General features: G+C 60.3%; 47 protein-coding genes and 2 pseudogenes (1 of these 49 only partly in view). 22 read left to right on the top strand and 27 right to left on the bottom strand.

Annotated features, from left to right (window positions below):
* The 3 genes in view from NTD85_RS02845 to NTD85_RS02835 are tightly spaced (at most 9 nt apart) and all read right to left on the bottom strand, a layout consistent with a single transcriptional unit that may run on beyond the window.
* A protein-coding gene (locus tag NTD85_RS02845; RefSeq protein ID WP_262141374.1) for an aldehyde dehydrogenase family protein crosses the window boundary here: on the bottom strand, positions 1-1,252 show its 5' portion. Its footprint begins 1,151 nt before the window's first position; only the first 1,252 of its 2,403 coding nucleotides appear in the window; its start codon is at positions 1,250-1,252; its stop codon lies beyond the left edge, outside the window.
* A gap of 1 nt (position 1,253) precedes the next feature.
* Positions 1,254-2,384 carry an acyl-protein synthase gene (locus tag NTD85_RS02840; RefSeq protein WP_262141373.1) on the bottom strand — a complete coding sequence of 377 codons (1,131 nt, stop codon included), beginning with the start codon at positions 2,382-2,384 and terminating at the stop codon, positions 1,254-1,256.
* A 9-nt stretch (positions 2,385-2,393) separates the two neighbouring features.
* A complete protein-coding gene (locus NTD85_RS02835) occupies positions 2,394-3,650 on the bottom strand; it encodes an MFS transporter (RefSeq protein ID WP_262141394.1) in 1,257 nt (418 codons plus the stop codon).
* A 555-nt stretch (positions 3,651-4,205) separates the two neighbouring features.
* Between NTD85_RS02835 and NTD85_RS02830 the strand changes: the two genes are divergently transcribed.
* Entirely contained in the window at positions 4,206-4,394 is a 189-nt protein-coding gene (locus NTD85_RS02830) for a hypothetical protein (RefSeq protein WP_003224577.1), read from the top strand.
* 18 nt (positions 4,395-4,412) lie between these two features.
* Here NTD85_RS02830 and NTD85_RS02825 read toward each other — a convergent pair whose 3' ends face one another.
* Positions 4,413-4,790, bottom strand: a complete 378-nt coding sequence (locus tag NTD85_RS02825) for a fe2+ zn2+ uptake regulation protein (protein WP_045122427.1) — start codon at positions 4,788-4,790, stop codon at positions 4,413-4,415.
* Between the two features lie 288 nt (positions 4,791-5,078).
* Between NTD85_RS02825 and NTD85_RS02820 the strand changes: the two genes are divergently transcribed.
* Positions 5,079-7,424, top strand: a complete 2,346-nt coding sequence (locus NTD85_RS02820) for an acylase (RefSeq protein WP_262141372.1) — start codon at positions 5,079-5,081, stop codon at positions 7,422-7,424.
* An 80-nt stretch (positions 7,425-7,504) separates the two neighbouring features.
* On the opposite strand, the gene NTD85_RS02815 is transcribed toward NTD85_RS02820, so the two are convergent.
* Positions 7,505-8,506, bottom strand: a complete 1,002-nt coding sequence (locus tag NTD85_RS02815; protein ID WP_262141371.1) for a FecR family protein — start codon at positions 8,504-8,506, stop codon at positions 7,505-7,507.
* Between the two features lie 152 nt (positions 8,507-8,658).
* Here NTD85_RS02815 and NTD85_RS02810 point away from each other — a divergent pair, with 152 nt between their 5' ends.
* Positions 8,659-8,928, top strand: a complete 270-nt coding sequence (locus tag NTD85_RS02810) for a PepSY domain-containing protein (protein WP_103483325.1) — start codon at positions 8,659-8,661, stop codon at positions 8,926-8,928.
* Positions 8,929-8,983: 55 nt separating this feature from the next.
* Here the strand turns inward: NTD85_RS02810 and NTD85_RS02805 are convergent, their stop codons facing one another.
* Positions 8,984-13,789, bottom strand: a complete 4,806-nt coding sequence (locus tag NTD85_RS02805; protein WP_262141370.1) for a dermonecrotic toxin domain-containing protein — start codon at positions 13,787-13,789, stop codon at positions 8,984-8,986.
* A gap of 229 nt (positions 13,790-14,018) precedes the next feature.
* On the opposite strand from NTD85_RS02805, the gene NTD85_RS02800 reads away from it, so the two are divergent.
* Complete coding sequence (locus tag NTD85_RS02800; RefSeq protein WP_262141369.1) at positions 14,019-15,056, top strand: Ldh family oxidoreductase; 1,038 nt, start codon at positions 14,019-14,021, stop codon at positions 15,054-15,056.
* A gap of 142 nt (positions 15,057-15,198) precedes the next feature.
* On the opposite strand, the gene NTD85_RS02795 is transcribed toward NTD85_RS02800, so the two are convergent.
* Positions 15,199-15,516, bottom strand: a complete 318-nt coding sequence (locus NTD85_RS02795) for a YqjD family protein (protein WP_003224594.1) — start codon at positions 15,514-15,516, stop codon at positions 15,199-15,201.
* A gap of 153 nt (positions 15,517-15,669) precedes the next feature.
* On the opposite strand from NTD85_RS02795, the gene NTD85_RS02790 reads away from it, so the two are divergent.
* Positions 15,670-15,924, top strand: coding sequence for a hypothetical protein (locus NTD85_RS02790; RefSeq protein WP_003224595.1), 255 nt, complete (start codon positions 15,670-15,672; stop codon positions 15,922-15,924).
* 7 nt (positions 15,925-15,931) lie between these two features.
* On the opposite strand, the gene NTD85_RS02785 is transcribed toward NTD85_RS02790, so the two are convergent.
* The gene (locus NTD85_RS02785) at positions 15,932-16,846 is read right to left on the bottom strand and encodes a LysR family transcriptional regulator (protein WP_262141368.1); all 915 of its coding nucleotides are present in this window, start codon (positions 16,844-16,846) and stop codon (positions 15,932-15,934) included.
* Positions 16,847-16,930: 84 nt separating this feature from the next.
* Here NTD85_RS02785 and NTD85_RS02780 point away from each other — a divergent pair, with 84 nt between their 5' ends.
* The gene (locus NTD85_RS02780) at positions 16,931-17,854 is read left to right on the top strand and encodes a carbon-nitrogen hydrolase family protein (RefSeq protein ID WP_262141367.1); all 924 of its coding nucleotides are present in this window, start codon (positions 16,931-16,933) and stop codon (positions 17,852-17,854) included.
* Between the two features lie 133 nt (positions 17,855-17,987).
* On the opposite strand, the gene NTD85_RS02775 is transcribed toward NTD85_RS02780, so the two are convergent.
* From NTD85_RS02775 to NTD85_RS02765, 3 genes are all read right to left on the bottom strand, one after another.
* The gene (locus NTD85_RS02775; protein WP_262141366.1) at positions 17,988-18,461 is read right to left on the bottom strand and encodes an LEA type 2 family protein; all 474 of its coding nucleotides are present in this window, start codon (positions 18,459-18,461) and stop codon (positions 17,988-17,990) included.
* Between the two features lie 65 nt (positions 18,462-18,526).
* Positions 18,527-19,993 (bottom strand): nucleobase:cation symporter-2 family protein, encoded by a 1,467-nt coding sequence (locus NTD85_RS02770; RefSeq protein ID WP_226499423.1) that lies wholly within the window; start codon positions 19,991-19,993, stop codon positions 18,527-18,529.
* Positions 19,994-20,266: 273 nt separating this feature from the next.
* Positions 20,267-21,160 (bottom strand): LysR family transcriptional regulator, encoded by an 894-nt coding sequence (locus NTD85_RS02765; protein WP_045122430.1) that lies wholly within the window; start codon positions 21,158-21,160, stop codon positions 20,267-20,269.
* Positions 21,161-21,259: 99 nt separating this feature from the next.
* On the opposite strand from NTD85_RS02765, the gene NTD85_RS02760 reads away from it, so the two are divergent.
* From NTD85_RS02760 to NTD85_RS02745, 4 genes are all read left to right on the top strand, one after another.
* The gene (locus NTD85_RS02760) at positions 21,260-22,351 is read left to right on the top strand and encodes a polyamine ABC transporter substrate-binding protein (protein WP_262141365.1); all 1,092 of its coding nucleotides are present in this window, start codon (positions 21,260-21,262) and stop codon (positions 22,349-22,351) included.
* 16 nt (positions 22,352-22,367) lie between these two features.
* Positions 22,368-23,327 carry an agmatinase gene (gene speB / locus NTD85_RS02755; RefSeq protein WP_003224606.1) on the top strand — a complete coding sequence of 320 codons (960 nt, stop codon included), beginning with the start codon at positions 22,368-22,370 and terminating at the stop codon, positions 23,325-23,327.
* A gap of 668 nt (positions 23,328-23,995) precedes the next feature.
* Positions 23,996-25,114: a cell division protein ZapE gene (zapE, locus tag NTD85_RS02750; RefSeq protein WP_262141364.1), complete on the top strand. Its 1,119-nt coding sequence runs from the start codon at positions 23,996-23,998 to the stop codon at positions 25,112-25,114.
* Between the two features lie 174 nt (positions 25,115-25,288).
* Positions 25,289-25,786, top strand: a complete 498-nt coding sequence (locus tag NTD85_RS02745; RefSeq protein ID WP_262141363.1) for a GNAT family N-acetyltransferase — start codon at positions 25,289-25,291, stop codon at positions 25,784-25,786.
* A gap of 83 nt (positions 25,787-25,869) precedes the next feature.
* Here the strand turns inward: NTD85_RS02745 and NTD85_RS02740 are convergent, their stop codons facing one another.
* Positions 25,870-26,079, bottom strand: coding sequence for a hypothetical protein (locus tag NTD85_RS02740; RefSeq protein ID WP_103521640.1), 210 nt, complete (start codon positions 26,077-26,079; stop codon positions 25,870-25,872).
* A gap of 231 nt (positions 26,080-26,310) precedes the next feature.
* Between NTD85_RS02740 and gorA the strand changes: the two genes are divergently transcribed.
* Positions 26,311-27,669, top strand: coding sequence for a glutathione-disulfide reductase (gene gorA, locus NTD85_RS02735; RefSeq protein WP_262141362.1), 1,359 nt, complete (start codon positions 26,311-26,313; stop codon positions 27,667-27,669).
* Here the strand turns inward: gorA and NTD85_RS02730 are convergent.
* Complete coding sequence (locus NTD85_RS02730; protein WP_262141361.1) at positions 27,666-28,682, bottom strand: DNA-binding protein; 1,017 nt, start codon at positions 28,680-28,682, stop codon at positions 27,666-27,668. The two genes, gorA and NTD85_RS02730, sit on opposite strands and share 4 nt — an antisense overlap.
* Positions 28,683-28,859: 177 nt before the next feature.
* Here NTD85_RS02730 and NTD85_RS02725 point away from each other — a divergent pair, with 177 nt between their 5' ends.
* From NTD85_RS02725 to ahpF, 3 genes are all read left to right on the top strand, one after another.
* Complete coding sequence (locus tag NTD85_RS02725; RefSeq protein ID WP_262141360.1) at positions 28,860-29,798, top strand: site-specific integrase; 939 nt, start codon at positions 28,860-28,862, stop codon at positions 29,796-29,798.
* 136 nt (positions 29,799-29,934) lie between these two features.
* On the top strand, positions 29,935-30,498 hold the full coding sequence (ahpC, locus tag NTD85_RS02720; RefSeq protein WP_003224621.1) for an alkyl hydroperoxide reductase subunit C: 564 nt from the start codon (positions 29,935-29,937) through the stop codon (positions 30,496-30,498).
* 132 nt (positions 30,499-30,630) lie between these two features.
* Positions 30,631-32,193, top strand: coding sequence for an alkyl hydroperoxide reductase subunit F (gene ahpF, locus NTD85_RS02715; RefSeq protein ID WP_262141359.1), 1,563 nt, complete (start codon positions 30,631-30,633; stop codon positions 32,191-32,193).
* Positions 32,194-32,372: 179 nt separating this feature from the next.
* Here the strand turns inward: ahpF and gloA are convergent, their stop codons facing one another.
* Complete coding sequence (gene gloA / locus NTD85_RS02710; protein ID WP_003224626.1) at positions 32,373-32,894, bottom strand: lactoylglutathione lyase; 522 nt, start codon at positions 32,892-32,894, stop codon at positions 32,373-32,375.
* A 139-nt stretch (positions 32,895-33,033) separates the two neighbouring features.
* Between gloA and NTD85_RS02705 the strand changes: the two genes are divergently transcribed.
* A complete protein-coding gene (locus tag NTD85_RS02705) occupies positions 33,034-33,552 on the top strand; it encodes a DUF4946 domain-containing protein (RefSeq protein ID WP_045122752.1) in 519 nt (172 codons plus the stop codon).
* Positions 33,553-33,770: 218 nt separating this feature from the next.
* Here NTD85_RS02705 and NTD85_RS02700 read toward each other — a convergent pair whose 3' ends face one another.
* The 3 genes from NTD85_RS02700 to NTD85_RS02690 form a co-directional block, all read right to left on the bottom strand.
* Positions 33,771-34,136, bottom strand: a complete 366-nt coding sequence (locus tag NTD85_RS02700) for a histone-like nucleoid-structuring protein, MvaT/MvaU family (protein ID WP_003224630.1) — start codon at positions 34,134-34,136, stop codon at positions 33,771-33,773.
* Positions 34,137-34,370: 234 nt separating this feature from the next.
* Positions 34,371-35,906 (bottom strand): EAL domain-containing protein, encoded by a 1,536-nt coding sequence (locus tag NTD85_RS02695; protein WP_262141358.1) that lies wholly within the window; start codon positions 35,904-35,906, stop codon positions 34,371-34,373.
* A gap of 117 nt (positions 35,907-36,023) precedes the next feature.
* Positions 36,024-36,896 carry a LysR family transcriptional regulator gene (locus NTD85_RS02690; RefSeq protein WP_262141357.1) on the bottom strand — a complete coding sequence of 291 codons (873 nt, stop codon included), beginning with the start codon at positions 36,894-36,896 and terminating at the stop codon, positions 36,024-36,026.
* Between the two features lie 78 nt (positions 36,897-36,974).
* Between NTD85_RS02690 and NTD85_RS02685 the strand changes: the two genes are divergently transcribed.
* The gene (locus tag NTD85_RS02685) at positions 36,975-37,922 is read left to right on the top strand and encodes a DMT family transporter (protein WP_262141356.1); all 948 of its coding nucleotides are present in this window, start codon (positions 36,975-36,977) and stop codon (positions 37,920-37,922) included.
* A 245-nt stretch (positions 37,923-38,167) separates the two neighbouring features.
* Positions 38,168-39,244 (top strand): 4-hydroxyphenylpyruvate dioxygenase, encoded by a 1,077-nt coding sequence (hppD, locus tag NTD85_RS02680; protein WP_003224634.1) that lies wholly within the window; start codon positions 38,168-38,170, stop codon positions 39,242-39,244.
* A 177-nt stretch (positions 39,245-39,421) separates the two neighbouring features.
* Here hppD and rarD read toward each other — a convergent pair whose 3' ends face one another.
* The 4 genes from rarD to NTD85_RS02655 form a co-directional block, all read right to left on the bottom strand.
* Positions 39,422-40,303, bottom strand: a complete 882-nt coding sequence (gene rarD / locus NTD85_RS02670) for an EamA family transporter RarD (protein ID WP_262141355.1) — start codon at positions 40,301-40,303, stop codon at positions 39,422-39,424.
* Positions 40,304-40,471: 168 nt separating this feature from the next.
* The gene (locus tag NTD85_RS02665) at positions 40,472-42,547 is read right to left on the bottom strand and encodes an acyltransferase family protein (RefSeq protein WP_262141354.1); all 2,076 of its coding nucleotides are present in this window, start codon (positions 42,545-42,547) and stop codon (positions 40,472-40,474) included.
* A gap of 158 nt (positions 42,548-42,705) precedes the next feature.
* Positions 42,706-43,719 carry an aldo/keto reductase gene (locus tag NTD85_RS02660; RefSeq protein ID WP_103483344.1) on the bottom strand — a complete coding sequence of 338 codons (1,014 nt, stop codon included), beginning with the start codon at positions 43,717-43,719 and terminating at the stop codon, positions 42,706-42,708.
* 125 nt (positions 43,720-43,844) lie between these two features.
* Positions 43,845-45,155 carry an MFS transporter gene (locus NTD85_RS02655; protein ID WP_262141353.1) on the bottom strand — a complete coding sequence of 437 codons (1,311 nt, stop codon included), beginning with the start codon at positions 45,153-45,155 and terminating at the stop codon, positions 43,845-43,847.
* A 171-nt stretch (positions 45,156-45,326) separates the two neighbouring features.
* On the opposite strand from NTD85_RS02655, the gene NTD85_RS02650 reads away from it, so the two are divergent.
* From NTD85_RS02650 to NTD85_RS02635, 5 genes and pseudogenes are all read left to right on the top strand, one after another.
* Positions 45,327-46,445: a sugar diacid recognition domain-containing protein gene (locus NTD85_RS02650; RefSeq protein ID WP_262141352.1), complete on the top strand. Its 1,119-nt coding sequence runs from the start codon at positions 45,327-45,329 to the stop codon at positions 46,443-46,445.
* A gap of 225 nt (positions 46,446-46,670) precedes the next feature.
* Positions 46,671-47,810, top strand: a complete 1,140-nt coding sequence (locus tag NTD85_RS02645; RefSeq protein ID WP_262141351.1) for a glycerate kinase — start codon at positions 46,671-46,673, stop codon at positions 47,808-47,810.
* A gap of 295 nt (positions 47,811-48,105) precedes the next feature.
* Positions 48,106-48,873: pseudogene (locus NTD85_RS27695) on the top strand (MCP four helix bundle domain-containing protein); the annotation flags it as partial.
* Positions 48,874-49,242: 369 nt separating this feature from the next.
* Positions 49,243-49,731 (top strand): annotated as a pseudogene (locus tag NTD85_RS27690) (methyl-accepting chemotaxis protein); the annotation flags it as partial.
* 41 nt (positions 49,732-49,772) lie between these two features.
* On the top strand, positions 49,773-50,960 hold the full coding sequence (locus tag NTD85_RS02635) for a pyridoxal phosphate-dependent aminotransferase (protein WP_262141349.1): 1,188 nt from the start codon (positions 49,773-49,775) through the stop codon (positions 50,958-50,960).
* A 143-nt stretch (positions 50,961-51,103) separates the two neighbouring features.
* Here NTD85_RS02635 and NTD85_RS02630 read toward each other — a convergent pair whose 3' ends face one another.
* The 6 genes from NTD85_RS02630 to NTD85_RS02605 form a co-directional block, all read right to left on the bottom strand.
* Positions 51,104-52,081 carry a 2-hydroxyacid dehydrogenase gene (locus NTD85_RS02630; RefSeq protein ID WP_262141348.1) on the bottom strand — a complete coding sequence of 326 codons (978 nt, stop codon included), beginning with the start codon at positions 52,079-52,081 and terminating at the stop codon, positions 51,104-51,106.
* A 14-nt stretch (positions 52,082-52,095) separates the two neighbouring features.
* Positions 52,096-53,394: an MFS transporter gene (locus tag NTD85_RS02625; protein ID WP_103521730.1), complete on the bottom strand. Its 1,299-nt coding sequence runs from the start codon at positions 53,392-53,394 to the stop codon at positions 52,096-52,098.
* A gap of 56 nt (positions 53,395-53,450) precedes the next feature.
* Positions 53,451-54,470 (bottom strand): sugar kinase, encoded by a 1,020-nt coding sequence (locus NTD85_RS02620; protein ID WP_262141347.1) that lies wholly within the window; start codon positions 54,468-54,470, stop codon positions 53,451-53,453.
* Positions 54,463-55,245 (bottom strand): sugar phosphate isomerase/epimerase family protein, encoded by a 783-nt coding sequence (locus NTD85_RS02615; protein WP_262141346.1) that lies wholly within the window; start codon positions 55,243-55,245, stop codon positions 54,463-54,465. Before NTD85_RS02615 ends, NTD85_RS02620 begins: the two co-directional genes overlap by 8 nt.
* A gap of 179 nt (positions 55,246-55,424) precedes the next feature.
* A complete protein-coding gene (locus NTD85_RS02610) occupies positions 55,425-56,453 on the bottom strand; it encodes a LacI family DNA-binding transcriptional regulator (protein ID WP_315975096.1) in 1,029 nt (342 codons plus the stop codon).
* A gap of 166 nt (positions 56,454-56,619) precedes the next feature.
* Entirely contained in the window at positions 56,620-57,261 is a 642-nt protein-coding gene (locus NTD85_RS02605) for a DUF1345 domain-containing protein (protein ID WP_003224657.1), read from the bottom strand.
* Between the last annotated feature and the right edge of the window lie 123 nt (positions 57,262-57,384).

The raw sequence follows: 57,384 nt of genomic DNA, 5'->3' as shown, positions 1-57,384 counted from the left end.
GGCTGACCGACACTCGGCGGCTCAGACGCTGCAAGGCGTAGACGCCGTCATGGGGTTCGCCGTCGTAGCCATCGTGGATGGCGGCGATCGGCACGATGCGGGTAACACCGGCGGCGATCAGTGTCTGCGAAAGCTCGGCGATCTGCGTCTCCGGGCACAGCAGGGCACAGCTTTGCAGCACGTTGCGCCACGGCAGCAACGTCGCGGTCAGCAGCTCGCGGGGCAGGGGCTTGAGCAACAGGCTGCGAAACAGCGCCGAAGGTTCGAGCTGGCGGTCATGGCTCCAGATCACGCGCCACCCCGGCGTGCTCCAGACCCGGCCGGTATGCCCGGCAAAACTCTGGGCCAGCCGCGCCATTGCCGTACAGGTGGTGATTTGCGAAGCCTCTTCAAGCGTCGGTGTGAGGGCCGGCCACTGCCCGGCGCGACGCTCGAACGCGACGGCCAGTTGTGCACCGATGTCGCTCAACACCGCTGCATCGTCACTGTCCACCAGCAACCATTGCGGGCTGGAGCAGGCTTGCTGATCGAGGCGGCAGACCTCATCGACGATGGCATCGAGTACGGCGGGCGAGACCGCGTCCGGGGTCAGATAGGCGAAGCTGATGCGGTGCCCCCAGTCGATCCAGCGACAGCCTGGCGGCACCTGTTGGCGAATGGCTTGCAGCGCGGTTTCGCCACCCCAGGCCGCGACGCCGTTGGCGTGCTTGCACAGTTGGCCGATTTGTCCGGTACTCGTCGGCAGGACTGCCACGTGACCGTTGAGTCGCCCGCTCGGGTCGCAGTCGAGAAACGCCTGGAGCAAGCGTGCGGTAAAGCCGCCGTCGCTGCTGCTGGGGCGCAGCCAGTTGACGTTACCGCTCAGCAGACTCTCGATCACCGCACAAAACGCCAGCAACGGCGCATTGGCGGGCGTGATGTGCACCACAAGGCCCAATGGGCTCCAGCGTTCGAAACGCGACTGGCGATAGTCGATGCGGCGCAGAGAGTCGGGTTGCAGGCCGAGCTCGCGATCAAGCTTGGTTTGCAGCGTGGCGGGCTGGCAGAAATCGATCAGGGCCTGGCGTTGTCCGGCATCAAGTGGCAGTTCCGGCTCTTCACGTTGCAGGCGTTTGGCGAATGCCTCGGCAGTTGCGAGCAGCGTGCTGATTTCAAGGGGTGTCTGCAGCCGATCGGGCAGCTCCAGGTGAAGTTGCTGCAAGGCGCTTTCGAGGTTGCAGTCGGTGTGCAGCTTTCCGTTGATCAAGTACATGTCAGTGCCTCCCCAGCAGTTCGGAAGCAGCCATGGCGCAGCTTCTGGCGGCTGCGGTGCCGGCGCGGCCATGCAGGTGGAACCAGTCGCTCGCCAGACCGCAACCGCAGCTTGTTCCAGGATGCAGCGTCGCCAGGTCGCTCATGACCACCGCGTGGGCCGGGCTTGAGGAAATGTAGGGTGAGACCAGACTCAACAGCCCGGATTGCCCATAGGGCAGAACTGAAAAGTCCACGGGGCTGCGCACGTAAACTTTCGCGTAGACCGGGACGTGAAAGCGATGATGGGCGCATTCGATGTAAGGCACCGCGTGTTCGACGGCGCCATAGCCGTCGCGACAGTCCCGGGTATTGATGCCCAGCTGTTGCTGGATGCGCGCGTACAACGCTTGCTTGGGGACTTCTTCGGCGGCACGGGTTTTCCAGCCACCGCCGAAAAATGCCAGGGAACCTGCCGGCAACTGCACATCCGCCACATCCGTGGCGCGCATGCGTTGCAGGGTCTCCCAGAGAAACGCCGGGAAGCCGAAAATACGCACCGGCAGGCCTTCTTCGGCAAATGCCTGCAGGGCCGCGATCACACCGAACAGATCAAACTGGTGACCGTCGCCGTTACGACGCAAGGCGTAAACCACCCGATTGGCGGGAGCAAAGCCGCACAGGAACTGATCGGTAAAGGACGTGCCCAGGGTGTTGTTCTGTTCTGGCTCGTAGCTCAGCAGCAAGTAGTTGCACGGTGCGTGCGGTGTTATCCAGCCGTACTGCGCGAATATCCGCTCGACCATGAACTGCGCTGCGCCGAGGCTGCGGGCGTCATAGCGCATGCGACTTTTCTGCCCGCTGGTGCCGGAAGAGGTCAGCTCCAGAGCGTCCGCGCCAGTCGGGCTGAGCAGCCTGTGTTGTTTGAAGAAATTGGCGAAAATCGGTGGCAGTTGCGACCAGTCGTCCAGCGTGTCGAGATCATCGACATCGATTGAGTGGGCGCTCAGCCAATGGCCGTAGCCAGGCGTATGGCGAGCGTGGAACCGGGTGATTTCGCTCATGGCCTGATTGAACAGACCCGTGGGAACGGAGTCGGGGCAATAGGGCTTCGGCAATGCGCAGAGCGCGTCGCCATGGGGGAATCGAGTCATCGAATATCCTTATTGATGTGCGTTGGGCGCCGCGGGTGTCGCAGGGTTGTGGCGCAGAAGACGGTAGAGCAGGGGCAGGCACAGCAGGCCGCCGAGGGCTGCCCACAGGCAGAAGGATTGCAGGTTGTCGCCGCCGCCAACGATGGCAATGAGCGAACCGCCGATGCCCATCACGGTAATCGACAGCATGCCGATCATGGCCGAGACCAGACCTTTGCCATCGGGGCTGGAGAACAGCGCCAGCCGGTACAGTGCGGCGTTACTCATGCCCAGCCCCAGCGCATACATGGCCAGACCGGCGACGGTCAGTGCCAGGGAAGTCGGACTCAGGGTCGCGCCGATCAGCGTCAGCAGTCCGAGACAGAATGGCCACAATGCCAGACCGATCACCCGAACCAGTGTGTGCCCGGCGAGCAATCGATCCAGCAGCAGATTGCCGACGATCACCGCCGAGAACACCGGGATCTGCCACACGCCGTATTCCAGCGCAGACAGCTCCAGCCGCTGCATGAGCAACACCGGCGCCAGACCGATCCAGGCTATCAATGGCAGGCTCATCAGGCCCAACGCCAGACTGCTGCCGACGAATCGGCGATTGCGCAGCAACGCGAAGTAACCCCGACGGATTTGCCTGAGCGAGAACGCCGCAGGGGCCTGTTGTTGGCCGTCGCGGCGCGTGACGCCGATCGTTTCCGGCATCCAGGCCAAGAGACCGAGCCAGACAACGGCACTGGCCGCTCCCAGACCGAGAAACATCTGCCGCCAGCTCAGCCATTCCAGCAGCAGGCTGCCGAGCAACGGACCAAGCAGCGGCGACAGCAGCGCCACATTGCCCAGCAGTGCCATGAGCCGCACCGCATCGGCTTCGCAGAATACTTCCTGCAGCGCCGGGTAGCTGACGGCGACGACGAATCCCAGGCCCATGCCTTGTATCAGACGCAGCACATTGAACGCTTCAATGCGCTGCGTCATGACCGCGGCGCTGCACGCCAGGCCAAACAGCGCACAGCCGAGCAATAGCGAGCGACGTCTGCCGTAACGATCAGAGAGCGGGCCGATCAGCCATTGCAGGCACACGCCGCCGATCAGATACAGATTGAACGCATTGGGTACGTGACGGGCATCGGCGTTGAACTCCTCAGTGACCGTCAACATGGCCGGCATGATCATGTCGCTGGCCATGTAGGTGAGCAGTTCAAAAGCGGTAATGGCCAGGCAGAATCCAACTGTCTGCACGGGCGCCATTACGATCAAGGTTCTCTGCATAAACATCCCTGTTCCAGTGAGCGAGAAAGTTTGCAGAGACTAGAGGCAGAGTCGTCGCAGCATCCAATGCTTTGCTGCGACATGAAATTTCAAATACTTACAGCGTATTTAAGTGAATCAATACGCGTGTTGAACCGCCGTGACTGGCCGGTCGGCGTGCCAATAAAAATGCCCGCTGGCGGGCGGGCATGGTTTGCTCTGAAAAGACTTTTACCGCTTCTCTTTCGGTGCTTTCAGACACACCGAGATGCGAACAATCCTGTTCTATCGATGGTAATAACCGGGACCTTCCTGGTAGCGATGGTGGTCGTCATGCCAGCCTCCGTGAGGGAAGAAGAAGCAGCCACTCAAGGTCAGGATGGCAAGGAGGGGAATCAGCCAGGTGATTCGACGGAACATTTCAAAATCCTCATGGTTACGCCGTCATGAAGCCAAAACTCTTCATCGGCTGTAACATGTGACCGCGTTCGTCCCGGCCCATCCCCGCAACACGGTATGTGCATGGCATGCAACCGGATACAAACCGGATACATTTGAAAGTTTCAGGAACCCGCAATGACTCAGAAGCAACGTTTGAAATACTCGATCCTGATCGCCCTGTCGGTGCTGGCGATCATGCTCGGCCTGTCCTGGCTACAGAACGCCGGGATGATCAGTCAGAAGATGTTCCAGTACATCGCCATCGGTGTGGCGGTGGTCGTGGTGGTGATCAACGCGGTGATGCGCCGCAAGGTCAAACCCTGACGGCGATCGCGGGACGCTTCAATCGTGATTGAGCACGGCAGCAGCCTGTGGATGCAGGCTGTAACTCTTGTCCGGGTTGAAGGTGACTACACCTTCGGCACACAGACGCTTCAACACTTCGCGCACGCTGAGGAACGACAACGGAATATCCAGGTCCAGCAACTGGCTGTGCACGCCGCGCACACCAAGGCGCCGTTCGCTTTGCGCGGCGACCAGCAAGGCGTCGATGACTTTCAGGCGAATCAGGCTGGTGCGCAGACCGAAGCTTTTGAGCAGCAGGCGAATGCGCTCATTGCCTTGTCGCTCGGGGCTGGGTGCGAAACTGCTCGCGCGGGGACTCATGGAAGCTCCTTGTGACGCCTGGCTACCGTCCGTTGGTAGTTGCGAGTTGTACATGGGATTACTCCTTTCAGAGCCTGGTCAGGAAACGTTTTGGCTGCTCTCAGTAAACAAGACGTTTCAGCACGACAAATCATGAAAGAAAATATGTAGAAATTTTGTCGCTTATTCGTTGTTTTCCCGTCATCGCCGGCCGGTCGCTTGGGCAAACAGGCTAAATATTTTTTTACCGTATTCGTTTCCTGAACAGCCATCTTGCGCCCGGGCGCAGGAATCAACTTCAGACCGGGTCTGACGCTCGCGCAACGCAGGCGTCGATTCGTGTCCCATCGATCAGGAGCGAGTGTGATTATTTCCAGGCAGTTAACCGGGCTGGCCCTCGCCGGCGCGTTTCTCGGACTCAGTCTGTCGGCCCATGCGTTAAGTCCCGCCACACAAACCCATGCTGATATTCGCCGCACCTCATTTGGTGTGCCGCACATCCGCGCGGAAAACGAGCGCGGACTCGGGTTCGGCATCGGTTACGCCTATGCGCAGGACAACCTGTGCCTGCTGGCCAACGAGATCGTCACGGTCAATGGCCAGCGCTCGCGCTATTTCGGGCCGGATCAGTTCACCGTCGAACAACGCGAAAATCGCGTCAGCGACCTGTTCTTCACCTGGCTCAACACCCCCGCAGCGGTGAAGGCCTTCTGGGACGCGCAGCCTGCTCAGGTGCGCGATCTGGTGGAAGGTTATGCAGCAGGCTACAACCGCTATCTGGCCGAGCGCCGCCAGCAAGGCCTGCCGCAGCAGTGCCAGGGGGAGTGGGTGCGTGATATCGCCGCCGAGGATCTGGTGAAGCTCACCCGCCGCTTGCTGGTTGAAGGCGGGGTCGGGCAGTTCGCCGAAGCACTGGCCGGTGCGACGCCGCCGCAAGCCACGGCACAGGTCGGTAGCCATGCGCAGGCTTATCAGTTGGCGGACGCGCGCATGCAGCGCTTCGCCCTGGATCGCGGCAGCAACGCCGTGGCGGTCGGCAGCGAGCGTTCGTTCAACGGGCGCGGCATGCTCCTGGCCAACCCGCATTTTCCGTGGGTCGGCGGCATGCGCTTTTATCAGATGCACCTGACCATCCCCGGCAAACTCGACGTGATGGGCGCCGCCTTGCCAGGGCTGCCGGTGATCAACATCGGTTTCAACCAGCATCTGGCCTGGACCCACACGGTGGATTCGTCGAAGCACTTCACCCTGTATCGCCTGCAACTCGATCCCACAGATCCGACGCGCTACCTGCTCGATGGCAAATCGCTGCCGCTGAGCAAGCAGACGGTGACCGTGCAGATCAAACAGGCGGACGGGCAGGTGGTGCCGGTTTCGCGCGATGTCTACAGCTCGCAGTTCGGCCCGATCGTGCAATGGCCGGGCAAGCTCGACTGGGACCATCAGTACGCTTACAGTCTGCGCGACGCCAACCTGGAAAATGATCGCGTGCTGACGCAGTGGTACGCGATGAACCAGGCCTCGAACCTCAAGGATCTGCAGGATTCGGTGCACAAGATCCAGGGCATCCCGTGGGTCAACACCCTGGCCGTGGATGACAAGGGACAGACGCTGTACATGAACCTGTCGGTGGTGCCGAACGTCAGCGCCGAGAAACTGGCCAAGTGCAGCGACCCGCGCATCGGATTGCAGATGATCGTGCTGGATGGCGCCAACAGCGCCTGCGCGTGGGATATCGATCCGCAAGCCGCGCAGAAGGGCATTTATGCCGCCAGCCAGTTACCGCAACTGTTGCGCAAGGACTTCGTCCAGCACTCCAACGATTCCGCGTGGCTGGCGAACCCGGCACAACCACTGACCGGGTTCTCGCCGCTGATCAGCCAGGACGGTCAGCCACTGGGGCTGCGTTCGCGGTTCGCACTGGAGCGCCTGAGTACGCTGGGTAAAAAAGGCCCGGTGGCGGTGAAGGATCTGCAACAGATGGTGATGGATGACAACGTCTATCTGGCGACTCAGGTGCTGCCCGATCTGCTGAAATTCTGCGCTGCGGATCTTGGTGCGGACGCGGCTTCGTTGAAGCCGGTTTGCGTCAGCCTCAAAGGCTGGGATGGCCGGGCGAATCTGGACTCGGGTATCGGCCTGGTCCATTTCCAGAACATCATGCAAACCCTGCAAAAGTCGCCGGATGTCTGGCGCGTGGCGTTCGATCCGAAAGACCCGCAACACACCCCGCGCGGGTTGGCGATCGAGCAACCGGCGGTGAGCAAGGCACTGCGTGAAGCAATGCTGGCGTCGCTTCAGACCACCACGAAAATGGGCCTGAAAGCGGACACCCGCTGGGGCGACATTCAGGTGGTGAGCAGCGGCGGTCAGCAAACCGCGATTCACGGCGGGCCGGGTACGCTGGGGATCTACAACGCGATTCAGAGTGTGCCGCGTGAAGACGGCAAACTCGAAGTGGTCAGCGGCACCAGCTACCTGCAAGTGGTGACCTTCGACGACAAAGGCCCGCACGCTCAGGGGCTGCTGGCGTTTTCGCTGTCCAGTGACCCAGAGTCGAAATACTCCCGGGACCAGACCGAGGCCTTCTCGAAGAAACAGTGGAGCGTGTTGCCGTTTACCGAGCAGCAGATCACGGCTGATCCGCAATATCAGGTGCAGACCGTGCGTGATGCTGCCGGCAAGAGTGCCGAGGTGGTTGCGCAGTAAGTCATCCTGAACGAAAAAGCCGCTGCTCCTTGAACAGGGACAGCGGCTTTTTTATTGCCCGAAACGCGTGATCCCAAGCTTCAGGTTTTCGGCGGGTTTCGTGGCATCGAGTTGATCACCGGATCACCCTCGGTGTTGCGCGTCAGGTACACCGGCAGCACTTTGGGCAGGGTGTTGACGAGGCCGCTCAGCTCTTTGATGTTGTAGACGCCGCCGACGCGGATGGCGCCGGTGTTGGCGTCAGCCAGTTTCAGCGGTTTGTTCAGGTAGCGATTGATCAGCGGCAAGGCGTCGTTCAGTGCCAGGTTGTCGAGTACCAGTTTGCCGCTGCGCCAGGCCAGTGAACTGTCGTTGTCGTAGGTCTGGCTGATCTGTGGCGTGTAGTCGCCATGCCGGTACTGCGCCTGCATCGACGGGCCGAGGCGCAGGCCGTCGCCGGGCAATGCCGTGTTACTGGTGACCAGCACCGAGCCTTCGATCAGGTTGACCCGCACCTGATCTTCATAGAGCCAGACATTGAAGCGGGTACCGGTCACGCGGATCTTGCCTTCGGCGGCTCGGACCACGAACGGGTGGCTGAGGTCGTGGCTGACTTCGAAAAACGCTTCGCCCTTTTTCAGCGTGACCCGGCGCTCGTCCTTGTAATTGCTGAAGGTCAGTTCGGTGTTGAGGTTGAGCTCGACCTGACTGCCGTCCTTCAAGGTCACCTGACGAACATTGTCGCTGGCTTCGAAGTGCTGATAGCTGTTGGGCAGCCAGCCGAGGTTCCAGCCGCTGTAGGCGGCCAGCGGTAATGCGAGGGCGCAGACGCTGGCGGCGATGGCATAGCGACGCCAGGCCGGGACCGGTTTGTTCAGCGGCACACTCGGGGGCGGCTGCGGACGCGGCAAGTGTTCGGCAACGTCCCAGATTTCCAGCATGGCTTCATATTCGAACGCATGCAGCGGATGAGCATCGCGCCATTGCTCGAAAGCCAGACGCTCCTCGGCGGAGCAGTCGGCAGCGTGCAGACGCATGCACCAGTGCGCGGCGGCATCGGTGATCGCATCGTATTCGGCTTCCGAGAGGGATTCTTGGGTCATTGACTCGTCCTGATTTGCTGCATTCTAACCTTGCGGGCAACGCGCCGAGAACATCCATCATGGCAATTGCCCATCAAAGTGGAACTTATTTTTCCGTCAGACGCCCAAAAACAGGACATCCGACGAACATCATCCACAAATGGAGTGAAAAAATGATCAAAAAAACCTTTGCCGCCGTTGTTGCCACTGCTGCCTTGTTCAGTGCCGGTGCCGCGATGGCCGATCGTCCCGGTGCGGGCTGGGTCACCATCGAAAAGGCGATCGAGATCGTGAAGACCAAGGCCGGTTACGTCGAAGTCTATGAGATCGAAGCAGACAACGATGGCTACTGGAAAGGTGAGGGCCGCAAGGCGGATGGCTCCGTTTATGAATTCCGTATCGATGGCGCGTCGGGCAACGTACTGCGCGATCAGAAAGACTGATTTCCACGGTCAATAAACCATGCGCAGGCTGCACAGGCCTGCGCATTTTTCATTTTCAGGGCACGCTGCCGGGGTTGGCGACCGGGTCGAGTTGCCGTCCTATCTCGCAAATCAGAAAGGCGATCGAATCGGCGTTGCGCAAGATCGTGTCGATGCGCGGGTGCGGGTTCGCCGGGTCGAGGAATGCCGTTCGTGCCTCCTCTATGGTGGGGCTGCGCGTGACCTTGAGAATTTCCTTGCCGACATGCGCAAGGCCCGGGATTTCATCCAGGCTGAGCCACTCCTGAAATTCGTCACTCCAGCGCGAGAACAGCTCTTCGCGCGGCGTGCCCAGTGACAAGGCTTCGCGCTGGAATCGGGTCTGGTTGTGCTTCATGGCCGCGCCGTAGCCGGTCACCGTGGAAATCAGGTCAACGAACGGGCGCCGGGCCTCAAGGCTGGCGATGTCCACGGCCTTGTTGGCCTGATGGGCCAGTTCATGGATCAACGTCGAAGCCCGCGCATGCCCTTCGACATTGAACGGCTCAGTCAGGCCGACCTTGTACCAGTCCAGATCCTGATGGAAAAACTTCTCGGTGAAATGCACTTGCTTGCGCGAGTCGTCATCCAGCACAAAAGCAATCAGCCCGGTATTGCGATAGCGGTTTGAGCCGACGACAAAACGATCACCGTCCAGCAGATCCTCGGTGGGGTCCACCAACGCCTTGCAGACCGGCACGATGGCCTGTTTGAGCTTGTCGAGAATGGCGGTATCAATCTGTTGCGCATCGAAGAACGACTTGAGGAACGTATCCAGGCGAGTGCCGCTGCCCTGGTGCCTTTGCTGCGCCAGATTGTGCAGGCAGTTGAACGCGTAGAACCGCGCCAGATCCACGGCCTCGGTGAGCATGCGTGCCTTGTCCGGGTGGCGGGCGCGGATCTGTTCCATGCCCTGAGCCTCGATGTTCAGCCAGATCCGGCGTTCGCGATCGTTGGCGTAGCGGTTGTACATTTTCGACATGGCCTTGCCCAGATGCACCGTATGTCGATCCGGGTCCAGCACCAGTTTGCCTGACGTGGTGTGTTGCAGCACCGGGCCTGGCTGTTCCGCGCCCTTGATTTGCCAGACCGCGCCCGGCTTCTCCACGGGATAGACCTTGCCGGCCACAGGCGCATAGGTCTGCCGCGTCGCAAGATCGGTATAGGTGCCGTTCGCCGCCACCGGCGTCAGGTCCTTGAGCGCAACGTCCGTTGCCTCGAAGGGTTGCAGCGAAGTGCGTAGCGGGTCAGTGGTGTGGATGTGTTGCAGATCCGGCGCACCGAGCACGCTGGGCTTTGGAGCCGACGGCGTCAGCGCCCGGGCCTCGAGCGTCGACTCCAGTGACAGGCGCCCGAGGGAAACCATCTGCACTGTGCCAGCGATGAACGCCTCGAGTGCAAGCTTCCAGTGGTGATCCTGCAACGCCTCGGCCGAGGTCATGAAGTCCTTGAAGCTTTGCCAGAGAAACTGCACATAGGCCAGTTTGCCCGGGAGCAGGCCCCAGATCAGTTTGATCCCTTTGCTGAACAGGTTTTTCGCCGCCTCCCAGTCCTCCTGCGCCGAGGGCTGGGCGTGGCTGGCGAGCAATTTGGGCAGCAACGCGAGATTGTCGCTGAACAACTGCCGCAGCAGGTTGCCCTGAATCGGATTCGACGCCAGAGTCATTTCACTGGTCTGGCCGACACTGCTGCTGAATAACGCCTTGAAGATCGACTGCTGAGCCTGCGGCAAACGCCGCAACAACAGGTCTTGCAGGGCGCCCGGAATGTTCAGTGCGGCGATCAGCGCGGCTTCGTTCTCGAACTCGCTGAAGGCCTGTTCACCGTGATACGGCGTATAGAGCACCAACGGTCCGACATGGCCGGCGCCCGGGCCGACCAGGTACATGCCCAGGGCTTTGACCGCCGCCGCGCCGCCGGTTTTGATCAGCTCCAGCGGGCGGATCAGCGCATGGGCACCTTGCACCGTGGCGCGGGCGATGGCGTCCGGCATGTCGAGCACTTGGGCGATCAGCCCGTAGGCGGCAGCAGACAGACGCTGCTGCAGTTTCAACTGATGGGCATGTTGCAGCAGTTGCCACGGTACTTGGCGCAGAAAACGCTGTTGGCGCTGTTCGGCCTCGGTGTCGGTGGTGGACAGGGCGGTCGTGATCTTGCTGGCGAATGTCGTGGGAATGTCCAGGGACAGCAATAGGCTCCTGACTGCCTGACGGTCGAGGCCAGTCGGCAGCACAGCGGTGCTGTTCGACGCCACGGTAAACGCGATGTGCTGGGCGATGTGGCTGTAGTTCAAGGCGAAATCGGTGAGGCTCATGTTTGGACCGGCCAGGGTCAGGGCCGGGATGATCCGCACTTGCTCGGGATCGAGGTTGTGCGCCTGGAACCGGGCGCCGAGCAGGGTGGTGAGGGTCTGCTGAATATGCCCGCGCACGGTCGGCAAGGCATGCAGGTAATCCTTGTCATCGCTGACGCTGGCGCGCCATTGCTCCAGCAGCTCCAGGTGCAACTGCTGCTCCTCAAGCGAGGCCATGCCCAGCCAGCCGGGCAGGGAGTGCCGCTCGCCGAGCGCCCGGGCCAACGCACTGGCCCGCTCCAGATTGGTGTTGATCGGGATCTCGGCCAGGGATTTCAGCGCCTGCTCCTGCTTGAGCGCGGACAACTTCAATTGACGGAGCCGATCACAGCGCTCGAGAAACTGCTTGATCGCCGTTTGCACGCGATCCTGCAGGACATTGCCGGTAATCAGGTGCAGAGGGCCGAGGCGATAGTCCTGATGCAAACCCTCATGCAGCGGCGAGAGGTTTTCCAGCAGTACCTGACGTTTTTCCGGATTGCGCAAGCGCCGGTCCAGGGCCTTGCGGGCACTGTCGACGGAGCTGAAGGCCTCCAGGCCCATCGCCGGCGTCCACAGCACCGCACATCCCGAGTGTTGCTCATCGAGGCCGCCGCGTTCCGTCAGCAGAACGCAGCTGGCCAATGGCAGCGCCTCTGTCTGGCCACTGCCGAACAAAGTCAGCGACCAGGCATCGGGGCGGAAACCATTGAGTCCGCGGCGCTGGGCGCGATCCGCCTGAGCGGGGTCGAATACGGTGTCGACGATGGCCTGGACCTGGCGACTCAGGCTGCCGTCGAGTACGCGCAAGCGTGCCTCACCACAAACACCGACGAACAGCGTGTGCGCAAACTGCTGCATGAGCTGTTGCAGATAGCGGCGTTGCAGGACTTGCGAGCCAATTGGTTGCGCGGCGAAACGGCTGCTGATTGACGGCAGGATACTGGCGAATTTCCTGACTTCGGCTGCAGCAGCGTCGGCCAGCAGCATTGACGGTAACTGGCTGCCGCCGAGCACTGGCCGGGTGCTCCAGCGCCCACGGGTATCGAGGGCCAGCAAGCGATCATGGATCATCGAGCGGATGTCCAGCGCCTTGTCGAACAGCGCGGGAATGTTCACCGCGTCGTCGCTGTGGCGGAACACCTGCAAGGCATATTCGATGTTCTGTCGCTGCTTGGTGATGATGCCTTCGAACAGCACGCTGAAGATGTCGCCGGCGATCATTTCGCCGGACACATGGGGTTTGTCGAAGCCGAGGAAACGCTGGCGCTCCTCCAGGTTCAACAAGCCATAGAGCTCGTCTTCGTGCCCGGTACTGGCGAATTTGGCGAGCAAGGTGTCCTTGAGATCGCCGTAGTCCTTGAGGATCTGCAAGCCATGGGAAGGGGTGTAAAGGCAGGCATCGGTGTGGCTGATCATCAGCGAGCCGGCCAGTTCGACGAAGTTGGCCTGGTATTCCCACAGACGCACCGTTTCCAGGGTGGCACGCCGCCCGGTGTGCTCGTTGGCCTCGATCCAGGTCAGCAGGCTGTCGAATTTTTCGGCCTCGATGATCCCGGCTTCGCGTTTGAGCAGAATGTCGGCCAGGGCCTGTTGCCGGATCGTTTGACTGAACAGGCGGCGGCGCGGCATGCCGTCTGCGCAAGCGTCATTCCAGTATTGCTCAAGGTGTTGATAGAGCAGCACCAGCAGTTTGCCGGAGACGGTTTTGACCGCCTGTTCCCAATGCGTCTGATCGCTGGCCAGCGCAGGTCGGCGCGGGTTGGAAAACCTGTGCGTCTGGCCCTGCGCCCAGCCGGGGTGACGATAGTGCCGGAGCACCGCGTTGGCCAGTGACAAGGTGTCGAGCCGGTGTCCCGGATCACCGGGAGCGGCGCCGGCGTAGAAGCTGACCTGCGTTTGTGCTTGATCCGCGCCGGGCATCCGGGGGCTCAGTTGCTGGTCGAGAAGCGTTTCAAGCAAGGTTCCCAAGCCAGGCAGATTCAGCAGTTCATGAAGCAAGGACTGGGCGTTGAGCTGCTGACAGTGCTCGATGGCGCTCCGTTGCTCGTCGAATATGTCGCCCTCTATGAGCTGGTAATTCACGCTGATACGGCCTTTCTCCAGCAGGCGCTTGCGCTGTGACACGGCCAGAAATGCCAGCAATCGATCCGCTTCGTCGGCCTGATTGACTCGCTGTTCGAGGTGTTCGGTCACGGCGCGGAAGGTGTCGAATTTCTTCAGGCCGTCGAACGGCGTGTACAACATGAAGCCGCGATCCTCCGGCGTGGGGCTGAGAATGAAACTGCCGGCCAGGGTTACGCTGGGCGGGTCTTCGCTGTCGAGCAGGATGCGGTGAGCCAGCATCGGCGGGGTTTGCTGGTTGCGTAACAGATGGGTCGAGAGTTGCGCGTGCGTCAGCCACCGGAAATCCTGCGACGACAGCCCATGGGCAGTGCCCAGCGCAGGCCACAGTCCAGGCGAATCCAAAAAAGAGCAGAACAGCAGCGGGGGAGCAGGTACGGGCATCATCGGGTCTCGATCAGGGCACCCTTGGGGGCACCGGTGAGTTGAGACGCCAGCCTAAAAGCCGAACGGGTGACGAAGGTGGTACATAGTTACCGCACAGGCGACATGCAAATGTGCTGGCTGCGTCGTGCTGCACCGCAATGGTTGACAGCACCCGTACCGGACGTGGTTAATCGGTGAGCAAGCTGTTCGTACGCTGTTGTTCCCTCCAATAATTAGTCTGGAGCTTCAGATGTCTGCGCCACACGAATCGGTGTCTTCTCCTGCGTCCACGCTCTCGCTCGAAGCGCTGACGCATCTGCTTGAAAAGATTTTTCTGCGCCATGGAACGTCGGCGTCCGTCGCCCGCACCCTGGCTGCCAACTGCGCCAGTGCCGAACGCGACGGTGCGCACAGTCATGGCGTGTTCCGCATTCCCGGCTATGTCTCGACGCTCAACAGCGGTTGGGTCAATGGTCAGGCGGTGCCGCAAGTCGAAGACGTTGCCCCCGGTTTTGTGCGGGTCGATGCCGGCAACGGTTTCGCCCAGCCAGCGCTGGCCGCCGCTCGGCCGCTGCTGGTGGAAAAGGCGCGCAATGCCGGGATCGCGGTGTTGGCGATTCGTAATTCCCACCACTTTGCGGCGCTGTGGCCGGATGTCGAGCCTTTCGCGGATGAGGGGCTGGTGGCGCTCAGCGTGGTCAACAGCATGACCTGTGTGGTGCCGCATGGCGCCGACCGGCCGCTGTTCGGCACCAATCCGATTGCCTTCGCTGCGCCCCGGGCCGGTGGCGCGCCGATTGTTTTCGATCTGGCGACCAGTGCTATCGCTCATGGCGACGTGCAGATTGCGGCGCGCAAGGGTGAACGTTTGCCTGCCGGGATGGGCGTGGACAGCCTCGGTCAGGCGACCCAGGATCCGAAAGCGATTCTTGAGGGGGGCGCACTATTGCCGTTTGGCGGCCACAAAGGTTCGGCGCTGTCGATGATGGTCGAGTTGCTGGCGGCTGCGTTGACGGGCGGCAATTTTTCCTTCGAGTTCGACTGGTCGAACCATCCCGGCGCCAAGACCCCGTGGACCGGGCAACTGCTGATCGTCATCGATCCGAGCAAATCCGCCGGGCAGAGTTTTGCCGAGCGCAGTCAGGAGCTGGTGCGGCAGATGCATGGGGTGGGGTTGAAGCGCTTGCCGGGTGATCGTCGGCATTTGCAGCGCGCGCGGTCGCTGGCCGAAGGGATTGTGCTGGATGAGCAGACGCTGGGGCAGTTGCGGGAGTTGGCCGGAGAGTAATTGGTATAGAACAAATGTGGCGAGGGAGCTTGCTCCCACAGGGTTGCGAAGCGGCCCCCTTTGTCTGCTTGATAACAGGGGGACTGCTGCGCAGTCCAGCGGGAGCAAGCTCCCTCGCCACAGTTTTTTTGTCAGACGTCGATCAACGACGGCCGAGCAACAAGCCTACGACCAGGCCAAAACCGGCGGAAATCGCCACGGTTTGCCACGGATGGCCGCCAATGTAGCTTTCAGTGGCTTCTACCGCCGGTTTGGTGCGCTCACGCACGCTCGACACGGAATCCAGTGCCTGTTGCAGCTTCAGGGCGATTTGGCCGCGCAGGGTTTCGGCTTCCTCGCCGACCAGGGAGGCGCTGCTCTTGAGCAGTTTGTCGGACTCTTCGATCAGCGCCTGAAGTTCGCTGAATGCCTGATCCTTGATTTGGTCTTCGGCAGCTTGCACGCGGGATTTGCGGGCCATTGGGTGACTCCTTGCAGATGGATGAACAGTGATTAATGGAGTGTGGCGCTGACTGAAAAGTTGCACTGATTTTAGGTGCGAAAGAAAAACCTGCGCGGGAGATTTCCGTTGAGCGTGTAAGATGTCGCCATTTTACGCAGCAGGTATTTCCCCATGAGTTTCAATCTGGCCGACAAATCCCTCGCCGAGCGCGCTGCGCTGGAAGACGAGAAATCCCGTCTGTTCGAACTCTGGCAGAACAATCTGGGCAAAGCCAAAGGCGAAGCCGCGCGGTTGTTTGGCGAACGCTCCAAGCGCAAGGGCAAATGGGCCGAGTGGGTACGCGCCGAGCTTGATGGCATGTCCCCGCCGGAATTCGCCAACATGGTGCGCAGTGAGGTCAATCGACTGATGGCGGCCAACAAGTAACAGCGCGTCAGTCGCTGTTGAAACACCCGATTATCGCCTCGCGCACCTTGATCACCACCGGATCGATCTGCGTGCTGGTGCGCCAGCCCAGTTCGATCGGGTAACGCGGCAGTGCCAGCGGGCAGGGCAGCAGCACCAGCCCGCTGAGCTCGGCAATGGCCTGCGCGGCGTGGCTCGGGATGGTTGCCACCGCGCCGCTGCCCTTGAGCAGGTGCGGCAACGCGGCAAAGTGCGTGGTCGACGCGCAGACCCGCCGGCTCAGGCCCAGCGCCGCCAGGCCTTCATCGGTGATGCCGATAAAACCGCCCGAAGACACCAGAATGTGCTCGCGGGCAACGAACTCCGACAAATCGATGCTCTGTTGCCCGGGCGCCAGACTGCCCGGATCGACCAGGCACGCATAATCCCCTTCACCCAGCACCTGACGGCTGAGCAGACGTTCGGCGAACCCACCGGCGGTGATCGCCAGGTCGATGCTGCGCTCCATCAGCGCGCGGGCGACGATCTGGCTGTGGGTCTGACGGAAGATCAGCCGTAGCTTGGGCGCGTTGCGAGCGATGGCTTCGATCAGGCGCCGACCATAGGCAATTTCAAAATCATCCGACAGGCCCACGGTGACCGACCGGCCGTCGTAGTGATGAGCTGCCGGATCGACCATCGCCAGGCTTTGCCGGCATTTGTTCAGTGCCTCGCTGACCACCGGTTTCAGTTGATTGGCCTTGAGCGTTGGCGCCAGTCCCCGGCCGGTGCGCACGAACAATTGATCGCCATACACCTCGCGCAACCGGCGCAACGCTGCGCTGACCGCCGATTGCGTCACGCCCAGACGCAGCGCCGCACGGCTGGCGCTGGATTCTTCATGCAAGGCTTCAAAGACTTTCAGCAGGTTCAGGTCGACGGTTGCGATATTCATTTGGCTCATATCATTCAGCAGTGAATCGGACTTTATTCATGATCCCGTGCCGCCGCAGAATCGGCAACACATGAACCCGATGGAGTGACTGCAATGCCCAAATCAATCGTCGCCGCCCTGCAGATCGGCGCCTTGCCCGGTGGCAAGGGTGAAACACTGGAACAGATCCTCAGTTGGGAAAGCGCGATCATCGAATCCGGCGCGGCGCTGGTGGTCATGCCGGAGGCGTTGCTTGGCGGTTATCCGAAAGGCGAGGGCTTCGGCACGCAACTGGGTTATCGCTTGCCCGAGGGGCGCGAGGCCTACGCCCGTTATTTCGCCAACGCGATTGACGTGCCGGGGGCAGAAACCGAGGCGCTGGCCGGTTTGGCGGCGCGCACCGGGGCCAATCTGGTGATTGGCGTGATCGAGCGCGCCGGCAGCACCTTGTATTGCACGGCGCTGTATTTCGATCCGCAAGCGGGGCTGGTGGCCAAGCATCGCAAACTGATGCCGACCGGCACCGAACGGCTGATCTGGGGCAAGGGCGATGGCTCGACGCTGCCGGTGCTCGACACTCAGGTCGGACGCCTTGGCGCCGTGGTCTGCTGGGAAAACATGATGCCGCTGCTGCGCACGGCGATGTACGCCAAGGGCATTGAAGTCTGGTGTGCGCCGACCGTGGACGAGCGCGAGATGTGGCAGGTCAGCATGCGCCACATCGCCCACGAGGGCCGCTGCTTTGTGGTCAGCGCCTGTCAGGTGCAGGCCTCGCCGAACGCGCTCGGCGTGGAGATTGCCAACTGGCCGGCGGATCGTCCGCTGATTGCCGGGGGCAGCGTGATTGTCGGGCCGATGGGCGATGTGCTGGCCGGGCCATTGCGCGGCGAGGCGGGGTTGCTCACGGCGGAGATTGATACCGATGAATTGGTTCGTGCGCGCTATGACTACGATGTGGTCGGCCACTATGCGCGGCCGGATGTGTTTGAGCTGAGTGTCGATGAGCGGGCCAGACCGGGGGTGCGCTTCACCGCATAACCTCAGGACTGACACATACCCTGTGGGAGCGGGCTTGCTCGCGAATGCGGTGTCACATTCAGCGATGATGTTGGCTGATCTGACGCTTTCGCGAGCAAGCCCGCTCCCACAGGGGAGACGTGTGTGCAGTGGGTTACCACGTCGCAGCAGTGGCTTTCGGCAAACTCAGCTTGCCACTGTCGACAAACCGCATCGTGCCGAACAACCCGCCCGCCAGTTTGCCGCGCAGCACGTAGGGCAGGTTGTCGAGGGTTTGTGTCTGGCTCAGGCCGAGGGTCTGGCGCAATACCGAGAACGCGGAAACACTGACCGGCACGCTGACCACTGTTTCCGAGAAGCGCGGGATCGAGCCGGCCTGATCGCTCACGCCCGAGGCCAAGGGACGGCCATTGACTTCCAGATCCAGGGCGATACCGGTGTAGTCGATCGCGGTTTCGTTGGGGTTCTGCACCCGCAACTTGAGGGCGAAACGTACTTCCAGATCCTGACTCGGCAACGGTTCGAGGCCGACCACGTTGATGTTTACCGGATCTCGGTTGGGAAACAGCGCGCAGGCGCTCAGGGATAACAGCAGCAGGGACAGGATGACGGCGTGGACGCGGCGCATAAACAGTCTCTCAACAAAAAAGGGCTGAACCGTTGCCGGCTCAGCCCTTTTTTCATGGCGCAGCGTCAGCGGTTCAACTGTGCGACCGCCGCAGCTGTTGCAGGTTCAGCTTTGGCCGGCATATCGGGGTTTTCCATGACCTGCAGAATCGACGCTTCCGGATCGAAATCATCTTCTTCCAGCTCAATGAATTCTTCCGGCAGGAAGATATTCAGCACGATAGCGCACAACGCACCGACGGTGATCGGCGATTCGAAGATGTTGCGCAGCGCTTGCGGCAGTTCTCGCAGCACTTCCGGCACGGCGGCGATGCCCAGGCCCATGCCGACGGAGATCGCCACGATCAACATGTTGCGCCGATGCAGGCCGGCCTCGGCGAGGATCTTGATTCCGGCCACGGCCACGGTGCCGAACATCACCAGTTCGGCGCCGCCGAGCACCGGTTTGGGCATCAGTTGCAGCACCGCGCCGATCATCGGGAACAGCCCCAGCAACACCAGCAGGCCGGCGATGAAGAAGGCCACGTAGCGACTGGCTACGCCGGTCAGCTGGATCACGCCGTTGTTCTGCGCGAACGTCACCATCGGCATGCTGTTGAACACCGCCGCCATGGCCGAGTTGAGGCCATCGGCGAGCAACCCGGACTTGATCCGGCGGATGTACAGCGGGCCTTTGACCGGTTGCCGTGAAATCATCGAATTGGCGGTCAGGTCACCGGCCGCTTCCAGCGGCGAAACGAGGAAGATCACCGCCACCGGCACGAATGCCACCCAGTCGAAATTGAAACCGTACTTGAACGGCACCGGCACGCTGACCAGCGGCACTTCGGGCATCGAGGCGAAATCCACCGTGCCCATCAGCCAAGCGACCACGTAGCCGAGGGTCAGGCCGATGACGATCGCGCCCAGGCGCAGAAACGGCACGTCGACACGGTTCAGCACAACGATAGTGCCGATCACCAACGCCGCCAGAAACACATGGCTGGCCGCGCCCAGATCCGCCGCACCGAAGCCGCCGGCGATGTCGGTCATCGCCACTTTGATCAGCGACAGGCCCATCAAGGTGATGATGGTGCCCGTGACCACCGGGGTGATCAGCATCCGCAGTTTGCCGATGAACTGGCTTAGCACCACTTCGATGAACGCGGCGAAAAAGCACACGCCAAAAATCGTCGAGAGAATTTCATCGGTGCCGCCGCCCCGGGCCTTGACCATGAAACCGGCGCTGAGTATCACGCTGATGAAGGAAAAACTGGTGCCTTGCAGGCACAGCAAACCGGAGCCGACCGGGCCGAAACGCTTGGCTTGAACGAACGTGCCGAGGCCCGAGACGAACAGTGCCATGCTGATCAAGTACGGAATTTCGCTCTGCAGCCCCAGGGCGCCGCCCATGATCAGGGTCGGGGTGATGATGCCGACGAAGCTGGCCAGCACGTGTTGCAGCGCGGCAAACACGGTGGCGGTGAGGTGCGGACGGTCGTTGAGGCCGTAGATCAGATCGTTGTTGCGCGGGACTTTTTCAGAGGCGGTCATGGTGATTTTGCGCGCCGTGAGGCGGGGCCGGGTCAGAAAATGGAGGCGCAGGATGCCGGAAGAGGGCGGCGAGGGCAACGAGCAAAAATTGCCTGAAAGGTCAGGTTTTATTGGTGTTGGTGGTACCCACGCGCACTGACACACATTGTTGTGGCGAGGGAGCTTGCTCCCGTTCGGCTGCGTAGCAGTCGTAAAACACTGTTGACTGGATAATGCAGAGGGCTGCTTCGCAACCCAGCGGGAGCAAGCTCCCTCGCCACCAAAGCTTAGAAGTCATGTAAACGCGCTGAGTAAATCCTCCTCAAACGCCTTCTGCGCATCCCCCGGCACCTGCGCCCGATGACGGGCCAGATGAAACGCCACTTCGAAACTCAATTCCCCAGGCCGCAGCGCGCGCAGCAAGCCCTTGTCCTCCCAGATCCGCGCGTAGTGATCGGGGAGATAATCGACATGCTTGCCGGAAAGAATAAAGGCCAGGGTGCCTTCGACCTGTTCCGAGCGCGCCGAAAAGCGCTTGTCCGGAAACGGCTCGCCACTGCGCATGAACCGATACGGATGATCCACCCGGTCGCAGGCCTGCAACGCCGCGTCATCCGGCTCATCGACGCTGAACAGTGGATGCCCCTGCGCGCAATACAAATGTTGGGTTTCCCTGAACAGTTCGCGGTAATCGAAAGCGCTCTGCACTTGTGAGAAATAACCGATGGCCAGGTCCAGCCGCTGTTGCAGCAGCAGACGCTCCATCTCCCCGGGCATTGCGCTGATCAACTCGATGCGCACTGACTCATCGCGTTCGCGAAAGCGCCGGATCGCATCCGCCACCCGCAGCAGCACCGACTGATCAACCGCCTCGGACAAGCCCAGCCGCACCTCACCGATCAAGCGTCCGGCAACGCCGTTGGATTGATGACGGAAGGTTTCGATGGATTCGAACAGCGTGCGAATGGCGATCAGCAACTGTTCGCCCTTGGGCGTCACGCTGAAACCGCCCTTGCCGCGACTGCACAGGCGATAGCCGAGGCGGGTTTCGAGTTTGGCCATTTGCTGGCTGATACTCGACTGGCTCAGGCCCAGTTCACCTTGCGCCGCACTGAAGCCGCCAGATTCCACGACCCGCACGAACAGGCGCAGCAACTGCAAATCGACGTCGTGAAGCTGACCGAGCATTACATTACTCCGGGATAAAGTCAGGTTAACAAACTTGATATTTCCGCAATGTATCCGACGGCGCATCCTGCCACCACTTCCTCCGGTCAGGTGTTCGTCATGGCTCCCGTGTTCAAACTGTGTTTTCCCGCGCTGTTGTTGTCCGTGGTCATCCAGGCACAGGCCGAGGATAAAACCCTCAACCTCTACAGTTGGGCCGATTACGTGCCGGCGCAGACCCTGCAGCGTTTCGAGCAAGAAACCGGCATTCATGTGCGCTACGACACCTTCGATACTTCCGAGGTGTTGGAAACCAAACTGCTGACCGGCGGCAGCGGCTATGACGTGGTAGTGCCGTCGTCCAGCGTGCTGGCCCGTGGCTTGGCAGCGGGCGCACTGAAGGAGATTCCCCACGAAGGCCTCAAGGGCTACGCCAACCTTGATCCCGATCTGCTGGAGAAACTCGCTGCCGTCGATCCCGGCAATCGCTACGCCGTGCCCTACACGTGGGGCACGCTCGGGCTGGGGTTGAACGTCGAGGCGGTGAAAAAGCGCCTGCCGGATGCGCCGCTGAACAGCCTCGATCTGCTGTTCAAGCCCGAGTACGCGAGCAAACTCAAGGACTGCGGGATTGCCGTGCTCGATTCGCCGCAGGAAGTCATTGGTCTGGCGCTGCATTACCTGGGTAAAGATCCCTACAGCACTGACAAGAATGATCTGGCCGCCGCCGAAGCCTTGTTGCAGAAACTCCAGCCTTCGGTGCTGTATGTCGCCACCGGCCGGCAGATCAACGACCTGGCCAATGGCAGCGTCTGTCTGGCGTTGACGTACAACGGTGATGTGAGCATGGCTGCCGATCAGGCGCACAAGGCCAACAAACCGTACGAAGTCGCCTACCGGATACCGCGCGAAGGCACGTTGATCTGGCAAGACAATCTGGCCATTCCCAAGGACGCGCCGAACCCGCAAGCGGCGCGGGCATTCATCGAATTCATGCTGCGCCCCGAATCGGTGGCCGAGCTGACCAATACGCTGTTTTTCGCCACCGCCAACCAGGCCGCGACGCCGCTGGTGGATGAGGCGGTGCGCAACGATCCGGACATCTATCCGCCCGCCGAGATGCGTGAGCGCTTGTACGCCGACCGCAGCATGAGCCTCAAGGACATGCGTCAGCGCACGCGTCTGTGGACCACTTTCCGTAGCCATCAATAACAAAAGGAGCACACCGATGGACGTGCCGATGCTCAACGACCAAGCCCTGACCCGTGACAGCCTGTACGGCACTGCCGCCGAAAGCACCTACGCCGGGATCACCAGTTTCATGCGTCGCCGCTACAGCCGGGATTTGCGCGGCGTCGATGTGGCGGTCAGTGGCGTACCGTTCGATACGGCCACCAGCAACCGCCCGGGCGCACGCTTCGGGCCGCGGGGAATTCGCGCCGCGTCCACCGGGATTGCCTGGGAACGGCATTGGCCGTGGACATTCGATCCGTTCGATCATCTGGCGGTGATCGACTACGGCGATTGCGACTTCGATTACGGCTCGCCGCATACCATCCCGGAAAGTATCGAGGCCCACGCCGAGCGCATTCTTGATGCCGGCAGCGCGATGCTGACGTTTGGCGGCGACCACTTCATCACCTATCCGCTGCTCAAGGCCCATGCACGCCAACATGGTGCGCTGTCGCTGATCCACTTCGATGCGCACAGCGACACCTGGCCGGACGAGGGCGGCAAGCGCGTCGATCACGGCACCATGTTCTGGCATGCGGCCAAGGAAGGGCTGGTGGATCCGTCGCGTTCGGTGCAGATCGGTTTGCGCACCACCAATGACGATCACCAGGGGTTTGCGGTGCTCGATGCCCGACAAGTGCATCGACGTGGCTGCGAGGCGATTGTCGAGGCGATTCGCGCACGGGTCGGCGACCACCCGGTGTACCTGACGTTTGATATCGACTGCCTGGATCCGGCCTTTGCACCGGGCACCGGCACTCCGGTGTGTGGCGGGTTGAGCACGGTGCAGGCACTGGAAATTCTTGGCGGTTTGCGCGGAATCAATCTGGTGGGCATGGACGTGGTGGAAGTGGCGCCGGCGTATGATCATGCGGACGTGACATCGCTCGCAGCGGCAACGCTGGCGATGGAAATGCTCTGCCTCTACGCCGCCCGACACAAAGTCGACCGCTGACACCCCGCAAAGCCCATGTGGGAGTGGGCTTGCTCACGAGTACGGTGTGTCATTCAACGATGATGTTGGCTGCCCCAACGCCTTCGCGAGCAAGCCCGCTCCCACAGGGGGTTGTATTCCAGGCAGTTGCTGCACGCTGTTTTGAGGTCGCGAGATATACAGTCGATCTTTGCCCCCCCACAAAGCCCATGTGGGAGTGGGCTTGCTCACGAAAGCGGTGTGTCATTCAACGATGATGTTGGCTGCCCCAACGCCTTCGCGAGCAAGCCCGCTCCCACGGGGGTTGTATTCCAGGCAGTTGCTGCACGCTGTTTTGAGGTCGCGAGATATACAGTCGATCTTTGCCCCCCTACAAAGCCCATGTGGGAGTGGGCTTGCTCACGAAAGCGGTATGTCATTCAACAATGATGTTGGCTGCCACGACGCCTTCGCGAGCAAGCCCGCTCCCACAGGGGGTTGTATTCCAGGCAGTTGCTGCACGCTGTTTTGAGGTTGCGAGATATACAGTCGATCTTTGCCCCCCCACAAAGCCCACGTAGGAGTGGGCTTGCTCACGAAAGCGGTGCGTCATTCAACGAAGATGTTGGCTGCCCCGACGCCTTCGCGAGCAAGCCCGCTCCCACAAAAGGGCACCTGTTTTTCAGGGACATCGTGGCATACTGCCGCGCATGACTTTCGACTCTCCCTTAAGCGCCTGGCAACACGCGATCGAGCACAAGGGTTTCATCCAGGATGAAGCCCAGGAGCACGCGGTCTGGGCCCTGCAAAAATGCCATGAAGCCTTGCACGCCGGCGCCCGTTCGGTCACGGGCGTGTACTTGTGGGGCCCGGTCGGGCGCGGCAAGACGTGGTTGATGGATCAGTTTTATCAGAGCCTGCGGGTGGCGGCCCGACGTCAACACTTTCATCATTTCATGGGCTGGGTGCATCAGCGCTCGTTCCAGCTCACTGGCATCGCCGATCCGTTGCGGGCATTGGCCAAAGAGTTGGCGGCGGAAGTACGGGTGTTGTGTTTCGACGAACTGTTCGTCAATGACATCGGCGACGCGATCATTCTCGGGCGGCTGTTTCAGGTGATGTTCGACGAAGGCGTGGTGGTGGTCTGTACCTCCAACCTGCCGCCGGACGAGCTCTACGCCGATGGCTTCAACCGTAATCGGTTTGTCCCGGCGATTGCCGCGATCAAGGCGCATATGCAAGTGGTGGCGGTGAACGGTGCCGAGGATCATCGCCTGCATCCGGGCGCGGGTCAGCAGCGCTATTTTGTCGCTGCGCCGGGACAGGGCAGTGCTCTGGAGCAGATCTTCCAGTCACTCAATACCGGGCAGCCCGCCAGCGCCGAGCCGGTGCCCGTCGGCCATCGAGTGCTGAACGTGGTGCAGGCCAGTGCGACGGTGCTCTGGTGCCGCTATGCCGATCTCTGCGAGCAACCGTTTGCCGCGATGGACTTCATCGCGCTGTGCGACAGCTATCGATCTATTCTGTTGAGCGACGTGCCGAACCTCAGCGCGCAAAAACGTGAAGGGCGAATCGCCCGTGGTACCGAAGACGGCTCGGCGCAGGTGGTGGCCGGTGACCGCGAACTGCCACAGCTGTCGGTGCACGACGACGGTGTACGCCGCTTCATTGCCTTGGTCGACGAGTGCTATGACCGTAAGGTTCCGCTGTACATCGAGGCTCAGGTGCCGATGGAAGCGCTGTACACCGAGGGTTACCTGGAATTCCCGTTCCGGCGCACCCTCAGCCGTTTGCAGGAGATGCAACTGCAGCGATTTGCCGAAGCCTGAGTCAGGAGGGCGCACTCACCACCTCGCTTGACCAGGCCGAACCAAGGCACTGATATGCGAGCAGTGACGCCCTTTTTGTTCTTCCCGGGTTGTCGCCCACAACAGGCTCGCGTTAAGGTCGAGCAGCCTTTCAGGTGCGCACCTTGCACGCCGGGGCCACGACCGGGGATGGAAATGGATTCCGCAGAAATTCTTGTGCTACAAGCCAGCTACACCAATCCAGTGCACGCCGAAGCCATCGGCATCGTGCTTAATCATTACGCGGAAGATCCCATGGGCGGCGGCCATTCGATTGCCCCCGAGCTGCTGCGTCGCCTGCCTGAAGAGTTGGCGCGCAGGCCGCACGCGTTCAGCGTACTGGCGTTCGTCGGCGGTGAGCCGGCAGGGCTGGTGAATTGTTTTGAAGGTTTCTCGACGTTCGCCTGCAAACCGCTGGTCAATGTTCACGACGTGGCAGTGGTGAACAAATTTCGCGGCCTCGGGCTGAGCCAGAAAATGCTGCGCAAGGTCGAGGAAATTTCCCGTCAGCGCGGCTGCTGCAAGATCACGCTAGAGGTGCTGGAAGGCAATACGGTGGCGCAGAATGCCTACAGCAAGTTCGGTTTCGCCCCGGGGATGTTCGACCCGGATCATGGCCGCATGCTGTTCTGGATCAAGAATCTGCCGACATAAAAAAAGGCGCCCGGTCAGGGCGCCCAACTGTCATCTCCGAGGCCAGAGCGGAGCCATCGGAGGTCCATCGGTTGCTCAATGAATCAGTTGCGATAAGACTCGGTGACTTGCGCGGTCTGGTCGTTCGGAACCTTCAGTTCCGCAGCTTTGCTATCGCTCTGCTGTTCGTTTTGCGCGTGGTGGACCGGGAAGTTGTCGTAGTAATGTCGCATGCGTTCGGCGCCGCCTTCGGCAAAGGCGCTGGCGGAGCCGAGGGCGAGTAGCCCGGCGAGAATAGCGGTGATGGTTTTCATGGTGCCTCCTACTGAAAAACGTGGGAGCCGTTCGTCCATGAAGCAGATCTCGAAGCAGAGTGTCCCGGGTGGAAATTAACTCGGGGTTAAGCGACGCGCTTCGCGCCGATGGCGTGGGCATTCAACCGCAGGAAATGTTCCCCGATAGCACCGACCTCGGTGAAAAGCTGCGCGCAACGTTTGCCCAATCAACGGCGGCGGGTATGCTGATGGCCTGCCGAGGAGATAGAAATGGCCTACGATTTTGACCTTTATGTGATTGGTGCCGGTTCCGGCGGTGTGCGCGCTGCGCGGTTTGCCGCCGGTTTTGGCGCGAAAGTGGCGGTAGCCGAGAGCCGTTACCTGGGAGGCACCTGCGTCAACGTTGGCTGCGTGCCGAAAAAACTGCTGGTGTACGGCGCGCATTTCGCCGAAGACTTTGAGCAGTCCTCCGGTTTCGGCTGGAGTCTGGGTGAAGCGAATTTCGACTGGGCGACCCTGATCGCCAACAAGGACCGCGAGATCAATCGCCTCAACGGGATTTATCGCAACCTGCTGGTCAACAGCGGCGTGACCCTGCACGAAGCCCACGCGAAAATCGTCGGCCCGCACGAGGTCGAGGTCAACGGTGAGCGCTTCACCGCGAAAAACATTCTGATTGCTACCGGTGGCTGGCCGCAGATTCCGGAAATTCCGGGGCACGAACACGCGATCAGTTCTAATCAGGCGTTTTTCCTTAAAGAGCTGCCGAAGCGGGTGCTGGTGGTCGGTGGTGGTTACATCGCTGTCGAGTTCGCCGGGATTTTCCACGGTCTGGGGGCGAACACCACACTGCTGTATCGCGGTGATCTGTTTCTGCGTGGCTTCGATGGCTCGGTGCGCAAGCATCTGCAGGAAGAACTGACCAAGCGCGGCATGGATCTGCAATTCAACGCCGACATCGCGCGTATCGACAAACAGCCAGACGGCAGCCTGAAGGCGACTCTAAAGGATGGTCGCGTACTGGAAGCCGACTGCGTGTTCTACGCCACCGGGCGGCGTCCGATGCTGGACAACCTGGGCCTGGAAAACACCGATGTGCAGCTCACCGACAAGGGCTTCATCAAGGTCGACGAGCAGTACCAGACCAGCGAACCGTCGATTCTGGCGCTGGGTGACGTGATTGGTCGCGTGCAACTGACGCCAGTGGCACTGGCCGAAGGCATGGCGGTGGCGCGGCGCTTGTTCAAACCTGAGCAGTACCGTCCGGTGGATTACAAGATGATCCCGACTGCCGTGTTCAGTCTGCCGAACATCGGCACTGTCGGTCTGACTGAAGAGGAGGCGCGGGAGGCGGGCCATGAGGTGGTGATTTTCGAGAGTCGCTTCCGCCCGATGAAGTTGACCCTGACCGAGTGTCAGGAGAAAACCCTGATGAAACTGGTGGTCGACGGCAAGGCCGACAAGGTGCTCGGTTGCCACATGGTCGGTCCAGACGCGGGAGAGATCGTCCAAGGCTTGGCGATCGCGCTGAAGGCTGGCGCGACCAAACGTGACTTCGACGACACGATCGGGGTTCACCCGACGGCCGCCGAAGAGTTCGTCACCATGCGTACGCCGGTCGGCGCTTAAGTTTCCTTCGCTTTGGCTGTGTCTGGCGCTGCCGCAACGGTAGCGGCCAGACGCAAGCTATCCTCGAGGCTGGTCTGAGTCTTGGTCAGTTCCTTTTCCAGTGACTGATTGAGCAGCAGCTGTTCGTCGATGTTCTGTTTCAACGTCTGACTTTCCAGCAGGGCCACGCGCAAACGTTCCTGGAGGAGGGTGCGTTCGTTGTCGACGCGAGTCGCTTGCTCCAGCAACTGATCCTGACGCTGATTGCTGTGCTTGAGTTGATCCTGTACCAGGCTCAGCTCGCGCTGGGTGCCACGGTTTTCGGTGAGCAGGCGCTCGTTGTCACGGTGCAACTGGGTGATCTCGTCCTGACGTACCAGCGCACTTTGTTGCGCCTGGCGCAATTCCATCTGCAATTGCTGGAGCTGCCCTTCGTGACGGGCCTGTTCCTGCTCGCGCTGCTCTTTGCTGGCGTTTCGGTAATGCTCAAGGGCATCGCGGGCGTGCAGGTGTTTCTCTTCCAGTGAGCGGATCTGCTCGTCCTTGTCCTGCAGGCGCAACTCGAAATCGGCCAGTGCCTGATTGAGTCCGGCGTTGCGGGTTTGTTCGGTCTGCAACATCGAGCGGGTTTCTTTCAGTGCCTCGGATTCCCGTACCAGTGCTGCGCCTTGAATGTCGTGCTGTTGTTCCAGTTGCTCAAGTGCCTGGCGCACCTGCTTGAGTTCCGCTTCCAGGGTTTCGCGCTGCTCCTCGAACTGCTCGCGCGCTTGTTCGATCGGCTCTTGCGCCTGTTCTTTCAGGCGCTGGGCGAGACGCGAGACCAGTGCGGTCAGCTCGTCATTGATCGGTTCTGCAGACGCTTCGACCGGTTGGCTGCCGTCATCCAGCTCTTTCAGATAGCGATGGATCGTGGTTTTCGAACCGGTGTTGCCCAGTTCGATGCGTACTGCATCGATGCTGGGGTGTTCGCCCCGGGCCAGAATCGCTGCACGCGCGATCTGCACCACTGCTTTGTTTACGCCACCACGGGCCATATGAACTCCTACCGTTTCGTACTGTGGTACATGTCACCACAGTACGCAGTGTACCATGCTGAAAATAAAGTTAAATGCTTGATTAATCACAGGCGGGATATACTGGTATTACCCAATGTCAGATGCCTGAATTGGTTTTTTCATCCCGAAATCAGTACGCCTGCGAGAACACTGCCCATGAGCGAGATCGATCGCTATCTGCAAGCCGCCACCCGTGACAACACCCGCCGCAGCTATCGTTCGGCGATCGAGCATTTCGAAGTGAAGTGGGGCGGGTTCCTGCCAGCGACGGCCGACAGCGTGGCGCGTTATCTGGTCGAGCATGCCGGCGTGCTGTCGATCAATACGCTGAAGCTGCGCTTGTCGGCGCTGGCGCAGTGGCACAACAGTCAGGGCTTTGCCGATCCGACCAAGGCGCCGGTGGTGCGCAAGGTCTTCAAAGGCATTCGGGCGCTGCATCCGGCGCAGGAAAAACAGGCCGAACCGCTGCAACTGCACGATCTGCAGCAGGTGGTCGACTGGCTGGAGCAGGAAGCCAGCAATGCCAGACAAAATCAGGATCGCCCGCAGTTGCTCAAGGCCTATCGCGATCGGGCACTGATCCTGTTGGGGTTCTGGCGTGGCTTTCGCAGTGATGAGTTGTGTCGTCTGCAGATCGAGCATGTGCGGGCGCACGCCGGCAGCGGCATCACTCTGTATCTGCCGCGCAGCAAGGGCGACCGCGACAACCTCGGGCAGACGTATCAGGCGCCGGCGCTGCTCAAGCTGTGCCCGGTGCAGGCCTATATCGACTGGATCACCGAGGCGGCGCTGGTACGCGGTCCGGTGTTTCGCGGCGTCGACCGCTGGGGACATCTGAGCGATGAGGGCTTGCACGCCAACAGCATCATTCCACTGCTGCGTCAGGCGCTGGAACGCGCCGGCATTCCGGCCGAGCGCTACACCAGCCATTCCCTGCGCCGCGGCTTCGCCACCTGGGCGCATCAAAGCGGCTGGGATCTGAAATCGTTGATGAGTTACGTTGGCTGGAAGGATATGAAGTCAGCCATGCGCTATGTTGAAGCCAGCCCCTTTCACGGGATGGCTCGGATTACGGACAAGCCGGCTTCGTCGTAGATATCGTTTTCTTCTATTAATACAGTCAGCTAATAGCGAAAACAAATCAGCAGCATCAGGTTTGCCAATGAGCCATCCGTCAAGTGAGTGGGTAGGATTCACCCATCGAATTCACAACCCTGACGGAGAGTCATCAATGCCTATCATCAACAGCCAAGTAAAACCGTTCAAAGCTACCGCGTTCAAAAACGGCGACTTCGTACAAGTCTCGGACGCTGACCTGAAAGGCAAATGGTCCGTAGTGTTCTTCTATCCAGCCGACTTCACCTTTGTTTGCCCAACCGAGCTGGAAGACCTGGCCGACAACTACGCTGCGTTCCAGAAACTGGGCGTGGAAATCTACAGCGTTTCGACCGACACCCACTTTGCTCACGCTGCCTGGCACAACACTTCGCCAGCGATCGGCAAAATCGAATACACCATGATCGGCGACCCGACCCACGTCATCTCCCGCAACTTCGACGTGCTGATCGAAGAAGCTGGCCTGGCTGACCGTGGCACCTTCGTGATCAACCCTGAAGGCCAGATCAAAATCGTTGAACTGAACGATGGCGGCGTCGGCCGTGACGCTTCCGAGCTGCTGCGCAAGATCAAGGCTGCTCAATACGTTGCTGCTCACCCAGGCGAAGTTTGCCCAGCCAAGTGGAAAGAAGGCGAGGCCACTCTGGCTCCGTCCCTGGACCTGGTCGGCAAGATCTAAGTCTGTGACGCACGCAACACAGGGCGGTACTCCGCACCTACTTCAGTAAGCTGCACCGCCCATTAAAAAAGCCCGGGCGAGATTCGCTCGGGCTTTTTTTCGCCTCGAATAAAGACACAGGAGATCGCCCGTATGTTGGACGCCAATCTTAAAGCCCAGTTGAAATCGTACCTGGAACGGGTCACCCAGCCGATCGAGATCGTTGCTTCCCTCGACGACGGTGCGAAATCCCGGGAAATGCTTGACCTGCTGAAAGACGTTGCCAGTCTTTCGAGCCAGATTACCCTGATTGACAGCGGCACTGATGCCCGCAAGCCGTCGTTCTCGATCAATCGTCCGGGTGCCGACATCAGCCTGCGTTTCGCCGGCATCCCGATGGGCCACGAATTCACCTCGTTGGTGCTGGCCCTGCTGCAAGTCGGCGGCCACCCATCGAAAGCCAGCGCCGAAGTGATCGAACAGATCCGCGCGCTCAAGGGCGAGTTCAGCTTCGAAACCTACTTCTCGCTGTCGTGCCAGAACTGCCCGGACGTGGTTCAGGCGCTGAACCTGATGGCCGTGCTGAACCCGAACATCCGTCACGTCGCCATCGACGGCGCGCTGTTCCAGGACGAAGTCAACGATCGCAAGATCATGGCTGTGCCGAGCATCTACCTCAACGGTGAGAACTTTGGCCAGGGCCGCATGGGTCTGGAAGAAATCCTCGCCAAACTCGACACCGGTGCCATCGAGCGTCAAGCCGAGAAGATCAGCGCCAAAGAAGCCTTTGATGTGCTGGTGGTCGGCGGTGGCCCGGCCGGTGCTTCGGCCGCTATCTATGCCGCCCGTAAAGGCATTCGCACCGGTGTCGCGGCCGAGCGCTTCGGCGGTCAGGTGCTGGACACCATGGCCATCGAGAACTTCATTTCCGTGCAGGAAACCGAAGGCCCGAAACTGGCCACGGCGCTGGAAGAACACGTCAAGCAGTACGACGTCGACATCATGAGCCTGCAACGCGCCGACAAGCTGATCCCGGGCAAGAACGGCGGGCTGCACGAAGTCCACTTCGCCAGTGGTGCGACCCTGAAAGCCAAGAGCGTGATTCTGGCGACCGGCGCACGCTGGCGTGAAATGGGCGTGCCAGGCGAGCAGGAATACCGCAACAAAGGCGTGGCGTACTGCCCGCACTGCGACGGTCCGCTGTTCAAAGGCAAGCGTGTGGCGGTGATCGGCGGCGGTAACTCCGGCGTTGAAGCGGCCATCGATCTGGCCGGTATCGTCTCCCACGTGACCCTGCTGGAGTTCGACGTACAACTGCGTGCCGACGCGGTACTGCAACGCAAACTGCACAGCCTGCCGAACGTCACCGTGATCACCAGTGCGCAAACCACTGAAGTCACCGGCAATGGTGAGAAGGTCAACGGCCTGCGTTACAAGGATCGCAAGGCTGACGAACTGCGCAGCGTCGAGCTGGAGGGGATCTTCGTACAGATCGGCCTGCTGCCGAACACCGACTGGCTCAAAGGCACCATCGAGCTGTCGCCGCGCGGTGAAATCATCGTCGACAACCGTGGCGAGACGTCGATCCCAGGGATCTTCGCGGCGGGCGACGTGACCACTGTGCCGTACAAGCAGATCGTGATTGCTGTGGGCGAGGGCGCTAAGGCTTCCCTCAGCGCGTTCGATCACTTGATCCGTACGTCGGCACCGGCGTAAGCACCAGTCGCTGAAACGAAAAAACCCATGAGCGATCATGGGTTTTTTTATGTCTGACACAAATCCAATTGTAGGAGCGGGCTTGCTTGCGAAAGCGTCCTGTCAGCCCACACCTGCGTTGCATGACTCACCGCTTTCGCGAGCAAGCCCGCTCCCACAAAGGCTTTTTATGCAGTCAGTTACAGCGGCGCAGGCTGGATGATTTCAACCCAGTAGCCATCCGGGTCCTTGATGAACGCCAGGCTTTTCATGCGGCCATCGGTCAAACGCTTCTGGAAATCGCAGCCCAGTTCTTCGAAACGTGCACATGCCGCAACGATATCCGGAACCGAGATGCAGATGTGGCCGAAACCGCGCGGGTCAGTGTTGCCGTTGTGATAGGCAAAGTCGGCATCGTTTTCAGTGCCGTGGTTGTGGGTCAGTTCGAGGATGCCGGGAATCGACTTCATCCACTCGGTGCGGGCAGCGGCGTCGGCCGGGATCTGCGCCTTGTCGACCAGTGCGAGGAAGTACAGGCTGAACTCAGCTTCCGGGAAATCACGTTTTTCCACCAGCGAGAAACCCAGTACGCGGGTGTAGAAGTCCAGCGACTGGGTGATGTCCTTCACGCGCAGCATGGTGTGGTTGAAGACGAAGTTGCGGGTTGCGCTGTCTGGAGTGGCGGTGACGCCGGGGAAAGTGTTCAGTTCGTGCAGGCTCATAGGCCCTCCGTAACAATGGGGCGAGTGAATGGGCGCAATGATACGCATGCGGGGCGGCATCGCCAAACCGAATGCGCGGCTTGCTCTGTGGACGGCCGGGCCTCAGACTTTGCAGCTCAATCTGCGAGTGCCTCTGGTAATGATCCGACCGTTCAAAGCGCTGTTCGTTTGCCTTTTCTCGTCTTTGCTTGCCGCTCCTGCGCTGGCGGACCAGCCGAGTATCACTTGGCCTGCTGGCTGGGAAGTGGAGGCGCTGCCCGATCAAGCCCCTCAGGTTTCGCGCCAGCGCGCGGTGAAAACCGACACCGACGGCAATCAGGTCATGGTGATGGAGTTGACCATGACTCAGGTGGAGGCAGGTCACCAGGTCAATGTGGCGGGCGTTCTGCTGGAAATGCGCAAATCGATACAGAAGGATTTCTTCCAGGGCGGCTATCAGAGTGTTTGCAACAAGGTACACCCGGCGAAGCTCGGCTCTTTGGACGCGCAGGAAACCACCTGCACGATCACTGAAAACGGTCGACATGTGTTGTCGCAAACTTTGGTTGCTGCGGCCGCAGCGGATAAGGCTTATGTACTTTCTTACGCTGGGCAGGCCGAGGTTTATAAGGCAAGCGCCGAGGAAATAGTCGCAGTGAGAAACAGCTTGAAACTTTAAGCGTCTGTTTGCACCTCGACCGGTTTAGATACTCGAAGGAATTAAGCACAAAGTTTAGCAGCGATTACGATTGCAACATCCCGGCGCAAAATGTTTAGCCTCGCGGCTTGTGTGTGTTAAGGCGGATTGATAACTAGCGCGGGGGAAATCGTTGCTTTTGTTAGATATTGTCGAAAAAAAAGCCCCGCATAAAGCAGGGCTTGGTTGTTGACGCAAGATTAGCCGCGCAACCAGGAATCAACGGTAGCTGCACCGTACTGTTCCTTCCAGGCTTTCAGGCCACGGTGGTTGCCGCCCTTGGTTTCGATCAGTTCACCGGTGTGCGGGTTTTGATAAACCTTGACCACGCGAGCACGGCGGGTTTTTGGTGCGGCGGACACTTGCAAGCCGGACTTGGACGGGTTCGGATCGAGGATGGCGATGATGTCTTTCAGGCCTTTGCCGTAGGTTTTCATCAGCCCCTGGAGCTTTTCTTCGAATTCGATTTCTTTCTTGAGCCCGGCATCGTTCTTCAGCGATTCCAGCTGCTTGAGCTGTTCCTGAAGGGCCTTTTCAGCTGCACGAAATTCAGCGAGTCTGGACAATATCTTTACTCCAATAGTGTGTTTGGCTGATACCAACCGCAAACAAAGCTATAAGCCAAGAGCCTTGAAGCGACTCGGTGATAATGGCTCACCTGCCAATCTTGCACAGGCTGAAAAAATTGTAGTAGTTAATGCGCCAAGAGTAAATCCTGATCTTGTCGTCATGTAACAACAGTGGTGTTTTGTATCAATTTGGTGCGTCCGATCGCAGTGCCGGGGTTAATTTGTTTTTAGTTAATGGTGACTTAATGCATCGATGAAGTCGGCGCCGGGCATGGGTTTTCCGAACAGATAGCCCTGCAGGAAGTTGACGTGGTGTGCAGTCAGATAGTCAGCCTGTGCCTGAGTTTCTACACCTTCGGCAACAATACCCAGATCGAGCTTGGCCGAGAGCTCGATAATCGTGTCCAGAATATGTCGCGATAATGCGTCGATCCCGATCATCGCGACGAAGCTTTGATCAATCTTGAGAAAGTCCACATTGAATTTGCGCAGGTAACCCAGGCTTGAATGCCCGGTGCCAAAGTCGTCGATGGCGATCATCACACCCAGCGTATGCAACTGCTCGAACAGTTGGTGCGTGATGTCGCTCGGCTCGATCAGCTCACGCTCGGTCAACTCCAGCACCAGGCTGATGCTGTCGGGCGCGAACGCAGCGAGAAACTCGCGACAGTCTTCGACCAGTTGCAGATCGTGACAGTGACTGGCGGTGATGTTGATACCGATGTGAAACGGTTTGTTGAAACCTGCAGACAACGGGCCGAGCAGGGCGGCAGTCTGCTGCATCAGGGCGCGGGTCATGGGCACGATCAGGCCCGAATGTTCGGCAAACGGGATAAACATGTCCGGGCGCACCAGACCTTCTTTCGGATGTTTCCAGCGCATCAGCACTTCGGCGCCGGACCACTTTTTACTGTCGCCATGCACCACTGGCTGGAAATAAGGGATGAACTCGCCTGCCTCCAGAGCGCGCAGCATTTCATGGCTGGGTGAGGTGGAGCGCCGCTGCAGGACGTGGCCGATAGCACCGGAGATGATCCCGAAAAAAATCAGCAGGCTGAACAGCGGCGGGTATTCGTCGGCCATATAACGCCAGGTTTCGCCCTGCGGGAAGCCTGCGGCGACGCTGAAGGCATAGCGCGAAGACACCAACATACTTTGTGCCACCGGCAACGGCGGCAGGTTGCCTTGATGCACCTTGCCATCGGCGGACAGCCAGTTGTCGCCCACCTGCAGCAACAGCAGCGTCTGTCGGCCAATCAGGCGCAGGACGTTGCTCAGGTGATAGCCATCGAGCGTGGTCAGCGCGCCGCCGCGACCTTCGCTGAGCCGATATACCAGCAGCGCGGTGTTGGGCGTAACGGGATTGCCGTTCATCAACCACAGTTTGCCTTGGGTGTAGTCGCCCGGGTTCACGGCTTCCTTGTACTCACCGAACAGCGAGCTGCAATAGAGATTGTTGTCCCACACCAGATTGGTCGAGCGCACGAAAGGCCGACGGGTCACCTGTTCACGCAACGCCAGTTTGACGCTGTCGCAGGGCTGGCCGGCCAATGGCAGCAGATCGCTGGCGGCCTGGGCGGTGTTGTCGAGCATCAGTTCGACCTGACGCAACGCCTCATCGGCGGTGCTTTGCGTGCTCTGCTGCAAGGTGCGCTCGGCTTGCATATACAGAATCCCTGTGCCCAGAAGCACCGGCAGCAGGGCGCAAAGCAGGGTCACAATCATGCGCACGCTACGTTTGCGGCGGGGTCTGACAGTCAACGGCATGGGCACATCCTGTTGCAATGGAAGGGGAAACTCTCGAATGCAGACCTGGCAACGGCGCGCCTGTGAAACACCGCGGAGTCAAGAGGCATGATAGATGGCCGTTGGCGCTTGCGCTGCTCAAGGCGAGTTGAGCTGCGTGGCGAGTTCGATAAAGGCCAACGTCGCCGGCGAAGCCTGACGTTGATCGAGCACGGCGAGGCCGATCTGGCGTTGCACGGCGGGTACCAGCGGCTTCTTCACGTAACGCGGCGTCGCATCGTCCGGCAACGAGCATTCGGCCACGACGGTAATTGCGTCACCCCGGCCCACGACGTCCAGGGTGCTGAGCAATTGCGAGCAGCGATAGCGGATCTTCGGTTGCAGGCGCGCGGCAGTGAACAGGCGCGAAACCAGCTCCGATGAACCGGCTTCGGTCAGGGCAAACGGATCGGCACACAGATCCTTGAGGCTCAGCGCGGTGCGTTTTGCCAATGGATGATCGGCTGGCAGCAGGGCAACCATCTGGTCTTCTGCCAAGGCAAAAGTGTCGAAACGCTCCTGAGGCAACACCACAAACCCGATGTCGATCCGCCGCTCTTCCAACCACTGAATAACCTGCCTGTCCGGCCCCTCATCAATGTGCACTTCAATGCCCGGATGCGCCTGGCGATAGCGCTGCAAAATCGTCGGCAGCAACTTGATCGATGACGTCGGGCCGAACGAACCGATGCGCAACGTGCCGCTTTTCATGCCCCGCGCATCGGCCGCCTCCTGACGCAGGGTGTTGGCCAGACCAAGCATGGCCCGTGCGCGCTGCAGCAATTGCTCACCGATGTCGGTGAGTTCGACTTGCGACTGATGGCGGTGTAGCAGTTCGACGCCCAATTCCTCCTCCAGAGACTTCATCGCGTGCGACACCGCTGACTGCGAAATTCCCAAACGATGGGCGGCGAGGGTGAAACCGCGCAGTTCAGCGACCAGCGAGAAGATCTCCAGTTGAGTGAGGGTCATGAGTATTTGCTCATTTTACGATGAGGTTAAATGAGGTGAATGATACGCCATCTTTCCAGCTGCATTACCTGGAGCATCATGCGCAACCTCGAGCAAATCCACGCAACGACCTCCGAGCGGCCGGTTTATCTGACTCTGGCAGCGGTGACCATGATTTGGGGCGGGACCTTTGTCGCCGGGCGTTTTCTGGCGGGCAGCCTCAGCCCGTTGTTCGCCGCCAGCCTGCGCTTCCTGCTCGCCAGTGCGGCGTTGCTGGGGTTCCTGTGGCTGGCGCGCATCCCGCTGGCACGACCGACGTCCCGGCAATGGCTGCAACTGTTGTTGCTGGGGTTCTTCGGGATTTTCTTCTATAACCTGTGCTTCTTTTATGGCCTGCAATACATCAACGCTTCACGGGCCTCGTTGATTGTTGCGTTGAATCCGGCCGTGATCGGTCTGGCCTCGTGGTTGTTGTTCAAGGAGCGCATGGGGCGGATGAAAGTCGCCGGTATTGCGATCTGTATCGCTGGCGCTGGCCTGGTGATCGTCAGCCGTAATCCGCAATTGCTTGCCGCGACGCCTGACGCGTGGATCGGCGATCTGTTGATTCTTGGTTGTGTGTTGGGTTGGGGCGTTTACTCGCTGTTTTCACGGGGGCTGAATCAGTCACTCGGCCCGGTGCAGACCGTGACGCTTTCCGTGCTGATCGGCACAGTGATGCTCTGGACGCTGGCGGCGTTGCGCGGCGAGGTAAGCTGGGTCGCATTGATCAGCCTCGGTACGCCGCAGTGGTTGAGCCTGATCTACCTGGGTGTGCTCGGCTCGGCGCTGGCCTACATCGGCTACTACGACGGTATCCGCAAAATCGGCGCGACCCGTTCCGGCGTGTTCATCGCCCTGAATCCGCTGACAGCCGTGGTTCTCGGCGCGCTGCTGCTCGGCGAACAACTGACGTTGAGCCTGTATCTGGGAGGCGGCCTGGTGCTGGTGGGGATTTACCTGTGCAACAAACCCCTTGCACCAATGCGAAAAAGGCGGATTTTATAGAGAGGGCAGACAACCCTATTTACGCTGTGTAGAATCGGGTTACGCATACAATAATAATCGTCTTCTGGCAGCAGAAGCCTCGCCCGCAAGAGCCTTGGGTCGACAATGAAGATATTCGGGTTTCAACTGATCTACGGTGACTTCCTCGCCCGCAGTGTGCGAGGCATCTCCTGCGCACCACCCAGCGATCTCAGCATTACTGACAAATAACCCTGGTTAATTGATAAGAATGATGAGGCGTCACCATGGCAGATTTATACGAAAACCCAATGGGCCTGATGGGCTTTGAGTTCATCGAGTTCGCATCGCCGACTCCTGGCACCCTGGAGCCGATCTTCGAGATCATGGGCTTCACCAAGGTCGCAACCCACCGCTCCAAGAACGTGCACCTGTACCGTCAGGGCGCGATCAATCTGATCCTCAACAACGAACCCAATAGCGTCGCTTCGTACTTCGCGGCCGAACACGGCCCGTCGGTGTGTGGCATGGCGTTCCGCGTCAAGGATTCGCAAAAGGCCTACAGCCGCGCGCTGGAACTCGGCGCCCAGCCGATCCACATCGAAACCGGCCCGATGGAACTCAACCTGCCAGCGATCAAAGGCATCGGCGGTGCGCCGCTGTACCTGATTGACCGTTTCGGCGAAGGCAGCTCGATCTATGACATCGACTTCGTGTTCATCGAAGGCGTTGATCGCAACCCGGTCGGTGCCGGCCTGAAGATCATCGATCACCTGACCCACAACGTGTATCGCGGGCGTATGGCTTACTGGGCCAACTTCTACGAGAAGCTGTTCAACTTCCGCGAGATCCGCTACTTCGACATCAAGGGCGAATACACCGGCCTGACCTCGAAAGCGATGACCGCACCGGACGGCATGATCCGCATCCCGCTGAACGAAGAGTCGTCCAAGGGCGCCGGGCAGATCGAAGAGTTCCTGATGCAGTTCAACGGCGAGGGCATCCAGCACGTGGCGTTCCTCACCGACGATCTGGTCAAGACCTGGGATCAGTTGAAGAAGATCGGCATGCGCTTCATGACCGCGCCGCCGGACACCTACTACGAAATGCTCGAAGGCCGCCTGCCGAATCACGGCGAGCCGGTGGATCAACTGCAATCGCGGGGCATCCTGCTCGACGGTTCGTCGAACCCGGACGACAAGCGCCTGCTGCTGCAGATCTTCTCGGAAACCCTGATGGGCCCGGTATTCTTCGAATTCATCCAGCGCAAGGGCGATGATGGTTTCGGCGAGGGCAACTTCAAGGCCCTGTTCGAATCGATCGAGCGTGATCAGGTGCGTCGTGGTGTGCTGACCACCGAGTAATCCGCCACTAGAATGAAAAAATCCCGGCTTGCAGTCATGCACAGCCGGGATTTTCTTGCGTCAGCAAAACTGTGGGAGCGAGCTTGCTCGCGAATTCGGTCTTTCGTTCAAGGTCTTGGTTGACTGACCTGACGCTTTCGCGAGCAAGCCCGCTCCCACAGTAGTTTTGTATTGCTTTTAAGAGCGGCGCTGTCGCATCAGGTGTTTGAAGCCTTCGAAGATCAGCACCACAACGGCGAGCCAGATCGGAATGTAAGTCAGCCACTCGCCGGCCTTGATGCTTTCACCGAGCAACAGCGCCACACCGAGTAGCAGCACCGGTTCCACATAACTGAGCAAACCAAACAGGCTGAACGGCAACAAGCGGCTGGCAATGATGTAGACCACCAGCGCCGAAGCACTGATCAGGCCGAGCAGCGGAATCAGCCACAGCAGCCCCGGATACTGATCGAACACGCCAAAGCCTTGCTCGCCACCGCGCACAAACCAGTAGGCCACCGGCAGCATCAGCGTCATGTCGACCCATAGACCGCCAAGGTTGTCAGTCTTCAAGCGTTTGCGCAGCACGAAGTACAGTGGATACCCGACCACGACTACCAGCGTCGCCCAGGAAAAACCGCCGACCTGATACAACTCGTTCGCCACACCCAGGATTGCAAAGAACACCGCGATCTTCTGCAGGTACGACAGGCTGTCGCCGTACACAATGCGCCCGGTCAGCACCATCGCCAGCGGCAACAGGAAATAACCCAGCGACACGTCGAGGCTGTAGCCATTGAGCGGCGCCCACATGAACAGCCACAACTGCACGCCGAGCAAACCGGCCGAAACGATCAGGCCGCCGATCAGCTTCGGATAGCCCGCAACCCGCCGCAGCAGCTCCAGTACCCGCCGCCATTCACCGGACACCAGCATGAACACGGTCATGCACGGCACCGTCAGCAGCATCCGCCAGCCGAAGATCTCTACGCCGCTCAACGGCGTGAGCAGCGAGGTGTAGTAATACATGACGGCAAACAGCACCGAGGCTGAAACCGATAGAGCGATACCTTTAGACAAACTGTCCTCGCGGGTGGGTGATCAAACAGGGCGCGCAGGATACGTGGTTTTTGTGCTGAATATTGGCCGAGTGCTCATTATTTCCAACATGCACATTGGCGCCGCCCCCTCACCAGCGTAGTCAGTGGATTCGGGCAGAGCCCGAAATCCTTAGCGGGTTCGCGCGCATTACTGTTGTGCTTTCAACGGATTTGCGAAGTGCTCGATGTACATCTGACCAAACCGGTAAGAGGCGTAATCAGTCAAGTGGCCGATGTCACGGTAGACCGGCAGGCCGTCGACGGTCGTCGCGCAATCGGCCTGCGCGCATTGCACGCTTTTCGGATCGATCACCAGCAAGCTCGGGTATTCGGACTTCAATTCATTCAACAGCCTGGCCAATACCGGTTCTTCACTGCCTGACCAGGGTGTCGTGGCGCAGGCGCGGCTTTGCTCGGTACTGCCCAGCGTGCCGCGCAACTTGACCTGCTTCGACAGGCATTCGTTGATCCCCGCCGGCATTCGCAGCGTGCTCAGCAAAAAGACCGGAGTTGCACCTGACTTGACGATAATGTCCAGTGCTTCGCGGATCGCCACCCCCAAGCGTTGGTGAGATAACTCAAGGCTGCGAGGGTCATCCAGGCGGGTAACAACGGCGTCGCTCAGATACGCCTCCCAGATCTGGCCGATGATCACGTACTGAAAGTGATGGCTGGCCACGATGTCGTAGTAACGTTGAGTGGCATCGTGGCACTTTTGATACAGCGCGTTCTTGTATTTGTACCAGTTGTACAAATAGACACCAGGCATCGTCAGGCACGCCGGGTAAGCCTGGGCGAGTACTGAAAGGTTGGCATCTTTGGCCAGTGATTCGACAAAACCCCAATACTGGTTCGAATAGGAATCCCCCATCAGGAACGCGTTGGGCGTGTCCCGCACAGCACCGAATACGCAGCCGGGATCAGCACCGTCGCTGACACCCAGGCAACCCTCCCGGGCAGGCGGAATGGCGGCGCTCAGGGTGTCGAACTGGCTGCCGTAGGCGTGGCCGAAGCGCAATGGCCAACCGTCATGTTTCTCGCCCGCTGCGTGCAACAACGACAGGCTGACCGCCGGCAGGACCATCAACCAGAGCAGTGTCTTGCCAAACCGTACGCGTGTTCTGCGAAACCGGTTTTCAACCAGCACATAGGAGGCGTAGCCGATGATGAAGGTGGCGATGAAATAAACGGTCGTCAGCAGCGGAGTCAGGGCAAGGCCCATGTAATTCATCACCGCGAGGATTGGCCAGTGCCACAAGTACAGCGAGTACGAGAGCGTGCCAATCAACACCAGCGGTTTGAACGCCAATAACCTGGAGGTCAGGCTGTTATCGCCGATACCGCGAAAGAGCAGCACTGCGGTGGCGAGGCACACGACAATGGCGTGGTAACCGGGAAAGCCAGACAGGATGCCTTCTCGGGTGGCGCAGTAGAAGATCGTGGCCAGCGCCAGCACACAGACCAACGTGGCACTTGTGCGATTGAGCCTGAAGTTTTGCGCACTGAAGATGACGGCGCAGGAGCCGATCATCAATTCGAAGATTCGAGCGGTGAAGAAGTAGTAGTTCTTGTCGGGGTAGGCGCGGGACAGATAGAGCGCGAGTGCGATCGCCGCCAGGGTCAAGCCCAATACCGTCGCCTTGAACACGCTTTTCGCCACATACCGGTCGAGCAGCCAGATACCCAGCGGCAAAGCCAGATACCACTGCCATTCGATGGCCAGTGACCAGGTGTGCAGCAACGGCAAGCTTGCGGCATCGGGTGTGGCATAGCCGGTGGTGGCTTTTGAGAAGTACTGGTTGGAAATGATTAACGAGGTGTACTTTTCGCTCTTGAGAAATTCGACATAGTCATTGGGCAAGTACAGCAATGTCGTGGCGATCAGTGTGGCAATCAGCAGTGCAATCACCGCCGGTTGCAGGCGCCAGATGCGCCGGTTGTAAAACCCGGCAAAACTGAATGTACCGTTGTCCAGCGACTTCATGATGATCGAGGTCGTCAGGTAGCCCGAGATCACGAAGAAGATATCGACGCCAATAAAACCCGACGGAAACAGCGCCAGGCCGCCGTGAAAAATCAAGACAAGCAGCACAGCGATTGCGCGCAGGCCGTCGACATCCGCACGGTATTGCAGTGAAGGTTTCCCATCTCCGGAGACGGCCCCTGCCAGCGGCGAAGCGTGCGTGGTCGATGCGTCCTTGTTGCCAATTACTTTGAACAGCATCCCGCGCAGAGGCTTGCACGCTAACTGAAAAGGGCGGTTGAACATCATTTATCCCGGGCCATTTGCACACGATCAATCAGCGTTTTCCATTTGATCGCACTTGGTTCAATGAAAAAAAACAGCCGATTGTATCGGCTGTTGTACAACGAGGGAAAAACTTATGGCTGGCGCGGTTTACGGCCCGACACAAAATGGCTCACATCGTTGAACCCCGGCGTTGACGCATGCCCCGGTGTCACCAGCGAATCGATAAACGCTTCATCCTCCGCCGTGATTTTCACCGCTTGCGCCTTGGTGTAGGCGTCCCACTGTTGTTCGGTGCGCGGGCCGACGATCGCCGAAGTCACGGCGCTGTTGTTCAGCACCCAGGCAATCGCGAACTCGACGATACCGACCCCACGGCCCTGGGTATATTGCTGAATCTGCTGGGCAATGCGCAGCGATTCCACCCGCCATTCGGTTTCCAGAATGCGTTTGTCCTGGCGCCCGGCGCGGCTGTTGGCGTCCGGTGTCACATCGGGTGCGTATTTGCCGCTGAGCACGCCACGGGCCAGCGGGCTGTAAGGCACCACACCCAGACCGTAGGTTTGCGCAGCGGTGATCTGCTCGGTCTCGGCCTGGCGGTTGACGATGTTGTACAGCGGCTGGCTGATCACCGGGCGATCGACACCCAACTGGTCAGCGATACGAATCACCTCGGCAATGCGCCAGCCGCGATAGTTCGACAGGCCCCAGTAGCGAATCTTGCCCTGGCGAATCAGATCGCCAATCGCCGACACGGTGACTTCCAGCGGCGTGTTGTGGTCTTCGCGGTGCAGGTAATAGATGTCGAGGTAGTCGGTGCCGAGGCGCGTCAGGCTGGCCTCCAGACCATTGAAGATATGCTTGCGGCTCAAGCCGCTGCGGTTCGGTACGCCGTCCGCCGGGCCGAATCCGACCTTGGTCGCCAGCACCCATTCGTGACGGTGTCGGGCGATCGCCTCGCCGACGATTTCCTCCGAACGGCCGTTGGTGTAGACGTCGGCGGTGTCGATAAAATTGATGCCCTGATCCCAGGCCTTGTGGATGATGCGCAGCGAATCCTCTGCGCTGGTCTGCTCGCCAAACATCATCGTGCCGAGGGTGAGGGTGGACACCTGCAACCCCGAGTGCCCCAGTGTGCGGTAGCTCATGCCGAAATCCTTTTGTCGGTGGGAAAACTCCAATCAAATACCAGAAGCATCCCACGGGGCAAAGTGAATTATCGGCTGAGCAAACCGGCTGCAATAAACAAGGAGCAAAAAAGATCGCAGCGTGTTTACGCCCGCAACGTGCGCGTCATGCGCAGCGCCAGCAAGCTCCCGCCGACGATCACACCCGCCAGCAGATACAACGCGGCATCGGTCGAACCGGTGCTGTCCTTGACCCAACCCACCAGGTACGGGCTGAGGAAACCGGCCATCTGCCCCATCGAGTTGATCAAGGCCAGACCTCCGGCCGCCGCGCCCGCGCTCAACATCGCGGTCGGCACCGGCCAGAACATCGGCAGACCGGTCAGCGCGCCCATGGTGGCAATGGTCAGACCGAGGATGGCGATAGCCGGGTTGGCGGCGAAGTTCACCGCAATCACCAGGCCGATGGCGCCCATCAGCATCGGCACAACAAGGTGCCAGCGACGTTCTTTGCGCAAGTCCGCCGAACGCCCTACCAGCAGCATGAACACCGCCGCCAGCAGATACGGAATCGCGCTCAGCCAGCCGATCACCAGGTTGTCGCTGAAACCGAGGTTCTTGATGATCGACGGCAGCCAGAAGTTGATCGCGTACACGCCGCTCTGGATGCAGAAGTAGATCAGGCCGAAGGCCCAGATCGCCGGGTTCTTGAACACCGCGAGCAGCGAGTCAGTGGTGGTTTTCGGTTTGTTCGCCTGGTCTTCGGCCTGGTCCGCCTCAAGCACCGCGCGTTCATGCGGGCTTAGCCACTTGGCGTTGGCAAAGCTGTCGCTCAGCAGGAAATAGGCGAGGGCGCCGAGGATGACCGTCGGAATACCTTGCAGCAGAAACATCCACTGCCAGCCCGCCAGTCCACCTTGCCCGGCGGCGAAGTGGTTGAGGATCCAGCCGGAAAACGGACTGCCGAGCAGGCCGGACACCGGGATCGCCGACATGAACAGCGCCATGATCCGCCCACGGCGGAACGTCGGGAACCACTGCGAGAGGTAGAGCACCACGCCCGGGAAGAACCCGGCTTCGGCCGCACCGGTAAACAGGCGCAGGGTGTAGAACTGGGTCGGCGTGGTGACGAACAACAGGCAGGTCGACAGCGTGCCCCAAGTGATCATCATCACGGCAATCCAGCGTCTCGGACCGAATTTGGTCAGCGCCAGGTTGCTCGGTACACCGCACAGCACGTAGCCGATGAAGAAGATCCCGGCGCCGAGGCCGTACACGGTTTCGCTGAACTTCAGCGCGTCGAGCATCTGCAGTTTGGCGAAGCCAACGTTGACCCGGTCGAGGTAGTTGAACAGGTAGCAGATGAAGATGAAGGGGATCAAACGCAGGGTAATGCGTTTGTAGACGGCGTTTTTACCGGCGTCGATGGTCTGGGTAGCTGCGGCGCTCTGCGACATGGCGGCTCTCTCTTTATTATGATTTTTTGCGATGCACAGGTTAACGTTGATCGCCCTGAGAGTCTCGGCCACCTGTGGCCGGATTGTCTTTGTGCCTGAGCACAGGGTTTGCCGCCAGACCCTGTGCGCGTGAACAACCGTCCGCGCCTGTTTTAAAGGATTCTAGTCGTTATGTTCGAACTCGATCACGATCTTGCCCAGGATATCGTCGACCGGGCCATGGCCATTTTGCCGTACAACGTCAACGTCATGGACAGCCAGGGCCTGATCCTCGGCAGTGGTGAGCCGGAGCGCATCAACACCCGTCACGAAGGTGCGCAACTGGTGCTGGCCAACGGGCGAGTGGTGGAGATCGACGCGCAAACCGCCGTGCATCTGAAAGGTGTGCAGCCGGGGATTAACCTGCCGCTGTTGCTCGATCAGCGCTTGATCGGTGTGCTTGGCATTACCGGCGAACCGGAGCAACTGCGCACCTACGCCGAGTTGGTGCGCATGACTGCGGAAATGCTGGTCGGCCAGCGCAATCAGCAGGCCGAGCAGCAATGGCGGCGGCAACGTTGCGATGACCTGCTGGCGTTGCTGTTGAGCGAAGCGGGGAACTCGCCGCGCTTGGTAGATGAGGCGCAGCAGCTGGGCCTCAAGCCGCAACTGACCCGGGTGCCGTATCTGTTCGAACTGGGTCTGGAGCACGGGCCGGGGCAGACCGTCGAGGCGTTGAGCGCATGGCTGACCTCGCGGTATCCGGATAGCTGGTGCGTGAGCTCCGCCAAGTCATCACTGCTGTGGTGTCGGCCGGCGGGGCAGACGGTTGAGCATGATCGTCTGCTGGAAAAGCTTGATGGCCTGGGCTGGAACATTCTGCGCATCGCCGTTGGCGGGCAGGCGGACGGGTTGGCAGGGTTGCGCCGCTGTTATCGGCGGGTCGGCGATCTGCTGGCTTATGGCCGGGACGTGTTGCCGCACTCGCGATTGCTGACGCTCAATCGCTATCGTCTGCCGGTGATGCTCTGGCGCCATCGCAACGATGATGCGCTGGATGAATTGCTCAAACCGTTGCGCAAGGTCATCGCCAAGGACAGCAACGGCCAGTTGCTCGCGACCCTGCGCAGCTGGTGTGAGCATGATGGGCAGAGCCAGGCGTGCGCCGATGCGCTGGGCATTCATCGCAACAGTCTGCGTTACCGGATGGAGCGGATTGCCGAGTTGAGCGGGGTTGATCCGTTGCGGCTGGACGGGATGTTGGCGTTGTACCTTGGCGTACAGTTGTTGCCGCAGACTGATCCGGGTTGATTGGGTGTTTTCACCGACGCCTTCGCGAGCAAGCCCGCTCCCACAGGAGGAACGCATTCCAGGGTGGGAGCGGGCTTGCTCGCGAAGAGGCCGGTACATCCAGCGCATATCTCGCTGGGCTTTTGTAGAAAAGAACAATAAACGCCCACCGCGCTTGTGCAGCGGACAGGCGTCAATGCGCATGCCGACTGGCAGCATGAGGAGCATTGGAACTGGAGAATTCGCATGAAAATCGTCATCGCCCCCGATTCGTTCAAGGACAGCCTGAGTGCCCAAGGCGTTGCCGAAGCCATTGCGCTGGGGCTGGCGCAAGTCTGGCCGCAGGCGACATTGGTCAAGTGCCCGATGGCCGACGGTGGCGAGGGCACAGTGGAGTCGATTCTTGCCGCGTGTGAAGGTGAACTGCGCCGCACCCGGGTGCGCGGGCCGCTGGGTACACCGGTCGACGCCGCATGGGGCTGGCTGCCACATAACCACACTGCGATCATCGAAATGGCCGAGGCCAGTGGTTTGCAACTGGTGCCTACGGGGCAGCGCGATGCCTGCATCACCAGCACCTTCGGTACCGGTGAACTGATTCGCGCCGCGCTGGATGCCGGCGCGCAACGGGTAATTCTGGCGATCGGCGGCAGCGCCACCAACGACGGCGGCGCCGGCGCCATGCAGGCGCTCGGGGTGAAATTGCTCGATGCGCAAGGCCAAGCGCTGGTGCCGGGCGGTCTGGCATTGGCGCAACTGGCGCGGCTGGACTTGAGTGAACTTGATCCACGTCTGAAGCAGGTGCGCTTCGACATCGCCGCCGACGTCAACAATCCGCTGTGCGGGCCGCACGGTGCCTCGGCGATTTTCGGCCCGCAAAAGGGCGCGTCACCGGTCCAGGTGCAGCAACTGGATCAGGCGCTGGGACACTTCGCCGAGCTCTGCGCGCAAGCGTTGGGCAAGGACGTTCGCGATGAACCGGGCAGCGGTGCGGCAGGTGGATTGGGCTTTGCGGCGAAGGCGTTTCTCGGAGCGCAGTTTCAGGCCGGCGTTGAAGTGGTGGCCGAGTTGGTGGGGCTGGCCGAAGCGGTCAACGGCGCCGATCTGGTGATCACCGGAGAAGGGCGGTTCGACGCGCAAACCCTGCGCGGCAAGACCCCGTTCGGCGTGGCGCGGATTGCCAAACAACACGATGTCCCGGTCATTGTCATCGCCGGCACGCTGGGCGAGGGTTATCAGGAACTCTACGAGCACGGTATCGATGCGGCATTCGCCGTGACCAGCGGCCCGATGACCCTGGAACAGGCCTGCGCCGAAGCCCCGCGCCTGTTGCGCGAACGGGCGACTGACATTGCCCGCGTCTGGCAGATGGCAGCGAAATCCTGAGCAAACCCTGTAGGAGCTGCCGAAGGCTGCGATCTTTTGATTTTGATGTTCAAAAAAAAACAAGATCAAAAGATCGCAGCCTTCGGCAGCTCCTACAGGGGGATCGCAAGGTGTTTCAGCGTTGAAACACCTTGAAAAATATTTTCGCTTTACACGAAATCTTCCTAAAGCCCAGCCGATACAGAGATCAGGCGCACACAGATTCCCTCGAATGGTGACGCCGGACTGAACCCGCCCCAGGGGTCAGTGATGACGGCAAGGACGCTCGCAGCTACCTCTATCCGAGAGTCCAACCATGTCCTTGCGTAACCTGAATATCGCGCCCCGTGCCTTCCTCGGTTTTGCCTTTATCGCCTTGCTGGTGATTGTCCTTGGTGTGTTCGCCGTCAACCGCATGTCGACCATCCGCCAGGCTTCCATCGACATGGAGACCAATCAACTGCCCAGCGTTGCCTACCTTGGCAAAGTGACTGAAAACGTTCTGCGTCTGCGGATTCTCTCGTTCCGTGTGCTGATCAATCGTGAGCCGGCAGCGTTGCAGGATGCTGAGGGCCGTATCAACGAGCTGGTGGACAAAGTGCGCAGCGCCCAGGCCAGCTACGCCGCACTGCCTGCCGGTGGTGAAGAATTGGCGCAGTACAAGGCCTTCGCCGTGACACTGGACAACTACCTGCAAGCACAAAACCAGATGATGGAACTGTCGCGTCAGGACAAGATCGAGGAGATGCGCACCCTGATCAACACGCGCATCAAGGACGGCACCGATCAGATGGGCGAGCAGCTCAACAAACTGATCGCAATCAACTCCGCTGACGCGAAAACCGCCTCCGGTCAGGCCGGCGAGCACTACGACAGTGCCATTACCGGCATCGTTATCGTTGCTGTCGTCGCTGCGCTCGCTACGGTATTGCTGGCCTTGCTGCTGACTCGCAGCATCGTCACACCGCTCAATCGCGCAGTGGCAGCCGCACAAACCATCGCCAGCGGCAACCTGAGCAAAACCATCGAAGTCGATGGCAAGGACGAAGCTACGCAGTTGCTGCAGGCCCTGTCCACGATGCAGATCAACCTGCGTAAAACCATCGAACAGATCGCCGGTTCCGCGACTCAGTTGGGCGCGGCGGCCGAAGAGCTGAGCGCGGTCACCGAAGAAGCCTCCCGTGGCCTGCAACAGCAGAACAACGAGATCGAACAGGCCGCCACCGCCGTCAACGAAATGACCGCCGCCGTGGAAGAGGTGGCACGCAACGCGGTGTCGACGTCCGAAGCGTCGAACCAGTCGACCCAGGCCGCTCGTGAAGGTCGCGATCAAGTGGTGAAGACCGTCGACGCGATCCAGACCATGACCCATGACGTGCAGAGCACCGCGCAAATGATCGAAGGCCTCGCCGCGCAGGGCCGCGACATCGGTAAAGTGCTGGACGTGATCCGCGCCATTGCCGAACAGACCAACCTGCTGGCCCTCAACGCCGCGATCGAAGCGGCGCGTGCCGGTGAGGCCGGACGCGGTTTCGCCGTGGTGGCGGACGAGGTGCGCGCCTTGGCCCATCGCACCGCGCAATCGACCCAGGAAATCGAAAAAATGGTCGCCGGCATCCAGAACGGCACCGGCGAAGCGGTTTCGTCGATGCAGCAAAGCAACCAGCGCACCCAGACCACCCTGGAAATGGCCCGCGCTGCGGGTGTGGCGCTGGAACAGATCACCCAGTCGATCCACCAGATCAACGAACGCAACCTGGTCATCGCCAGTGCCTCTGAAGAACAGGCGCAGGTCTCGCGTGAGGTCGACCGCAACCTGGTCAACATCCGTGATCTGGCCACCCAATCGGCCGCCGGGGCCAACCAGACCAGCGCCGCCACCCATGAACTGTCGCGTCTGGCGGTGGATTTGAATGCCATGGTGGCGCGTTTTGTGATTTGAGATAGGGTGAAGGCTGGAGACCGCGCAATCAGGAGACGTGCATGCGCTATTCAGCCTTGACCCAACGAATCGCCGGGGAGGGAGCAGCGGCCTGGCAGATTCATGACCGAGCGCTGGAGTTGCGCGCCGAGGGTGTCGATATCCTGCTGCTGAGCGTGGGCGATCCGGATTTCGACACGCCGCTGCCGATCATCCACGGCGCCATCGATAGCCTGCTGGCGGGCGATACGCATTATTCCGAAGTGCGTGGCCGGTTGGCGCTGCGCAAGCTGATTGCCGCGCGCCACCAGCGGCGCAGCGGTCAGGTGGTGGATGCCGAGCACGTGATCGTGCTGCCCGGCGCGCAATGCGCGGTGTATTCGGTGGCTCAGTGTCTGCTGGACCCGGGGGACGAGGTGATCGTCGCCGAGCCGATGTACGTGACTTATGAAGGTGTGTTCGGCGCCTGCGGTGCGACGGTGGTGCCGGTGCCTGTGAAGCCGGAGAACGGCTTTCGCGTTGATCCCGCCGATGTTGCGGCACGAATCACGCCGAAAACCCGTGCCCTGTTGCTCAACAGCCCCAACAATCCTTCCGGCGCAAGCCTTTCCTTGCTGATCTGGCAAGAGCTGGCGGCGCTGTGCGTGCGTCACGATTTATGGCTGATCAGTGACGAGGTCTACAGCGATCTGCTCTACGAAGGCGAGCACATCAGCCCGGCGAGCCTGCCGGGCATGGCCGAGCGCACCGCAACCATCAACAGTCTGTCGAAATCCCATGCCATGACCGGTTGGCGCATTGGCTGGTCGATCGGCCCGAAGGTGCTGGCCGAGCATCTGGTGAACCTGTCGTTGAGCATGCTCTTCGGTCTGCCGGATTTTGTGCAGAAAGCCGCGGAGGTCGCGTTGGCAAGCGATCTGCCGGAGGTGACGCAGATGCGCGACGAGTATCGATTGCGCCGCGATCTGGTGTGCGAGCGCTTGCGTGGTTGCCCGGGGTTGCAACCGATCCGCCCGGATGGCGGGATGTTCGTGATGGTCGATGTGCGCCAGACCGGGTATGGCGCGCAGGCATTTGCCGAGCGGTTGCTGGAAGGGTACGGGGTGTCGGTGTTGGCCGGCGAAGCGTTCGGGCCGAGTGCGGCGGGGCATATTCGCATCGGGCTGGTGCTGGACCGGGTGAAACTGGCCGATGCCTGCGCGCGGATTGCGTTGTGTGCGGTGCAGCTGTTGCAGGCGCGTAGTGCCTGACAGTGTTGTGTTGCCTGAACTGGCCTCTTCGCGAGCAAGCCCGCTCCCACAGTGGATAGGTGTGTACATAATGTTATCTGTACACACCGAACCCTGTGGGAGCGGGCTTGCTCGCGAATGCAATCTGCCATTCAGCACATTTTTCAGCCCTGCCAAGCCACCGGATTCACCAGATTTACAGGCTTCTCCCCAGCCAAAGCAGCAAGCAGATTGTCCACCGCACACCGCGCCATCGCCTCGCGCGTCTCATGCGTCGCCGAACCCATGTGCGGCGTCGCCACCACATTGTTCAACTGCAACAACGGCGAATCATGATTCAGCGGTTCACGCTCGAACACATCCAGCCCCGCCGCGCGAATCCGCTGATGGCGCAACGCGTCGATCAGCGCTGCCTCATCCACCACTTTGCCGCGAGAGATATTGATGAAGATGCTTTCCGGGCGCATCAGCGCAAACTGCTCGGCGCCGATCAGGCCTTCGGTTTGCGCGGTCAGCGGCAGGGTCAGGCAGATGAAATCGGCCTCTTGCAGCAGCGCTTCAAGACTGCGGTACTGCGCCGCAAAACGCGACTCGACCGCCGGTTTGCGTGACTGACTGTGGTAAAGCACCGGCATGCCAAAACCGAAATGCCCGCGCTGCGCCAACGCCTCGCCGATGCGCCCCATGCCGATGATGCCCAGGGTCTTGCCGTGCACATCGGTGCCGAAATGCGCCGGGCCGATGTTGCGATGCCATTGGCCGCTGCGCACCATATTCGCCAGCTCGACTACGCGCCGGGCCGTGGCGAGGATCAGCGCGAAACCGGTATCGGCGGTGGTTTCAGTGAGCACGTCCGGGGTGTTGCTGAGGAGGATCTTGCGCCGGGTCAGGTAATCGATGTCGTAGTTGTCGACGCCCACCGAAACGCTGGCAATCGCCTGCAGTTGCGGCGCCAGGTTGAGCAACGCCGCGTCGAGTTTCAGGCTGGCGCCAAGCAAACCGTGGGCGCCGGGCAGGGCGTCACGCAGTTTCATCAGGCCGTCAGCGTCGAGGCTTTCGATCAGCGTCACTTCACACTGTTGCTGCAGACGCGACATCAGCGCTGGCGACAGTTTTTTGTACAGCACGACATGTTTTTTCATGAACAAAAATCTCTTCAGGAATGCGCCGGCACGGGACGCGTGACAACGGCTTTGGCCACGACGCGGTCACTGGCGCCGGGCTTGAGAAAAATCGTCAGCACCACAGACAGCAGCAGCGCGCCGCTCATCAGCAGGTACGAGGCACCGGGCGAACCGGTGGAGCTGTTCAGATAGCCGACCAGATACGAGCCGCCGAACGAGCCGAGCGCGCCCATGCTGTTGATCAGCGCCATGGCACCGCCGGCGACGTTGGCCGGCAGGATCTCCGGAACGATGGCGAAAAACGGCCCATACGGCGCGTACATGCAAGCACCGGCGATTACCAGCAGCGTGTACGACCACCAGAAATGCTCGGCGCCCAAAGCATAAGAGCCGTAGAACGCAATGGAGGCGATCAGCAGCGGCGGCCAGACGAAGCGTTTGCGCTTTTGCAGTTTGTCCGAACCCCACGACACCGCGAGCATGCCGATCACCGCCGCCAGATACGGCAGCGCCGACAGCCAGCCGGCCTCGATCATGTCCATCTGCGCGCCGGCCTTGAGGATCGACGGCAACCACAGCACGAAGCCGTAGACGCCGATGCTCCAGCAGAAAAACTGCAGCGCCAGAATGATCACCTTCGGCGAACGAAATGCTTCGGCGTAGTTCTTCACCGCTTTGATCCCGACCTGTTCGGCGGCGAGGGCGCTTTCCAGATCGTGCTTTTCCTGCTCACTCAGCCACTTGGCCTGAGCGGGACGATCATCGGCCAGTTTCCACCAGATAAACGCCCAGATTACCGCCGGCAAACCTTCGATGATGAACATCCAGCGCCAACTGAAGTGTTGCACCAGATAGCCGGAAACCACCGACATCCACAACATGGTCACCGGGTTGCCGAGGATCAGGAAGGTGTTGGCCCGTGAGCGTTCGGCACGCGTGAACCAGTGGCACAGGTAGACCAGCATTGCCGGCATGACCGCGGCTTCGACCACGCCGAGCATGAAGCGGATCACGATCAGCCAGTAGGCGTTGGAGACCACGCCAGTCAACGTGGCGAGGCCGCCCCAGAAGATCAGGCTGAAGAAGATCAGCTTCTTCACACTGTGCTTTTGCGCGTAGATCGCCCCCGGCACCTGGAAGAAAAAGTAGCCGAGGAAGAACAGCGCGCCGAGTAATGAAGACAGACCCGGGGTGATCATCAGGTCGGCGGCCATACCGGACGCGGCGGCAAAGCCGTAATTGGCGCGATCGAGGTACGCCAGGCTGTAGGTGATGAACACGATGGGCATGATGTACCACCAGCGGCGGGCGGCGAGGGTTGCGGTTTTCATGGTGTTGCTCCTGAGCTTGTTGTTTTTGTCGCAGCAGGTTCAAATTTTTGCGGTGATCAAGCGGGCCTCTTCGCGAGCAGGCTCGCTCCCACAGGGGAATGCATTCCAAATGTGGGAGCGAGCCTGCTCGCGAAAGCGGTTTCGAATTCAACGACGAGTTCAGACCGGGTCGGCAACCCCTCCATATCCCCGCGACTCTGCACCGCCCGACTGCCAATCCAGTTCGCGCGCTGCACGGCCTCGGCAAAACTGTGATGCTCCAGCAGGGCGCTGATCATGCCGACCGCAAAGCCATCACCCGCACCCACGGTATCGACGACGTTGGCCACCGGTACCCCGGCGACAAACCCCTGATCCAGTTGCGTGCGGTAATAGGCACCTTGCGGCCCGAGTTTGATCGCCACGGCTTCAGCGCCCTGATCGAGATAAAACGCCGCAATGTCCGCCGGGTCTTCGAACCCGGTCAGCAGCCGACCTTCACTCAAACCCGGCAGTACCCAGTGGGCGAGGGCGGCGAGGCGGTTGATCTCGCGGATCATCTCTTGCTCGCTGGCCCACAGGCTTGGGCGCAGATTGGGGTCGAACGACACGCTGCGCCCGGCATGGCGCATGCGTGTCATCAGCTCGAAAGACATTTCCCGAGCAGTGGCCGACAGCGCCGGTGGAATCCCGGTGGCGTGCAGATGACGCGCGCTGAGCAGCGTTTCGCTGATCGATTGAACGGACAGATGACTGGCCGCCGAACCGCGACGGTAATACTCGACCTGCGGGTCGCTGCCATCGTCGGTGCGCGACTTGAACTGGAAACCGGTCGGATGTGCGCTGTCGACCGCGACATGACTGCAATCCAGACCTTCGCTGGCCAACGTTTCCAGCACAAAGCGCCCCAGCGAATCGGCGCCAACGCGGCTCAGCCAGGCTACGTTGAAACCCAGGCGCGACAGACCAATCGCCACGTTGCTGTCGGCGCCGGCAATGCGCCGGTGAAAGTGTTCGACTTCGGCCAGATCACCGGTTTGTTCGGCGACCAGCATCGCCATGGTTTCGCCAAACGATAGAATATCGATGTCAGACATGGGCAGGCTCCAGACGGGATTGGCCAAGGCGGGCGAGGGCGGCGACGTGTTCGGTGGTCAACGCCACCAGGTCATCGCCCTGCAACGGGTATTCGGCGGCACGCATAACGCCTTGGGCCATGTGCCGCAACAGTTGTTCCCAAAGATGCAGGTCGCTGACGGCCGGTGGCACCGCCACCAGTTTGCCGTCGGCACGGCGGGCCACGGCTTTGCAGTGCACATAGCCGACATGACGCCCGAGCAGGCGTGCGGCGTTGAGCGCGGACTGGTCTTGCCACTGCCAGTTGCCGATGTCGAAAGTCATCTTGATCGGCAAGTTGTGCTGCTCGACCGCCGCGAAAAAACGCTGGAACGGTTCGATGCGGCCGCCCTGCAAAGTCTGGTCGTTTTCCACCAGCAGTTGCACCGGGCTGGCGCCGAGCAGCTGTTTCAGCACCTGCAAATCACAGTTGTCGGTGAAGTAACCGAGCGAGACTTTCAGCCATTTCGAACCGAATGCTTCTGCGTGTTGCAGGGCGTTGATCAGCTCGGGATTGGGCCGCACCTGACCGGCGAGCCACAGCTCGGTCGGCGAGGAATAGATGCTTTGCAGGCCCTTCGCCTGGGTAGCGGCATTCAGTTGCGCGGGCACTTCGCGGGTCAGCAGCTCTTCGCGCCACTCGATGCGATCGGCGCCGGCCGCGGCCAGCACGTCGATGAAGAAGTCCTGCCCGCGTTGGCGCACAAGTTCGGCGCCGTAGCTGGACAGGCTGATGGAAACGGCGGGTTTATTCATTGTTATTTACCTCTGAAACCGGTTTCATTTTTATTCAAAAAAATATCAGGTGGTTCTGTGATGGCCTTTCGGGCCTCATCGCTGGCAAGCCAGCTCCCACAATGTTCTGGGGGTATTGGATGGATTGCATTAACACCACAAACACCTGTGGGAGCTGGCTTGCCAGCGAAGGCGTCAGCTCAAACACCACCATTCCCTCGGGTAGAACCGCGCTCAACCAACACCGGCGCAAAATCCAATCTGCGGGTGGGCTCAACATCCCCCCGCAAGCGCTTGAGCAAACAATCAAATGCCCGCGCGCCAATCTCGGCCGTTGGCTGGGCGAGGGCGGTAATCCCGCTGCCCACCAACGGATACCAATCCAGATCGTCCAGGGCAATCAGCCCGACATCTTCGAACAACCGGCAACCGACTTCGCGCAAGGCCAGGGTGCAGGCCAGCGCCGCCACGCCGTTGGCGCAGAACAGTGCTTTGGGGCCGGTAGCCGTGGTGTTCAAGAAGTCTTGCAGATGCGTAGCGAGTGCGTCGCCGGTTTCCAGCACCGCCCCGGTCAACCCGGAGCGCTGGGCGATCTGCGTCTGAAAACTGCTGACCCGCTCGATCCGCGAACTGGTGCCGTCATAAGGTTCGGTCACCAGCAACACATCGCGGTAGCCGCGCTGTTCGAGGTGCGTCAGCGCCATCTCGACAGCCTGCGGGTTGTTCAGTCCGAGCATGTCGCTGTCGAGTCCTTCGACCTTGCGGTCCACCAGCACCAGCGGCATTTCCCGGTGCAGTTCGTGCAGTTCGTCACGGTGATGGCCGAGGGTATTCACGATCAGCCCTTCGATGTTGTACGAACGCAACAGCGCCAGGTGTTGGCGTTCCTGCTCGTCATCGCGGTCGGTGTTGCATACCACCAGGCTGTAGCCATGCGCACGGCAGGCGGTTTCCACCCCGTGCATGACGGCAATCGAATAGGGGTTGCGGATATCGGCCACCAGCATGCCGATCAGGCGCGTGCGCCCGCGTTTCAGGCCACGGGCCATCTGGTTCGGGCGGTAGCCCAGTTCGGCGATGGCTTGTTCGATGCGCAGGGCAGTGGCATCAGAGAGCAGCGCACGGTCATCGCCGATGAAGCGCGAGACACTGGCCTTGGAGACGCCGGCGTGTTCAGCGACATCAAGCATCGTCACGCGACTGCGCTGGGCGGCGGAAAAGTCATTCACGGTCTGAAACCTTGTTATTGGATTTATCCGTTTCAGGCGCCTCGATGACGCTGAAACCGGTTTCAGGAAACACTAGAAGCCGACACTCCGTCAAGTGAATGCGCTTCGTACTTCAATTTGGCGCCGACGGGCGGCGCTCAGCGTTATTGAAATATCCGCGCCACCGTCAGCCAAACAGGCCCGCAGCAATATTGATCGAAAAGCCCAGAATAGCGGTGTTGAAGACGAATCCGATCAACGATTGCGCCAGCACGATTTTGCGCATGTCTCGGGTGCCGACGCCGACATCGGCGGTTTGCACGGCCACGCCGATGGTGAAGGAGAAATACAGGAAGTCCCAATAATTGGGCGTGGTCAGACCTTCAGCGAAACGCAGAGCCGGTTCCTTGCCATCCCAGGTGTAAAACAGACGGGCGTAGTGCACGCAGAAAATGACACCGATCAGCAGCCACGAACCTACCACGGTGACTGCGGTGAACGCGTAATGCAGCAGTTTGTGATGGGTATCCAGATCCTTGGTGCCGGCCAGCTCCAGGGTGATGGCGGCCAGGCTGGCCAACGCCGCGATACACACCACGAACAGCACCAGTCCGGCGTTTTCGTCCTCGACGACGGCGATGCGTTTGACGTCTGGCGCTTTGGCGCGAACGGTCAGCCAGAACATCAGGATCAGGTAGGTCCAGACGCCGGCGTTCCAGCCGATGAGGATTTTGCTGACTACGGAGTCGGCAGGCACCAGAAGACCGGTGGCAAGGCCAACCAGAGCGGCGGCAGACAGGCGAGGGTGGGTGCGGGCGAGGAAGCGCATGGAGACTCGATAGGCCAGGATGTCTTTACACCTTAGCCCAGCGACGTCCGGGATGACCACTGACTTGACTGTTCGAATGACCTTGTGGGAGCGGGGGGGGGGGGGGGGGGGGCGGGGGGGGGG

It is taken from the genome of Pseudomonas sp. 13B_3.2_Bac1 (genome assembly GCF_025466205.1).
Lineage (GTDB): Bacteria > Pseudomonadota > Gammaproteobacteria > Pseudomonadales > Pseudomonadaceae > Aquipseudomonas > Aquipseudomonas fluorescens_H.
This window is presented reverse-complemented; position numbering and strand designations above follow the sequence as displayed.

What these genes read in the sequence shown, in the direction of transcription:
- NTD85_RS02695 (WP_262141358.1), bottom strand. Translation starts at nt 35,906, where the DNA reads ATGCCGTTGACTGTCAGACCCCGCCGCAAACGTAGCGTGCGCATGATT.
- NTD85_RS02690 (WP_262141357.1), bottom strand. Translation starts at nt 36,896, where the DNA reads ATGACCCTCACTCAACTGGAGATCTTCTCGCTGGTCGCTGAACTGCGC.
- NTD85_RS02790 (WP_003224595.1), top strand. Translation starts at nt 15,670, where the DNA reads ATGAGTTTCAATCTGGCCGACAAATCCCTCGCCGAGCGCGCTGCGCTG.
- NTD85_RS02775 (WP_262141366.1), bottom strand. Translation starts at nt 18,461, where the DNA reads ATGCGCCGCGTCCACGCCGTCATCCTGTCCCTGCTGCTGTTATCCCTG.
- NTD85_RS02725 (WP_262141360.1), top strand. Translation starts at nt 28,860, where the DNA reads ATGAGCGAGATCGATCGCTATCTGCAAGCCGCCACCCGTGACAACACC.
- NTD85_RS02785 (WP_262141368.1), bottom strand. Translation starts at nt 16,846, where the DNA reads ATGAGCCAAATGAATATCGCAACCGTCGACCTGAACCTGCTGAAAGTC.
- gorA (WP_262141362.1), top strand. Translation starts at nt 26,311, where the DNA reads ATGGCCTACGATTTTGACCTTTATGTGATTGGTGCCGGTTCCGGCGGT.
- NTD85_RS02620 (WP_262141347.1), bottom strand. Translation starts at nt 54,470, where the DNA reads ATGTCTGACATCGATATTCTATCGTTTGGCGAAACCATGGCGATGCTG.
- NTD85_RS02660 (WP_103483344.1), bottom strand. Translation starts at nt 43,719, where the DNA reads ATGAGCTACCGCACACTGGGGCACTCGGGGTTGCAGGTGTCCACCCTC.
- NTD85_RS02740 (WP_103521640.1), bottom strand. Translation starts at nt 26,079, where the DNA reads ATGAAAACCATCACCGCTATTCTCGCCGGGCTACTCGCCCTCGGCTCC.
- ahpC (WP_003224621.1), top strand. Translation starts at nt 29,935, where the DNA reads ATGCCTATCATCAACAGCCAAGTAAAACCGTTCAAAGCTACCGCGTTC.
- NTD85_RS02810 (WP_103483325.1), top strand. Translation starts at nt 8,659, where the DNA reads ATGATCAAAAAAACCTTTGCCGCCGTTGTTGCCACTGCTGCCTTGTTC.
- NTD85_RS02835 (WP_262141394.1), bottom strand. Translation starts at nt 3,650, where the DNA reads ATGCAGAGAACCTTGATCGTAATGGCGCCCGTGCAGACAGTTGGATTC.
- NTD85_RS02805 (WP_262141370.1), bottom strand. Translation starts at nt 13,789, where the DNA reads ATGATGCCCGTACCTGCTCCCCCGCTGCTGTTCTGCTCTTTTTTGGAT.
- gloA (WP_003224626.1), bottom strand. Translation starts at nt 32,894, where the DNA reads ATGAGCCTGCACGAACTGAACACTTTCCCCGGCGTCACCGCCACTCCA.
- NTD85_RS02605 (WP_003224657.1), bottom strand. Translation starts at nt 57,261, where the DNA reads ATGCGCTTCCTCGCCCGCACCCACCCTCGCCTGTCTGCCGCCGCTCTG.
- NTD85_RS02705 (WP_045122752.1), top strand. Translation starts at nt 33,034, where the DNA reads ATGATCCGACCGTTCAAAGCGCTGTTCGTTTGCCTTTTCTCGTCTTTG.
- NTD85_RS02765 (WP_045122430.1), bottom strand. Translation starts at nt 21,160, where the DNA reads ATGCTCGGTCAGCTTCACGACGTCGATTTGCAGTTGCTGCGCCTGTTC.
- NTD85_RS02635 (WP_262141349.1), top strand. Translation starts at nt 49,773, where the DNA reads ATGCGCTATTCAGCCTTGACCCAACGAATCGCCGGGGAGGGAGCAGCG.
- NTD85_RS02650 (WP_262141352.1), top strand. Translation starts at nt 45,327, where the DNA reads ATGTTCGAACTCGATCACGATCTTGCCCAGGATATCGTCGACCGGGCC.
- NTD85_RS02830 (WP_003224577.1), top strand. Translation starts at nt 4,206, where the DNA reads ATGACTCAGAAGCAACGTTTGAAATACTCGATCCTGATCGCCCTGTCG.
- NTD85_RS02630 (WP_262141348.1), bottom strand. Translation starts at nt 52,081, where the DNA reads ATGAAAAAACATGTCGTGCTGTACAAAAAACTGTCGCCAGCGCTGATG.
- NTD85_RS02840 (WP_262141373.1), bottom strand. Translation starts at nt 2,384, where the DNA reads ATGACTCGATTCCCCCATGGCGACGCGCTCTGCGCATTGCCGAAGCCC.
- zapE (WP_262141364.1), top strand. Translation starts at nt 23,996, where the DNA reads ATGACTTTCGACTCTCCCTTAAGCGCCTGGCAACACGCGATCGAGCAC.
- NTD85_RS02795 (WP_003224594.1), bottom strand. Translation starts at nt 15,516, where the DNA reads ATGGCCCGCAAATCCCGCGTGCAAGCTGCCGAAGACCAAATCAAGGAT.
- NTD85_RS02800 (WP_262141369.1), top strand. Translation starts at nt 14,019, where the DNA reads ATGTCTGCGCCACACGAATCGGTGTCTTCTCCTGCGTCCACGCTCTCG.
- NTD85_RS02655 (WP_262141353.1), bottom strand. Translation starts at nt 45,155, where the DNA reads ATGTCGCAGAGCGCCGCAGCTACCCAGACCATCGACGCCGGTAAAAAC.
- NTD85_RS02665 (WP_262141354.1), bottom strand. Translation starts at nt 42,547, where the DNA reads ATGCTGTTCAAAGTAATTGGCAACAAGGACGCATCGACCACGCACGCT.
- NTD85_RS02825 (WP_045122427.1), bottom strand. Translation starts at nt 4,790, where the DNA reads ATGTACAACTCGCAACTACCAACGGACGGTAGCCAGGCGTCACAAGGA.
- NTD85_RS02625 (WP_103521730.1), bottom strand. Translation starts at nt 53,394, where the DNA reads ATGAAAACCGCAACCCTCGCCGCCCGCCGCTGGTGGTACATCATGCCC.
- NTD85_RS02745 (WP_262141363.1), top strand. Translation starts at nt 25,289, where the DNA reads ATGGATTCCGCAGAAATTCTTGTGCTACAAGCCAGCTACACCAATCCA.
- speB (WP_003224606.1), top strand. Translation starts at nt 22,368, where the DNA reads ATGGACGTGCCGATGCTCAACGACCAAGCCCTGACCCGTGACAGCCTG.
- ahpF (WP_262141359.1), top strand. Translation starts at nt 30,631, where the DNA reads ATGTTGGACGCCAATCTTAAAGCCCAGTTGAAATCGTACCTGGAACGG.
- NTD85_RS02815 (WP_262141371.1), bottom strand. Translation starts at nt 8,506, where the DNA reads ATGACCCAAGAATCCCTCTCGGAAGCCGAATACGATGCGATCACCGAT.
- hppD (WP_003224634.1), top strand. Translation starts at nt 38,168, where the DNA reads ATGGCAGATTTATACGAAAACCCAATGGGCCTGATGGGCTTTGAGTTC.
- NTD85_RS02730 (WP_262141361.1), bottom strand. Translation starts at nt 28,682, where the DNA reads ATGGCCCGTGGTGGCGTAAACAAAGCAGTGGTGCAGATCGCGCGTGCA.
- NTD85_RS02780 (WP_262141367.1), top strand. Translation starts at nt 16,931, where the DNA reads ATGCCCAAATCAATCGTCGCCGCCCTGCAGATCGGCGCCTTGCCCGGT.
- NTD85_RS02685 (WP_262141356.1), top strand. Translation starts at nt 36,975, where the DNA reads ATGCGCAACCTCGAGCAAATCCACGCAACGACCTCCGAGCGGCCGGTT.
- NTD85_RS02615 (WP_262141346.1), bottom strand. Translation starts at nt 55,245, where the DNA reads ATGAATAAACCCGCCGTTTCCATCAGCCTGTCCAGCTACGGCGCCGAA.
- NTD85_RS02760 (WP_262141365.1), top strand. Translation starts at nt 21,260, where the DNA reads ATGGCTCCCGTGTTCAAACTGTGTTTTCCCGCGCTGTTGTTGTCCGTG.
- NTD85_RS02770 (WP_226499423.1), bottom strand. Translation starts at nt 19,993, where the DNA reads ATGACCGCCTCTGAAAAAGTCCCGCGCAACAACGATCTGATCTACGGC.
- NTD85_RS02645 (WP_262141351.1), top strand. Translation starts at nt 46,671, where the DNA reads ATGAAAATCGTCATCGCCCCCGATTCGTTCAAGGACAGCCTGAGTGCC.